Genomic DNA, 54,030 nt, shown 5'->3' on the forward strand with positions numbered 1-54,030 from the left:
GCCCGGGCACCAGCCCGTCGGTGTGCAGCAGCAGTACGTCGCCGGCTTCGAGGGTCTCCTCGGCCTGTCCGTAGGAGGCTCCCGAGACGGCGCCGAGCAGTACGCCGTCCGGCGCGTCCAGCGCCCGCCCCGTCCCGCCGCGGAACAGCAGCGGGGCGGGGTGCCCGGCCTGCGCCCACAGCAGTGAACGGGTGTTGGGCCGGTAGCGCAGACAGACCGCGCTGCCCAGGGCCGGCTGCGCGGTGGTGTCCAGTAACCGGTTGAGACAGGCCAGCAGCGGCCCCGGTGCGGTGCCGGTCATCGCCATGCCGCGTACGGCGCCGAGCAGCATCGCCATGCCCGAGGCCGCGCCGACACCGTGCCCGGTCAGCTCGCCGACGCCGAGCAGCGTCGTCCCGTCGGGCAGCTCGAGGGCGTCGTACCAGTCCCCGCCGATCCGTGCGTGCGCCGACGGCGGCAGGTGGGCCGCGGCGAGGCCGAGGGTCCCCGGGCCGGCCGGCGGGAGCCGCAGGGGGCCGTGCCACGTCGGCAGCACGGCCTCCTGCAGCTCGACCGCGAGCCGGTGCTCGGTCCGCGCGGCGGCGTCCCGCCGGCGGTGCAGCGAGTCACGGGTCTCGCTCACCGCCCGCCGGCAGCGGCGCAGTTCGCTGACGTCGCGCAGCACCGCCCACATGGAGGCGGTGCTGCCGTCGGCACCGAGTACCGGTTCGCCCATCATGTGCACGGTCCGTACGCCGTCGTCCGGGCGTACGACGCGGAACTCCCCGTCGATGGGCCGGGCGTCGACGAGGCAGTCCGTGACCATCGCGGTCAGCCCGGGCCGGTCCTCCTCGAGGACCAGCGAGGGCAGTTCGTCGAGGGTGAGCGGCGCGGCGGCCGGGTCGCGGCCCAGGATCCGGTACAGCTCCCCGGACCAGCGCACCTCGTCCGTGAGCAGGTCCCACTCCGCGCTGCCGACCGGGCTGACCGGGGAGTCGTGCCGCGAGGCGGGCAGCGGGTCGTCCCGCAGCTGCGCCAAGTGACGGTCCAGGTCGTCCAGTTGATGAAGCGCCAGATCGTACAGCGCGTGCCGCCAGCGTTCCCGCGGGTCCGCCGCGTCGGCCGGAGCGTCACGGCGTACGGCGTCCACCTCGCCCTTGAGCCGCCGGGTCTGCGAGATGAGCGCGTCGACCGGGCCGCGTTCCGACGGCTGGGCGGCTGGGCGGTCCGCGGAGAGGTGGGACGGCATGACGCGCTCCGATGCGGGGACGGTACGGCCTTCAGGCGGAGGGAGGGACCGTTACGACTGTCGCACAGCCCGCGACGGCCTGTAAGGGATTCGGCAACACACGATAAGGCGGTGCCCAGGGCATATGCCACCGTCTTCAACGGGTTACCGGCGGGAATACGTCAGAGACGCCATGGGCGTCTCAACTCCCATGGTACGCAAGGGATATGACGCCCCGTCGGTCACCCGCCACCGCTCGCTCGCGCGTTCGTCGGACAAGTGTTTGCATGCGGGTGACCGGGGGGTCGCCCCGTCCTCAGTAGCGCAGCACCGCGGCCATCCCGTCCGCGTCCCCGAGCGCGCCGTCCGGGAGGAAGCGGACCTCGGCGCCGGTCTCCAGGCACTGCTCGACGATCTCGTCCACGATGTCCGCGCGGGCGTCCAGGTCACCGTCCTCGGCGACGACCAGATGGTCGCCGGTGTCGCGCACCGTGATCCGGTAGTTCTCCTCCACGGCCAGCAGCCGGACCCGGCCCTCCCGGGCGCTCTGCCACAGCTCGTCGACGCCGGCCGCGAACTCCTTGCGCCCCCGGGCCGACTCCAGCGACCGGGCCACGTCCTCGGCGCTCTTGCGGGCCTCGGTCTCCAGCACCGGCCGCACGGCCTGCCACACCGCCTCGGGCGTGCCGTGCGCCAGCCCGCCGTGCGGGACGTGCACGGCGTCCCTGGCCACGCTGCCGGCCTCGCCCAGCAGGGACAGGGCGGCGGGCTCACCGGTGACGTACAGCGGTCGCGGGTGGTCGCGCAGCAGCTTCCCCATCGCGGTGTCCGTGTCCCGCAGGAACCGGCGGGTGTCCTCGTCACGGAAGTTGCTCGGCTGGTCGCCGACCTGTTCCTGCCGCTCGGGGTCGAAGTTCCGCTGCTCCCGGATCAGCGGGAAGCCGCCGGCGCGTTCCTCGGTGACCCGGTCCACGCCGCCGCTCCACAGGGTGCACCGGTCGGCGGACACGGACAGTACCCAGAACGGTCGCTGCGCCGTGTGGGCGGAGACGAGGTTACGGGTCAGGAAGGTGTCCGAGAGGACGATGCGCTCGGGCACGGCGCGGGCGAGCGACCACACCTGGTGCTCGCCCGGGGCGGCGAAGATGACCAGGCCGTCCTCCGAGTGCGACAGATCGACCTCGGTCAGGGCCCGGTCGAGCTGCAGGGCCACATCGGCGCGCCGGTCCCGGGTGACCGCGGGATCGGCCTCCAGCTTCTTCTTGGCCTCGGCCACCGCGTTGCGCAGCCGGACGGCGTCCTGGGTGTTGAGGGGCTCGCGCCGGTGCGTCGGCGTCAGCACGGACACCGCGGGGTAGGGGCGCGGGCGACGAAGCTCGGCAAGGGTCGCGGGACTCAGATCGTGCTCCATGACAGCACCATAGGGCGGATTCACCGACAGGGCATTCGGGGCGAAACGGCCTGTGCGTCTTTGGGGCCGGGCAGCCGCTCAGACACGGCCGCCGTCCTCGGAGCCGCAGGAACTGCCGCTGCGCGGCAGGGAGCCGTAGAGCAGGAAGTCGTCGATCTTGCGGTGGACGCACTCGGACGCACCGTAGCCGGTGTGCCCCTCGGCCCGGTTGTCCAGCACCACGGCGGAGGGGCCGAGCCGCTCGGCCGTCTCCACGGTCCAGCGGTACGGCGTGGCCGGGTCGCCCCGGGTGCCGACCAGCAGCATCTTCGGCGTGTCGAGGTCCTTGACCTGCTCGCGGATGTAGTCGGTCCCCTTGGGGCGGCCGTAGCACAGCACCACCTGGGCGAGCCGGTACGGCCCGAAGACCGGCGAGGCCTCCTCGTAGGCGCTGCGCAGCCGGGCCAGGTCCCGGGTCAGCCGTTCGGCGTCCGGGCGATGGGGGTCGTCCGCGCAGTTCACCGCCATCAGCGCCGCCGGCAGGTTGTCCAGGGGCACGTCCTCCTCGTCGACGAGGGGGTGGTCGGCCCGCCGCGGCACGGGCAGCGCCACCCCTCCGGTCGCGAGGGCCTCCACCCCGCGCGTGTCCCCGTCCTCCATCAGCTGGGCGAGCGCCCGCTGCAGCAGCGGCCACGTCTCCTTGGTGTAGAGGCCCTGCCCGATGGCGGCGGCCAGGTCCTGACCGGTGAACTCGTAACCGAAGTCGGTCGGCACCGGGTTCTCGTCGAGCGAGTCGACCAGCTCCACGACCTGCGTGCGGGCCGCGCGCGCGTCCTGCCCGAACGGGCAGGACAGCTCCTCGGTGCACCACGTGAGGAAGTTGTCCAGCGCGGTCTGCTGTCCCCTGGCACCGGCCAGCCCCTGCTCGGCCAGCGGCTCGGTCAGCGTGTCCACGCCGTCCAGCGCCATGCGGCCCACCTTCTCGGGGAACCGGGCGGCGTACACCGCGCCGAGCCGGGTGCCGTACGAGAATCCCAGGTAGTTGAGCTTCTCGTCGCCGAGCACCTGGCGCATCACGTCCAGGTCGCGTGCGACGTCCACGGTGCCGATGTGTTCGAGGACCGGGCCCGAGTGCTCGGCGCACTCGGCGGCCACCTCGCGCAGCTTGCGCAGCGTGTCGCGCGGATCCGCCATCTCCTCGCCGGCGGTGGCCTCCAGCGCCTGACCGGTGGCGTCGGCGCCGCAGCTGACCGGTGCGGAACGGCCGACGCCCCGCGGGTCGAAGGAGACCACGTCGTAGTCCTCGGTCAGGCCCAGGAAGTCCTCGCGGCCCTGGGCGAGTCCCAGCACCCCCGAACCGCCCGGGCCGCCGAAGTTCAGCAGCACCGAGCCCCGTGGCTCGCCGGAGGCGCGGTAGCGGGCGAGGGCCAGCTCGAGGGTGCCCTCGTCGGGCTTCGCGTAGTCGAGCGGCACGGTGACCGTCCCGCACTGCATGTCCTTCGGCAGGTCCGTGTTCTCGCAGGCCGCCCATGTGATCTTCTGGTCGTAGAACCGTGCGAGGTCGGAATCCGCCCGGCCGGTGACCGTCAGCCCCGTACCCAGCAGGGCCAGCCCGACCGCCCCGGCGGCCGCGCAGCGCCGGACCGAGGGCCGCACCGCACAGCGCCGGACCAGGAGTCGCTCGGACAGCTTGGCCAGCATCGATGCCTCCAGGGACGCCCCGACCGGCGCCCTCGCCCACCATAAGCGGGCCCCGGGGCTCCCGCCCGTCGGCCCCGCGACGGCACACCGGACGCTCCGGTGCGGTGTCCGGCCGCCACGAGTTCGACGGCCTTTGCCCGGGTTCGAGCGGCGGGACGCCCGACGGGGTGGACCGGCCGCGGCGTACGGAGGAGCCGTGACCCGGATGCCGCAGCCGCGTTCTGTCCGGTGCGGGCGAACGCCCGCGGCCGTCTTCGAAAGGCAGGGAACCGATGAGACGGGTTGCCCGAAGCGGTGTGATCGCCGCGCCGCCGCGCACCCGCCCCGCCCTCGCCGGCACGGGCGCCGGCCGGACGCTCCCGGTCCTCGGCACCGGAGCCGCGCTCTCCCCGGGCGGAGTCGCCCTGTACCGCCGCGCCCGCCTGCGGACATACGGCTGAACCGCCCGGAGGAACGACCGGCCCCGCGGGTCAGCCGCGTCCGCGGTGGAACCGCCGGTGCAACGCCTTGACCTCCTCCGCCAGCCGGGGGACGGGCCCGGCCACGGTCACACCCGGGGCGATCTCGGCGACGGGCAGCGTCCGCACCGGCGGGGCGGGCACCCCCAGCTCGGTGAGCCAGGACGTCAGCTGCTCGGAGGAGGCGACGTACACGATGCGTCCGAGGCCCACCCAGGCGTGGGCGGCGGCGCACATCGGGCAGTGCTCGCCGGAGGTGTACACCGTGGCCGCGGCCCGTTCGGCGGGGGTCATCCGGGCGGCCGACCAGCGGGCCAGCTCGAACTCGGGGTGCCGGGTGCGGTCCCCGGAGGCCACGCGGTTGTGGTCCTCGGCGAGCACGGTGCCGTCCCCGGCCACGAGCACCGAACCGAACGGCTCGTCACCGGACTCCAGCGCCTCGGCCGCCAGTTCCACACAACGCCGCAGATACGGCAGTTCCTCGTCCCGCACGACCATGGTCCGGCCTCCTCGCCACGCTTGACCGGGAGCAACGGTAATCCCGTTGCCCCGGGTACCGCCCCGTGGTGGGGTGCGCCGTATGGATCAAACTGCTGTACTCGCCCTGTTCGACCGCGAGATGCGCGAGGGGGCGCGGCCCGACGGCCCCGGTGCGCAGGTCGCGCGCGTCGGCGCCGTGGTGCGCCACACGGGCCCCGCGCACGGCTGGAACGGCGTCGTCTGGTCCGCCCTGGAGGCGGCGGACGCGGACGCCGCGATCGCGGAGCAGATCGCGCACTTCACCGGACTCGGCCGCGAGTTCGAGTGGAAGCTGTACGGACACGACCTGCCGGCGGACCTCGGGCGGCGGCTCGTGGCGGCCGGATTCGTCCCCGAGCCGGTCGAGACGCTCATGGTCGGCGAAGTGGCCGATCTCGTCCTCGACACGGAGCCGCCCGCGGGTGTCCGCATCGTGTCGGTCACCGACCGGACGGGGGCCGACCTGGTGGCCGATGTGCACGAGAGGGCGTTCGGCGCCGACGCGTCCGGGCTCCGCAGGCACCTGCTCGACCGGCTCACCACCGACCCCGGCACCGTCGTCGCCGTCGTGGCGATGGCCGGTGACGAACCGGTGAGCGCGGCGCGCATGGAACTGGTGCCGGGCACTCCGTTCGCCGGGTTGTGGGGCGGCGGCACCGTACGGCACTGGCGTGGGCGGGGCGTCTACCGCGCACTGGTGGCCCACCGGGCCCGGGTCGCCGCGGACCGTGGCTACCGCTACCTCCAGGTCGACGCCTCCGGCCAGAGCCGGCCCATCCTCGAACGCCTCGGCTTCACCCCTCTGACCACGACCACGCCCTACGTGTACACGAGCCGCTGACGGCGGACAGTCACCTGCCGGCGGCCATCACGCCGGCGCCGCTCGAAGAGACCCGGGACGCCACGGTGGCCCGGTACGAGCGGTGGCTGTCCAGCCGCTGAGGCGCACCGCCGGATTCCGTCGGCGGCCGGTCCTCGCGCGGCCCGGCGAGGCCGATCCGGGCCGGCCGCTCCACCCGGTCGACGCCCTTGGCGCCGGCCGTCCCGAAGGCCGCCGCGACCGCCGGACCGGTCAGTGCGGCGACGACGCCGACGAGGATCGTCCAGAGGCCCCCGGCTGACGACCCGGGACCACGAGCCGGCCCGGGACGCCGATGACCGTCCCGGTGACGACGGCGCTGATGACGCCGTCGGTCTCCGTCGCACCCCTTCTTTCCCCGGCTTCCGCCGCACCGCGTACGCCCCCGGCGGCCGGGACGGTCCCGCCCGGACGCGAAAGGGCCGGTCCGCGACCGGCGCGGACCGGCGCTCGGCTCCTTTCGTGGTCCTCCTACGGCCGGCGGGTGCTCTTGGCGGCCGTGGCGGCGCAGGCCGTGCCCAGGATCAGGGTGAGGGCGCCGATGACGATGTTGTTCCAGACGACACCGGCGTCGGGGTCGGTGCCGACGATCCACGGCGAGACGATCATCCACAGGCCCAGGGCGCACATGGCCCCGCTGAGGCCGTACATGCGCGCCGGGGCCGCGGTGAACCCCAGGGCGAGCAGAGCGATCGCGATGCCCACGATCAGGTTGTGGGCCACGAGCGCGGGCTGGCTCGTCGTGTAGTGGAGTATCCACGGGGACACCGCACAGTAGAGACCGAGCAGGAACACCGGTCCGTCCACGAGGGCCACATCGCGACCGCCGAGCATGCGCTCGTACCGTTCCCGCATCTCGGGAGCATCGGGGTGGCTCGTGATGTCACCGCGCGGGTGTGAGACGTTGGCCATGAGTCGTCTCCTTTGACTAGCAGGCCTGACCGCGTCTGGGGCGGTATGCGGTAAGAGCCGCGTGAGTTCATTTTGCCCTTATTTTCCCTTTATGTGTAGAGTTCCCGGCGGAATTCGGACCGCTCCCGGTCCTCGCCGCGGTCCGCGCGATATTGCGGGCCATACCGCCGAACACGACGGCGTGGAAGGGGGAGACGGCCCACCAGTACAGGTGCCCGAGCAGCCCGTGCGGATGGAACAGGGCGCGCTGGCGGTACCGGGTGCGGCCGGCGTCGTCCGTCTCGGCGTACATCTCCAGCCAGGCCAGTCCCGGCAGCCGCATCTCGGCCCGCAGCCGGAGCAGGTGGTTCGGCTCGATCTCCTCCACCCGCCAGAAGTCCAGCGAGTCGCCGGCCCGCAGCCGTGCGGCGTCCCGCCGCCCCCGGCGCAGCCCCACGCCCCCGGCCAGCCGGTCCAGCAGTCCGCGCGCCGCCCAGGCGAGCGGGAAGGAGTACCAGCCGTTCTCCCCGCCGATGCCCTCGATCACCCGCCACAGGGACTCCCTCGAGGCGTCCACGGTCCGTTCCCGGCGGTCCGTGTACAGGCTGCCGCCCGCCCAGTCCGGGTCGGTGGGCAGCGGATCGCTGGGCGCGCCGGGCACCGAGGCCGACGACCACCGGGTCGCCACATCGGCCTCGCGCACGCGCTTCAGGGCGAGGCGCACCGCCTCCTCGAAGCCGAGCGGATGGCCGGGCGGGTCGGGCACGTACCGCGCGATGTCGTGCTCCCGGCAGACCACCTCGTGCCGCAGCGACTCGGTGAGCGGCCGGGCGACGGACGCGGGCACCGGCGTGACCAGGCCCACCCAGTGACTGGACAGGCCGGGCGTGAGTATCGGCACCGGTACGATCGCACGGCGCGGAAGCCGGGCTACGGCCGCGTACCGCACCATCATGTCCTGGTACGTCAGCACGTCCGGGCCGCCGATGTCGAAGGCCCGGCTGACGTCCTCGGGCATGCCCGCGCTGCCCACCAGGGCGCGCAGCACGTCGCGCACCGCGACCGGCTGGACCCGGGTGTGCACCCACCTGGGGGCGACCATCACCGGCAGCCGCTCGGTGAGGTGACGCAGCATCTCGAAGGAGGCCGATCCCGAACCGATCACCACCGCGGCCCGCAGCATGGTCGTGGGCACGCCCGAGTCCAGCAGGATCCGGCCCACCTCGGCCCGCGACCGCAGGTGCGGCGACAGTTCCCGCTCGGGAACGCCCGCCGGGGTGAGCCCGCCGAGGTAGACGATGCGCCGCACGCCCGCCTCCCGGGCCCGCCCGCCGAAGATCCGTGCCGACCGGCGGTCCGTCTCCTCGAAGTCGCGGCCCGCCCCCAGCGCGTGCACCAGGTAGTACGCCAGGTCCACGCCGTCCAGCGCCGCGGCCACGGACGCGGAGTCGGTGACGTCGCCCCGGACCACCTCCGTACGGCCCGCCCACGGATGGTCGCGCAGCCGGTCCGGCGAACGGGCCAGACAGCGCACCCGGTAGCCGGCGTCGAGGAGTTCGGGCACGAGCCGTCCGCCGATGTAACCCGTCGCCCCGGTGACCAGACAGAGCGGTCCCGGCCCGGCGTCGTCCCGCGGTGCCGTCATGGCGTCCTCCTCGTGTCGCGTGCGGTGCTGCGCGATCACTTCCCCGGAACCGCCGGCCTCGTACATGCACGCTTCCGTTCGGGGCAAGCGGACCATACGGAAGAGGATGGACGAGAAGCCGCATGTCGACCGGAGGTGTCCGCTCTCATGGCTGCCGTGACCGGAGCGAAAGTGCTGAAGCGTTTCCCCGCGGGATCCCCGCGCGGATCGTGGCCGGCGGAGGAGTACGCGGCCCGGCGCCGCGCCGAGGGCGAGCCCGCGAGGGTCGTCATGGATCTGAAGTCGGACGCCTTCCTCGTGATCGTCACGTCCCAGGACGCCGGCTGACCGCACCGCCCAGCAGCCGTGCCCGCCGCACGAACGCCTCGTGCAGGGCCCGGGCGGCGAGCGGCACCGACGTGGACCTGCGCCGGCGCAGTACGAGCAGCACTCCGGCCGGGTCGCCCGCGACCGGCCGGCACACGAGCGCGCCCTGCCGCTCCAGCGGATCCCCGACGACACTGAAATCCGGCAGCACCGTCACCCCCAGTCCCTCGGCGACCATCAGCTTGCCCATCTCCGCGCCGTCGGTGGAGTACGCGAACGCCGGGGAGCGCCCCGCCAGGAGCCGGTGCACGTAACGGTGCATCACGTAGCCCGAGCGCATGACGATCAACGGCTCGGTGAGCAGGTCGTCCGCCGACACCTCCGCCCGGGCCGCGAGCGGGCTGTCCGGGCGCAGGCACACCACCGGCCGGCCGCGCAGCAACGGTGTGGACTCGAACTCGGCCGGCATGTCGTCACCTTCCAGGTGGTTCACCAGCCCCAGATCGAAACCGCCCTCCAGCAGCGCCCGTTGGATGTCGCCCTGCTGCGCGCCGACGACCTCGACCTGGGTGAGCGGATACGCGGCGCGGAACTCCCGCACGACCGGCACCAGCAGCGGCACGGTCGCCGCGTTGACCGTACCGACGCGCACCATGCGGCGGACGCGGTGCTGCTCGCCCGCGGCCGCCCGCAACCGGTCCACGGCGTCCAGGACGTCGACGATGCGCGGCAGCAGTTCCCGGCCCGCCTCGCTCATCGTCGCTCCCGAGCGTTTGCGTTCCAGCAGATCGACCCCCAGCTCGCGCTCCAGGTTCCGTACCGTCTCGCTCAACGCGGGCTGGGACAGCCGCAGTTCCTCGGCCGCCCGGCGCAGCGAACCCAGCCGGGTCACGGCCGCGATGTATTCCAGTTGTTCTGTCCGCACGGCAACAGAATGCGGATGCCCTTACCGCCCGTTCAAGGGTTTTCCTGTCACGCCTTCGTGAAATTCGGTGGTCCGCGATACGAGACCGGTCGGGTTTTCCTTGACGGTCCCGGCCGGCGGCTGCCACGATCGTCGACATGACGATGCGACTGGATCTCACGCGGCGACGCCACGTCGACCTCGCGCGCGTTTCCAGCTCCTGCTGTCGCGCCGCGGCCTGATCCCTCCGGTCCGCCGCCCGTTCCCGCCGCCGCGCCCGCCCTCCGGCCGGCCCCGCGTCGCTCCCCCTTCACCGTCTGAATTCCGCGCCCCGAGCGCCCCCTGAATTCGGCGCGCCCGAAATCCCTTTTGAATTCCGCACGAGGAGTTCCGCATGTCCGCAGAGCCCGTTAAATTCGCCTATTGGGTCCCCAATGTCAGTGGCGGTCTGGTCACCAGTACGATCGAGCAGCGCACCGACTGGGGGTACGAGTACAACCGGCGACTCGCCGTCCTCGCCGAGAACAACGGCTTCGAGTACGCGCTCAGCCAGGTCCGTTACATGGCCAGTTACGGTGCCGAGTACCAGCACGAGTCGACCAGCTTCAGCCTCGCTCTCCTGCTCGCCACCCAGCGCCTGAAGGTCATCGCCGCCGTGCACCCCGGCCTGTGGCATCCGGGCGTCCTCGCCAAACTCGGCGCCACCGCCGACCACCTGTCGAACGGCCGGTTCGCGGTCAACGTGGTCAGCGGCTGGTTCAAGGGGGAGTTCACCGCGCTGGGCGAGCCCTGGCTCGAGCACGACGAACGGTACCGTCGTGCCGAGGAGTTCATCCGCGCCCTGCGCACCGTCTGGACCGAGGACCATGCCGAACTCGCCGGGGACTTCTACCGGTTGCGCGACTTCTCCCTCAAGCCCAAGCCGCTGAACACGCCGGGGCGCCCCCACCCCGAGATCTTCCAGGGCGGCAACTCCACCGCCGCCCGCGTCATGGCCGGGCGGGTCTCGGACTGGTACTTCTCCAACGGCCGCGACTTCGACGGGGTCGCCGAGCAGCTCACCGACGTCCGTGAGTCCGCCTCCCGGGCCGGGAGGCGGCCCCCTCGGTTCGGCCTCAACGGCTTCCTGATCGCCCGCGACACCGAGGCCGAGGCCCGCGAAACCCTCCGGGAGATCGTCGCCAACGCCGACACCGAGGCCGTGGAGGGCTTCGGCGCCGCCGTCGGGCAGGCCGGCCGGTCCACCGCCGACGGCAAGGGCATGTGGCAGGACTCCACGTTCGAGGACCTGGTCCAGTACAACGACGGCTTCCGCACCGGGCTGATCGGCACCCCCGAGCAGATCGCCGAACGGATCGTCGCCTACAAGCGGCTCGGCGTCGACCTCTTCCTCCTCGGCTTCCTCCACTACCACGAGGAGGTCGAGTACTTCGGCCGCCGTGTCCTGCCCCTGGTGCGCGAGCTGGAGGCCGCCGACAGCACGGACCCCGTCCCCGTCCCCGCGGGCGCCTGACCACCCTCCGCCACACCCCGTACGCACACGAGAGAGGCCTGCCCCCATGACCACCCTCACCCCCACCGACTGGAACCTCCGCCCGGCCCCGCGCACCGCCGAGGACTGGATCGCCCGCGCCACCGCGGTCGCGGCCGTGCTCGCCACCGACGCCGCGGCCCGCGACCGTGCCGGCGCCGCTCCGCACGCCGAGGTGCGGCTGCTCAAGGACTCCGGTCTCGTCACCCTGCTGGGCCCGGCCGAGTACGGCGGCGGCGGGCAGAACTGGATCACCGCCTACCACGTCGTCCGGGAGATCGCGAAGGCCGACGGCTCCATCGGCCAGCTCCTCGGCTACCACTACCTGTGGAACTGGGCCGCCCGCCTGGTCGGTACGCGCGAGCAGTGGGAGCACATCGAGGCCGAGGCCGCGCGGAGGCGCTGGTTCTTCGGCGGCGCCGTCAACCCGCGTGACAAGGACGTCGTCGTCACCGAGGACGGCGACGACCTGGTCTTCACCGGCCGCAAGACCTTCTCCACCGGCAGCAGGGTCTCCGACGTCACGGTTCTGGAAGGCGTCCTCGACGGCACGGACCGGCACGTCTTCGCCATCGTGCCGTCCGGCAGCGAGGGCCTGACCTTCCACGACGACTGGGACAACATCGGCCAGCGCCTCACCGAGAGCGGGAGCGTCACCCTCGACGGCGTCCGCACCCCCTGGTCCTCCGCGGCCGGGTACGTCGACAAGGAGTTCCGGCCGCGCGTGTACAACACCCTCAACGTCCCCACCATCCAGCTGGTCTTCGTCAACTTCTACCTCGGCATCGCGGCCGGCGCGCTGGAGACGGCGGCCACCTACACCCGTACCCGGACGCGGCCCTGGCTGCACGGCGGACACGACCGCGCGGTCGACGAGCCCCACGTCGTCGACACCTACGGCGACCTGACCGCGAAGCTCTGGGCGGTCGAGGCGCTCGCCGACGCCGTCGCCGTCGAGGGGCAGCGGCTGCACGACGACCCCGACGCGGTCACCGAGCAGACGCGCGGGGACTTCGAGGTCCGGGTGGCCGCCGTCAAGGCCCGCGCCACCGACGTCGCCCTGGAGATCGCGAGCCGCGTCTTCGAGGTGACGGGGGCCCGCTCCACCACGACCGCCGAGGGTCTGGACCGGTTCTGGCGCAACGTCCGCACCCACACGCTGCACGACCCGGTCGCCTACAAGCGCCGTGAGGTCGGCCGCTGGGTCCTGGAGGGCGAACTGCCCGAACCCACCTGGTACTCCTGACCGCCCCCGCCCGTCGGCCCGCCCGCACCGCCTTTCGAAGGAGGAACCATGGCCACCGTCCTGTCCGTCTCCGGCAGCCCGTCCGCCGCTTCCCGCACCAGCCGTCTGCTCCGCCATCTCGACCGGCGGCTGACCGCCCAGGGACACGAGGTGATCCCGCTCGACGTGCGCACCCTCCCCGCCGAGGCCCTGCTCGGCGCGGACTTCACACACCCGGCCGTCGTCGGTGCCACCGAACTGTTCGCCCGCGCCGACGGCGTGGTCGTGGGAACCCCCGTCTACAAGGCGTCGTACTCCGGTGTCCTCAAGGCGCTCCTCGATCTGCTGCCGCAGTACGCGCTGACCGGCAAGACGGTGCTGCCGCTGGCCACCGGCGGCAGCACCGCCCATGTCCTGGCCATCGACTACGCGCTCCGCCCGGTCCTGAGCTCGATGGGCGCGGCCCACATCGTGCAGGGCTGGTTCACCCTCGACAAGGACATCACCGTGCACGAGGACGGAACGCTGACCGTCGCCCCGGCCACCGCCCGGGCCCTCACCCAGGTGGTCGACCAGTTCTCGGCGGCCCTGGGCCCCGTCCCGGCGCTGGCCGCCGCGAGCTGACCGGCATGAGCGCGCACGTGATCGCCGACGACGCCGAAGCCCTCGCCGTCGCGGCCGCCCTGGCCGAGGAGTTCCGTGCGGGCGCCTCGGCGCGGGACGCCGAACGCAGACTGCCCCGTGCGGAGGTGGACCGGCTCTCCGCGTCCGGCCTGCTCGCCGTCACCGTCCCCGCGGCGTACGGCGGGGCGGAGGTGAGCCGGGAGACCCTCGCGGAGGTCTTCCGGCTGCTGGCCACGGCCGACGCCAGCCTCGCGCAGATCCCGCAGAGCCACTTCGTGTACGTCAATGTCCTCACCCGTCAGGGAACCGACGAGCAACGGAAGTTCTTCTGCGCGGAGTTGCTCGCGGGGCGCCGCCTCGGCAACGCCCAGTCGGAGGCGGGCACCCGGCACGTCCAGGACATCCGCACCCGGCTGGACCTTCTGCCGGACGGCTCGTACGTGCTGAACGGCGTCAAGCACTACGCCACCGGCGCCCTCTACGCCGACTGGATCCCCGTCCTCGCCCGCGCCGGGAACGACGACCTGCACGTCGCCTACGTGCCGCGCGACGCTCCCGGTCTCACCGTGATCGACGACTGGGACGGCATGGGCCAGCGGACGACCGCCAGCGGCACCGTCCGCCTGGTGGATGTGCGGGTTCCCGCCGACCGGGTGCTGCCGCACCACCTCACCTTCGAGGGGCCGCAACTGCACGGCGCGGTGGCCCAGTTGCTGCACGCGGCGATCGACACCGGGATCGCCGGGGGAGCGCTGGCCGAGGCCGCCGAGTTCGTCCGGACGAAGAGCCGCCCCTGGTTCGAGAGCGGCTTCGAGACCGCCGCCGAGGATCCCCTGCTCGTCCAGCGCTTCGGTGAACTCGCCGTCCGGGTAAGGGCGTCGGAGGCACTGCTGCGGGAGGCCGCCCGCACCGTGGACCGGGCGCACGCCGGCCTCACCGACGACTCGGCGGCCGAGGCGTCCATCGCGGTGGCCGCCGCGAAGGCGCACGCCGCCGACACCGCCGTGGAGGTCACGAGCGCCCTCTTCGAGGTGGCCGGCACCCGCTCGGCCCTCGGCTCCCTCAATCTGCACCGGCACTGGCGCGACGCCCGTACCCACACCCTGCACGACCCGGTCCGCTGGAAGATCCAGCACATCGGCAGGTACGTACTCGGCGGGATCCGGCCGCCCCGCCACGGCCTGCTGTGACGGACCACCCGGGAACGACCCGATCGGAGCCCCCGCGTGTCCCTGACCTTCCACTGGTTCCTCCCCACCAACGGCGACAGCCGCCACGTCGTCGGCGGCGGCCACGGCACCCCCGCCTCCCCGGCCGGGCGGGACCGGCCCCCGACGATCGCCTACCTGAGCCAGATCGCCCGCGCCGCCGAGGAGCTCGGCTTCGTGGGCGCCCTGACCCCCACCGGGGCCTGGTGCGAGGACGCCTGGCTGACCACCGCGATGGTCTCCCGGGAGACCGAGCGCCTGAAGTTCCTGGTCGCCTTCCGGCCCGGCTTCGTCTCGCCCACGCTCGCCGCGCAGATGGCGTCCACCTTCCAGCGGCAGACCGGCGGCCGGCTCCTGCTCAACGTGGTCACGGGCGGGGAGAGCCACGAACAGCGGGCCTACGGCGACTTCCTCGACAAGGACGCCCGTTATCGCAGGACCGGTGAATTCCTGGAGATCGTACGGCAGTTGTGGGAGGGGAAGACCGTCACCGCGGACGGCGAGCACCTGAGCGTGCGGGACGCGGCCCTGGCCCGCCTTCCCGACCCCGTGCCCCAGGTGTACTTCGGCGGCTCCTCACCCGTCGCCGCGGAAGTGGCCGCCCGGCATGTGGACGTCTACCTCACCTGGGGCGAACCGCCCGCGCAGGTCGCCGAGAAGATCGCCCGGCTGCGGACGCTCGCCGCCCGGGAGGGCCGCACCCTGCGGTTCGGTGTCCGGCTCCACGTCATCACCCGCGACACGGCCGGGCAGGCATGGGCGGAGGCCCGCCGGCTCCTGGACGGCTTCGACCCGGAGACCGTGCGGACGGTGCAGGCCGGACTGGCCCGCAGCGAGTCCGAGGGCCAGCGGCGCATGCTCGCCCTGCACGGCGGCGGCCGGGACGGGCTGGAGATCCATCCCAACCTGTGGGCCGGCATCGGACTGGTGCGCGGCGGCGCGGGCACCGCCCTGGTCGGCGGTCACGACGAGGTCGCCGAGCGGATCGCCGAGTACCAGGCCCTGGGCATCGAGGAGTTCGTCCTCTCCGGCTACCCGCATCTGGAAGAGGCGTACTGGTTCGGTGAGGGCGTGCTCCCGCGCCTCGCGGCGCGGGGACTGTGGCGGCACCCCTTTGCCGCAGAGCCGGTTCCCGCGGCGCAGGTGCCGTTCGCGAGCTGAACACCGCGGTGATGAGCGCGGAATTGGTCTAAACCCTTGACTGGTACAGACCAAAGCGGTTGAGTGTGCTCCCACACCCCCCACCACGGCCGCCCCCACTGCCGTGACCGGCTCCGCCGGCATGTGCGGGCGAGGCTCCGCTCAGGCATGTCCTCGCCCGGGAGCGGCCGTGTTCCGCGAAGGAGATGTTCCCTTGTCGAGAAGACGCATCGCCGCCGTGACCGCCGCCCTCGTCCTCGCGGGTGGCGCGCCGGTGCTGCTCCCCGCCGCCACCGCCTCCGCCGCCTCGTGCTCCAGCTACCCGAGCTGGGTGGCCGGGAGGTCGTACAACGCCGGTGACATCGTGCGCTACACCGACGGCCGGGCGTACATCGCCGAGCACGCCAACCCGGGGTACGACCCGGTCATCAGCACCTGGTACTGGGAGCCGTACGCCTGTGACAACGGCCCCGGAACGCCCGTCGGCACCTTCGTCGTGACCGAGGCGCAGTTCCATCAGATGTTCCCGAACCGGAACCCCTTCTACACCTACAGCGGACTCACCGCCGCGCTGAGCGCCTACCCCGGTTTCGCCACCACCGGCGGCGACACGGTGAAGAAGCAGGAGGCCGCCGCCTTCCTGGCCAACGTCAGCCACGAGACCGGCGGACTGGTGCACGTGGTGGAGCAGAACACCGCCAACTATCCGCACTACTGCGACTGGGGTCAGCCGTACGGCTGCCCGGCCGGGCAGGCCGCGTACTACGGGCGCGGACCGATCCAGCTGAGCTGGAACTTCAACTACAAGGCGGCGGGCGACGCGCTCGGCATCGACCTGCTGGGCAACCCCTGGCTGGTGCAGAACGACGCGGCCGTGGCCTGGAAGACGGCCCTGTGGTACTGGAACACCCAGTCCGGCCCGGGCACCATGACCCCGCACAACGCCATGGTCAACCAGGCCGGTTTCGGCCAGACGATCCGCAGCATCAACGGCTCCCTGGAGTGCGACGGCCGGAACCCGGCGCAGGTGCAGAGCCGGGTGAGCAAGTACCAGCAGTTCACCCAGATCCTCGGAACGTCACCCGGCGGCAACCTGTACTGCTGACGCCCGACCGCTCGACGTGGTGTCATGCACCTGACCTAAGACCCTCGGATCGCGGCCCGCGCACCGCACGTGCGCGGGCCGTCCCCCGGACGAAGGGCAGCCACCGTGCACACCCCCCACGCCCTGTTCGCCACGACCGTCGCGGCCGCCGCACTGGCCGCGACGGTCGCGGCACCCGCACCCGCCGCCGCGGCGGCTCCGCCGCCCGGCGCCTACTACGTCCAGAGCGCGACGACCGGACTGAACGCCGCCGGCACCTCCGGGACGGTCGAGCAGCACGGACCGCGCGGCGACGAGGACCGTCAGCAGTGGAACCTGCGCACCGACGGCACCCTGGAGAACACCGACAGTCCCGGCACCTGCCTCGGCCGCACCGGCGACCGGGCCCGGACCGTCGCCTGCGCGAGCCCGGAGGCGCGCTGGGAGATCACCCCCGTGGGCGCGGACCGGTTCACGCTCACCGTCCCCGGCACCGACCGCCGCCTCACCGTCGCCCCGAAACCCTCCGGCGCGGTCCATCCCGCCCCGCTCGCCGTCGGCACCGGCACGGGCGACCTCGCCACCTGGTACCTGACCCCGGTCGACCCGGTGACCCGCCCCCTGCCGCCGCGGGACGAACGCACCCTGGACCAGGTCACCTTCCTCACCGCCCACAACGCCTACGCCAACGGCGTCGACGGCGGCTTCGCCCCGCCCTTCATCGACCTCTTCCCCAACCAGAACCGGGGCATCGAACGCCAACTCGCCGACGGCGTCCGCGGATTCATGCTGGACATCCACCAGACCCCGGACGGCGCGATCCTCTGCCACAACAGCTGCACCCTGGTCAGCAGGCCCGTCGCCCTGTGGGTGGACCTCCAGCGGATCGTCGGCTTCCTGCGCGCCCACCCCGATCAGTTCGTCACCGTCTTCCTGGAGGACTACGTCGACCCGGGCGTTCTGCGCGCCGAGCTCGCCCGCGTCCAGGGGCTGTCGGACGTGCTCTACCGGCCCGACCGCACCGGCGTCCGGGAGGACGGCTGGCCGACGATGGGGGAGCTGACCGCCGCCGGGCACCGGCTGCTGATCTTCACCGACCACAGCCGGGCCGCCGACCAGGCCGCCGGACCGACCCGGGACGGCTTCGGCGTGATGTACCAGCGCGAGTGGACCGTCGAGAACCACTGGTCCATGGGCCCGGGCGTCGGCGCCTCCGACTGGTCCTGCCGCAGCCGCTGGTACGACGCGGGCACCAACATCCCGCTGACCCGCACCGAACCCGGCTTCCGCCCCCTGTTCGTCATGAACCACTTCCGGGACACCACGGTCACCTCCACGGCCGGCACGGACAACTCCAAGCTCGCCGACCGCGCCCGCCGGTTCTGCCTGCCGGCCGCCCGCAAGAAGCCCAACTACCTCGCCGTGGACCGCTACGACCTCGGCGACCCGACGGCCGCCGTCGCCGCCCTCAACACCTACGCGTACCCGTAGCCGGCCTGCCGGTCCGGCCCGGAGGGTCTCCTCGGGGCGGGACTGGCGCGCCCGGTGGTTTTACGTATAACCTCTCCGGTCAATCCCCCTTCGAGAGGTCACGATGAGACGCATTCCCCTGGTCACCCTCGTCGTCGACGACTACGACGAGGCGATCCGCTTCTACACCGGGGCGCTCGGTTTCCGGCTCGCCGAGGATTCGCCCCGGCCGGACGGCGGCCGCTGGGTCGTCGTCGAGCCGGACGCCGGGCACACCGGCGCGGGGCTGCTGCTCGCCCGCGCCAAGGGGGAGGTCCAGCGGGCCAGGGTCGGTGACCAGACCGGCGGGCGCGTGGGCTTCTTCCTGTACACCGACGACTTCGCCCGCGACCACGCGCGCATGACCGCCGCCGGAGTGACCTTCCTGGAGGAGCCGCGCCACGAGCCGTACGGCTCGGTCGCCGTCTTCCAGGACCTGTACGGCAACCGCTGGGACCTGCTCCAGCCCGCCACTCCCTGATCCGCCTTCTTGCCGAACGACCCGCCGAGGAACGACCGAACATGCCATCTACGCGCATAGACACCGAGACTCTCCGCCGCCTCCCCAAGGCGGTGCTGCACGACCACCTCGACGGCGGTCTGCGCCCCGCGACCGTCGTGGAACTGGCGGAGGCCGTCGGCCACACCCTGCCCACCACCGACCCCGGTGAACTCGCCGCCTGGTACGTCGAGGCCGCGAACTCCGGTGACCTGGTCCGCTACATCGCCACCTTCGAGCACACCCTCGCCGTCATGCAGACCCGCGAGGGCCTGCTGCGCACCGCCGAGGAGTACGTGCTCGACCTGGCCGCCGACGGTGTCGTCTACGGCGAGGTGCGCTACGCCCCCGAGCTGAACACCAGGGGCGGGCTGACGATGGGCGAGGTCGTGGAGACCGTCCAGGAGGGCCTCGCCGCCGGCATGGCCAAGGCCGCCGCCGCCGGGACGCCCGTCCGGGTCGGCACCCTGCTCTGCGGCATGCGGATGTTCGACCGGGTCCGTGAGGCCGCCGACCTGGCCGTCGCCTTCCGGGACGCCGGCGTCGTCGGCTTCGACATCGCCGGCGCCGAGGACGGCTTCCCGCCCGCCGACCACCTCGACGCCTTCGCGCACCTGCGCCGCGAGAACGTGCCCTTCACCATCCACGCCGGTGAGGCCCACGGCCTGCCCAGCATCCACCAGGCGCTCCAGGTGTGCGGCGCCCAGCGCATCGGGCACGGGGTGCGGATCACGGAGGACATCCCCGACCTCGCGGAGGGCAAGCTCGGCCGCCTCGCCGGCTGGGTCCGCGACCGCCGGATCGCGCTGGAGATGTGCCCCACCTCCAACCTCCAGACCGGCGCCGCGACCTCGATCGCCGACCACCCGATCACCGCACTGAAGGACCTCGGCTTCCGCGTCACCCTCAACACCGACAACCGCCTCGTCTCGGGCACCACCATGACGCGGGAGATGTCCCTGCTGGTCGAGCAGGCCGGCTGGACGGCCGAGGACCTGCGCACGGTCACGGTGAACGCCGTGAAGAGCGCGTTCCTCCCGTTCGACGAGCGGAACGCGCTCATCCGGGACGTCGTCCTGCCCGGCTACGAGTCCGTGCTCTGAACCAGCCCTCGCACGTACGCGGCCTGTCCGACGTGCTGGAGATCGTCGGACAGGACGCTGACCAGTCGTACGCCCAGGCCGACCGGCGGATCCCAGCGCTCGTCCACGACGCGCTCCAGGTCCGCCGCGGTCAGCCCGCGCAGGGCCTCGAGCGTCTGCTCGTGCACGGCGTCGTAGTAGCCGGTCAGCAGTTCGCCGGAGCCGACCCGCACCTCGGCGACCTGCGCCGGGGTGTGGCCGTACCCCGTGTCGCGGCGGGGCAGGCCGAGGCCCAGGCGTTTCTCCCAGCCCTGGGAGAGCCACACCTGGTCGAGCCCGAAGGCGTCGGCGACGTGGTCGTCCTGGACCCGGGTGAGGTGCCAGACCAGCCAGGCGACGGAGTTCGCGCCGGGGCCGGGCCGGGCGTCGAGCGCGTCGGGGCCGAGGCCCTCGACGGCGGCGTGGACTTCTTCCCGGACGCGGCCGAAGCCGTCTATGAGAATGTCCTTGGCATGCATGTCCCCACCCTCGCGCATCCGCGAGCCTCACGCGCCCCTGTTGTCCAACAGGCCCATCAGCGCCCGCGCCGCCGGGCTCGTCGCCCGCGGTGACGGCACCAGGGCGACCGTCTCGTACACCGCCTCCCCGGTGTCCTTCAGCGGGAGCGCGGTGAGCGCCTCCCGCTTGTGCCGGAAGTGCCGCGGCACGACGGCGACGCCCAGGTTCTCGTCGACCAGGTCGAGCAGGCTGTGCACGTCGTTCACCTCCAGCGCCACCGTGCGCCGTACGCCCGCGGCGGCGAAGGCCGCGTCGGTGGCGCGGCGCGGACCCCAGTCCGGGTGGAAGTCGACGAAGACCTCGTCGGTCAGGTCGTGCGGGGTGAGCGGTGCCCCGGCCCGCGCGAGCCGGTGGTCCGGATGGCACAGCACGGTCATCGGCTCGCTGGTCAGCGACACCGCCCGCAGCTGCTCGGCGTCCGCCTCCGTCCGGTAGGCGAAGGCCAGGTCCAGCCGTCCCGCCGCGACCTCCTCCGCCAGCGCGGCCGAGCCCCACTGGCGCAGCCGGATCTCCACGTCCGGGTGGAGCCGCCGGAACGTGGCGAGCAGCTCCGCCACGTTCACCCCGGCGATGCACTGCTCGGTGCCCAGCGCGAGGGTGCCGCGCAGCACGCCCTGCACCGCGGCGACCGCCTCGTGCGCGGCCCGCACCTGGGCGAGGATCCGCTCGGCCTCCGCCAGCAGCGCCCGGCCGGCCTCGGTGAGCGTCACCCTGCGGGTCGTGCGGACGAACAGCGAGGTCTGCAGCTCGCGCTCCAGGGCGCGGATGGACGCGGACAGGCCCGACTGGGAGACCATCAGCCGCTCCGCCGCGCGGGTGAAGTGCTGGTCCTCGGCGACGGCGACGAAGTGCTGGAGGTGGCGCAGTTCCATGATTGAGAAGCGTATCCGCTGAATTCCATCGGATTCTTCTGTTGGACCACTGCCCGCAGGTCACGACAGAGTGGACGGGCGGTTCGACGGAACCGCCGAGACATGTGCCAACCCCTCTGGAGTCGTGTTGTACACCGCACACCCCGACCGTTACGCGGACATGCCCTACCGGCGCACCGGACGCAGCGGCCTGAAGCTCCCCGCGCTCTCGCTCGGCCTGTGGCACAACTTCGGTCCCGACCGCGCGGCCGAGACCCAGCGCGCCATCCTGCGCCGCGCCTTCGACCTGGGCATCACCCACTTCGACCTCGCCAACAACTACGGGCCCCCGCCGGGCGCGGCCGAGTCCGCCCTCGGCGAGGCGCTCAAGGCGGACTTCGCGCCGTACCGCGACGAACTGGTGATCTCCACCAAGGCCGGCTACCTGATGTGGCCCGGCCCGTACGGCGAGTGGGGCTCGCGCAAGTACCTGCTGTCCTCGCTGGACCGGAGCCTGGGCCGGATGGGCCTGGAGTACGTCGACATCTTCTACTCGCACCGCTTCGACCCGGAGACTCCGCTGGAGGAGACGATGGGCGCGCTGCACTCGGCGGTCCAGCAGGGCAAGGCGCTGTACGTCGGCGTGTCCAACTACTCCGCGGAGCAGACCCGCGAGGCCGCCCGCATCCTCGGTGAGCTGGGCACCCCGCTGCTGATCAACCAGCCGCGCTACTCGATGCTCGACCGCCGCCCCGAGGACGAGGGGCTGATGGACGCCCTGGACGAGCTCCAGGTCGGCTCCATCGCCTACTCCCCGCTGGAGCAGGGCCTGCTCACCGCCCGCTACCTCGACGGCATCCCCGAGGACTCCCGGGCCGCGAGCGACAGCCCCTTCCTGAACACCGACGCCGTCACCGGGGAGCTGGTGGGCCGGCTGCGCGCGCTCGACGAGATCGCCTCCTCCCGCGGCCAGACCCTGGCGCAGCTGGCGCTCTCCTGGGTGCTGCGCGGTGGCCGCCTCACCTCCGCCCTGGTCGGCGCGAGCAGCCCGCAGCAGCTGGAGGACAGTGTCTCGGCCACCCGGAACCTCGACTTCAGCGAGGAGGAGCTGACCCGCATCGACGCGGTCGTGAAGCAGTAGAAGCACCGGTACGGGCCGGGCGCCGTGCGGCCGCCCGGCCCGCCGGGGCACGCCCCTCGGACACCCGGTCCCCACGCCCGTGCCCGCCCCGGACCGGGGCCGATCCCCCGAGGCCGGGTGTGGTCCGTCGGCCACACCGCACGGTTTCGGCCAAGGGTGACGGTGAATATGCCAGGAGACTGGCCGGAAACACATGGTGACAGTGTTTCAGCGGTGAACATACTCGACTTGGAGAGCGCTTCACACCGCGCGACGGCGCCCTCACGCACAGCAGGCGAGCCACGAGGCGGGCAGCCGGCCCGACCCGGCGGGCGAGCTACGCAGCGGGGGAGGGAACGTGCACGACGAATTCCTGTGCCATGTCACCGCGTACGGGGTCTGCGACGGCCGACGCATCGGCGTACCGCTCGGCACCTACCGGGCGCCCACCCTCGCCCTCGCCCTGTGGTGGCTGCGCGACCGCGCCCTCTGGATCGCCGAGCGCCTCGACCCGCGGCCCGACGCCGAGCACTTACCGCAGGGGGCGCTCGTCCCCGTCGCCGACGGCGTGCCCGACGTACCCGCCGTGCTGCGCACCTGGTGCGGCGACGTCGCCCGGCAGGAGGAGGTGGCCGAGGCCCTCGCCGCCGGACGGATGGTACGCGTCGCCACCGGCGACGACACCACCGAGTACGAACTGCTGGCCGAGTCGGTGGACGCCCTGCGCATGCAGCGCGCCGCCCGGGTGCTCGGTGTTCCCGTCGCCTGAGGCGCACAGGCGCACCCCGGCCGGTGACACCGGGCACCCGAACGGGCGAATGGGTAGAATCCAGACATGGCGGAGCGACTGGTCGCCCCGGAGCTCGTCCTGGAGACCGAGACGGGCTCCACCGTGATGAGTCCGGTCCGCGACTACCACGTGGGACGCGACCCGTCGAGCGACATCGTCATCGACGACGCCCGGGTCTCCTGGCACCATGCGGTGCTCCACCCCGTGGACGGTGGCTGGACCGTCGAGGACGAGCACAGCACCAACGGCACCTACGCCAACGGCCGGCGCATCCGCGCCCGGGAGGTCGGCCCCGGCAGCGTCCTCCGCTTCGCCCATCCCGACGACGGCCCCCGCGCCGTCCTCGTCGCCCCCGCACGCGACCGGCCGCAGGCGGTCTCCCGGCCCGCCCTCACCCACACCTTCCGGCAGCCGGCCTCCGTGCGACCGCTGCCCACCCGCACCGTCCGCATCGGCCGGGACCCCGACAACGACCTCGTCGTCGACGACCTGATCGTCTCCCGGCACCACGCCGAACTGCACGTCCACGCCGACGGCTCGTACGAGATCGTCGACCTCGGCAGCCACACCGGCACCTACCTCAACGGCGTGCCGGTCGACCGGGCCGACATCCGCCCCGGTGACATCGTCGGCGTCGGCCACTCGGACTTCTGCCTGATCGGCGACGAACTCCAGGAGTACGTCGACACCGGCGAGGTCTCCCTCGACGTCCAGGACCTCACCGTCGCCGTCGACCGGGGCACCAAGCGCCTCCTCGACCACGTCTCCTTCCCGGTGGGGGAGAAGTGCCTGCTCGCGGTCGTCGGCCCGAGCGGTGCCGGCAAATCCACCCTGATGAACGCGCTCACCGGTCAGCGCCCCGCTGACCACGGCACCGTCCTCTACGACGGCCGCGACCTCTACCACGACTACGCCGAGCTGCGCCAGCGCATCGGCCTCGTCCCGCAGGACGACATCCTGCACACCCAGCTGACCGTCCACGCCGCCCTGTCCTACGCCGCCGAACTGCGCTTCCCGCAGGACACCGCCCAGGCCGAACGACGGGCCCGGGTCGCCGAGGTGATCCGCGAACTCGGCCTCGCGGAACGGGCCCGCCAGCATGTGCACAGCCTGTCCGGAGGACAGCGCAAACGGGTCAGCGTCGCGCTGGAACTGCTGACCAAGCCGTCGCTGCTCTTCCTCGACGAGCCGACCTCCGGCCTCGACCCCGGCATGGACCGCTCGGTGATGCACATGCTGCGCGGCCTCGCCGACGACGGCCGGACCGTCGTCGTCGTCACCCACAGCGTGCTCAGCCTGGACGTCTGCGACCGCCTCCTCGTCCTCGCCCCCGGCGGCAGGGTCGCCTACTACGGTCCCCCCGGTGACGCCCTCGCCTTCTTCGGCTTCGAGCACTGGCCGGAGGCCTTCGAGGCGTTCGAGCAGCAGCGGGACCGGGACTGGGCGGGGCAGTACCGCGATTCCCCCTTCCACCGGCGGTACGTCGTCGAGGCCGCCGCCCAGCCCGAGCGGCCCCGCGAGGAGCCGGTCGTCGTGGGCCCCCCGCCCCGGCCGCGCGGTTGGGGCGCCCAGCTCCGCACCCTGGCCCGCCGCTACACCGCCGCGCTCGCCGCGGACCGCACCTTCCTCGCCGTCATGATCGCGCTGCCGTTCGTGATGGGGGGCATGGCGAGGGCCCTCGCGGGCAGTGAGCTGACGCGCAGGTCCGCCATGAACGCCCTGCTCATCCTGTGCGTCGGAGCGGTGCTCACCGGCGCGGCCAACGCGGTGCGCGAACTCGTCAAAGAGCGGGTGATCTACCAGCGAGAGCGGGCCGTGGGCCTGTCCAGATCGGCGTACCTGATGTCCAAGGTGGTCGTGCTCGGCACGGTCACCGTGCTCCAGGCCGTGGTGCTGACCCTCGTCGCACTGCTCGGCGTGGAACTGAACGCACCCGGCGGCGAAGGCGTGTTGATGCCGCCCCTTGTCGAGATCACCGTCGCCGTCGCGCTGCTCGCCTTCACCGCGATGATGCTCGGCCTGCTGGTCTCCGCGGTGGTCCGCAAGGAGGAGGTGACGATGCCGCTGCTGGTGCTGCTCGCCATCGTCCAGGTCGTCTTCTGCGGCGCCCTGCTGCCGCTCGAGGGCGTGCTCGTGCTGGAGCAGCTGGCCTGGCTGGTACCCGCCCGCTGGGGGTTCGCCGCGATGGCCGGCACCATCGGGCTCCCCTCGCTCTCGCCCGGCGACCTGAGCCGTGATCCGCTCTTCGCGCACACGGCGGACGTGTGGCTGCTCGCCGTCGGCATGCTGCTCGCCCTGTCGCTGGTCCTCGGCCTGCTGGTGTCCCGTCTGCTGCGGCGTCACGAGCCGGCCGTGATGCGGAAGTAGGCGCCTGGGTCCCGGATCCCGTCCCGCGCGCGTCGTCCCCGAGCACGGCCTGTCCGCCCGGGAGACCACCGGCCCCGGCCGGCCCACCGTGTCCCCCGCCCCGCTGCCGCCGGTGCGGCTGCCGGAGCGGGGCGGCGACCGGGGCACGTGCTGTGCTCCAACGGCCGGTCGACGTGGATCGACGGCCGCCGCCCGGTCTTCGTACCCCGGGCCCACCCACCGCCGGCGCTCCCACGGCCCGCACCGCCGACCCGCGGCCGCCGCTGATGCGGGCCGAGGAGGCGCCGGCCCGCCACCGGGCCGCCGTGGCCGGCCCGGCCGGCGGCGGCCTCGACGGGGAGACCTTCCGCGCGCACCCGCGGCCTGCGCGTCGGGATCGTCGTCGACGAGGGGCCCCGTATGGCTCCACGACCCCGGCCACGGGCGATGGGTGTACATGGACGGCACCCGGCCGCACACCCACGCGGCCGGCGAGGCGCCCCGCGCCGTCCCGGCGTTCGGTCCGCGGATGTGAACCCGGTCAGCGACCGGTCCTGCCCCTCCGGCGTACCCCCCGCGTCAGCAGCGCCCCCGCGAAGCCGGTGACCAGGCCCCACAGCAGAGCCAGGCCCAGGGCGCTCCACAGCCGTGGTCTCAGCAGCACCTGGCCGGAGAAACCCTCGCCCAGATCACCGATGCCGAGCACGGACAGGCCGAACCGTGCGGAGATCCGGGCCATGAGACAGATCATCAGCACGGTCGGCGCCAGCGCCAGCGCCATGCGCACGGCGTGCTGCCAGGCGCGGACCCGGGCCGGGGACCGGGCCGCCATCACGGACGCGGTGGCCAGCAGCAGCACCGCGTCCACCACCAGCAGCCACCACCACCTCCCGCCGTCGTGCTCGGTGAGCGTGCCCAGGTTCAGGGCGGAGACGTCCGGTGTGCGCAGCACCTCGTCGAGCACCTGCGGCATGGGCAGTCCGAAGGGCCCCTCCACCCTGCCGTCCCAGGTCGCACCGAGCCCGATCGTCAGTGCCGGCCAGACCACGTTGGGCAGCCCCAGCAGGATCACGGCGAACGTCTCGGCCGGATGCCCCCGGGTGGCGGCGACCACCAGCGCGATGACGAGGCCGATGACGACGGCGGCCAGCAGCAGCCCCACCATCGCGTGCGCCGCCGGACGCACCGACGTCTGGACGTGCAGCAGCCCGGCCGGCAGCGGGGCGCCACGGGACACCAGCAGCGTCACCACCAGCACCCCCGCCAGCCAGAGCAGGCCGATGAGGACGGTCGGCGGCACGTCGGTGGAGAACCCCACCACCGGTCTGATCCCGAACAGCTCACCCAGGTCGCCGAGCGGGCCGTCCCCGAGGGAGAGCTCGAACGTGTGCCGCGCGGCGAGCGCGAGGCCGAGGAGCGCGAGCAGCCACAGGGCGGCGATCCTCGCGGCCCACCCGGCCAGCTCGGGCGTACCGGCGACCGCCCGGTGGCGCAGCGGGCGCAGAAAGGCCCGGCCGATGACCAGCGCCCCGGTGAGGGTGACGGACAGCGGGACGACCGTCAGACCGCCCTCCGTGCCGGCCAGGTCGCCGGCGTCCCCGGAGAGCTCCACCGAGCCGCCGACGGCCGCGACCACCGTCGCCGCGACCACCGGAGGGAAGGAACCGCCCGGAAGGTCCGTGGCACCCGCCGCCCACAGCCCGAGCGTGGCCACCACGCCCATGGCGACCAGCGCGCCGAGTACCGTGGCGAGTGCCTGCGCCCAGCCGTGACGGGCGGCCGGACGGCCGGAAGAGGTGCGTGAGCTCACCTCTGCACGCTAAGCAGCCCCGCCCGCCCCCGCCCGCCGGGAGGTCCGTCCGCGCGGCATGCCCCGTCCGTGGTGCCCGCCGCCCGTCCGGATCACCAGGGCGTGGTCGCCGAGACCCAGCAGGCGGTCGGCGGGCAGCTCGCCGAGGGTCGTCAGGACCGCCTCGATGCGGGCGGTGGCCGGATCGAACGCCGCGTCGAGCACGGTGCCGCGCTCCTCGCCGCACTCGGTGAGCACTCTGCTCCCCACCAGGTCATGGTGGGGCGGGACCTCGGCCGGACGGCCGGACGGGCGCGCGATCAGCATGTCCGGGCCGGCCGCGCCCAGGTCGGCCCAGGCCACCACGGCCTCCCTGCGCAGCCGCCCGCGCCGTATCCGGACATGCGTGACCTCCCCGGACGCCGCGTCGACCGTCAGCGCGCGCACCGCCCCGATCCGGTCCGCGTCGCCCGGGGTGAGGACGGGCAGCCCGCGCACCCGGGAGAACAGCATCATCGGTGCATACCCCTTTCGGGGCCGTGGTGGGCGCCGGCCCGGGCGACGAAGGACGGCAGGCCGTCGGTGACGTACGTCGTCGCGTGCGCCGGGATCACCAGCGTCCGGCCGGAGACGCTCAGGGCCTCGCCCCGCGGCATGTACACCTGGTGCCGGCGGTGCCGGGAGCCGTGCACCAGCTCCCGGTGCGCGGCGAGCCGGAACGCGACGAGCCGGCCGCTGGTGCCGCCCTCGACCAGCACGTCGAGCACCGTGCCCACCATGTCGCCCTCGTCGGTCAGCACGTCCGCCCCGAGCAGCCGCCCGCGCAGGGCGTCACGGCGCGCCGCCGACCGGGGCAGGTCGCACAGCGCCCCCTCGTCGCGGACCATCACCGCGTGACGGCCCAGGCAGTGCACCGCCGGCCAGGGAAGATCCTGTGGCAGCGGGCCCGACATCAGGGTCCGGCCGGTGAGGGTGAAGCTCGCGATCCGCCCGGCCACCGTGTCGAAGACCGTGTCCTTGACGTGCGCCACGGCATCCCCGTCCAGCGTCACCACGGGCAGCGTCGTCAGGCTCCGCACCGCCGTCAGTCCGTTCATGGCGCCCCTTCCGCCGAACCCCGGCGGAATCCGGGTTCCCCGCCCCGCGGGGCCGAACACCGATCAGGGGGAGTGCGCCGCGAAAGTCGGGGTACCAGGACCGGTGCGGATTCGTCCGGCCGACCCGGCTTCGCGGAAAGAAACGAGCATGACCCACCACCTGGACGGGGCAGTGATACCGACTGGTTTCGACGTGCCCGTGGAGCCGCTGCGGCGGGCGGCACACTTCACCGGCGAGCCGGGATGCATCGCCGAGGCGCGCACGTTCGCGGCGCACTTCCTCCAGCAGCTGCGGACCGAGTGGTGCGCCACGATCGACGAGCGGGCCGACGGCGCGGTGCTGCTGGTGGTGAGCGAACTGGTCACCAACGCGGACCGGCACAGCGACGGTCCGTACATCCTGGAGCTGGAGGGCACGGACACCTCGCTCACGGTGGCGGTCTACGACAGCAGCCCCAGCCTGCCCCGGGTCTTCCCGCGCAACCCCGAACGCGTCGGCCGGCACGGTCTGGAGATCGTCCGCGCGCTGGCGCGGGACGTCAGTGTGGAACGCGTGCCGGTCGGCAAGCGCGTGTGCGCCGTGCTGCACCTCGGCGCCGCCTGACCGGCCACGCCGTCGCCCGACCGGGTCGACCCGGTCGGGCCGGCCCGGTCAGGCGCAGCCGAGCTCGCCCAGCATGCCCTCGCGCAGCCGGGCGATGATCCGCTTGATCAGACGGGACACATGCATCTGCGAGCAGCCGAGGCGCTCGCCGATCTCCGCCTGGGTGGCCTCCTCCACGAACCGCATGTGGATGATCTCCCGGTCGCGTTCGCTGAGCTCGGCCATGAGCGGAGCGAGCGAGTGGAAGTCCTCGACCAGGCGCAGCCCCTCCTCCTCGACCCCGATGAAGTCGGCCAGGACCGCCTCGCCGTTCTCCGGGCCGTCACCGGTGAGGGCGGCGTCCAGCGACGACGAGTTGTACCCGTTCGCGGCGATCTGCCCCTCGACGACCTGCTGCTCGGTGATGTTCATCAGCGTGGCGAGCTCGCCGACCGTGGGCTCCCGGTCCAGCCGGCTGGCGAGTTCCTCGCGGGCCTTCGCCAGTTCGACCCGCAGCTCCTGGAGCCGGCGCGGCACATGCACGGCCCACGTGGTGTCCCGGAAGAAACGCTTGATCTCACCGACGATGTACGGCAGCGCGAAGGAGGTGAACTCGACCTCGCGGGACAGCTCGAACCGGTCGATGGCCTTGATCAGGCCGATCATGCCGGTCTGCACGATGTCGTCCATGTCGTCGCCGCGGCCGCGGAACCGCCCGGCCGCGAACCGGACGAGGGACATGTTCATCTCGATGAGGGTGTTGCGCGCGTACTGGTACTCGTGCGTGCCCTCCTCCAGCTCCGCCATGCGGCGGAAGAACTGGCGGGACAGCTCCCTGGCATCGCGCGGGGCGACGGCGCGTGGATCCACCACGTCCTGCAGACTTCCGTCACCCGTCCCGGCCCCGGTGTGCTGTTCCGCTCCCTGCGCCTGCGACCGGATCACGGCGGTCCTCATTGCCTCTCCCCACGAACGTCACGGCTGACATGTGCCTGAACCCTGCGGGTACCCAGGTCATGGGAACCCATGCCCACCATGTTCCGACAGGTTCGGAACCACGGTGCGCACCGGTCGTCACTCGTACGTCCGATGGTACGGGGGCGCGGCCCGCGCGGCAGCCCGGGCCGCGCCCGGGAGCGCCTTCACTCAGGGCGGAACTCCGTTCCCTTCCCCCCGGGACCGGAATTCCTAGGCTGAGGAGGTGACCAATCAAGAGGTGACCGGCCCAGCGCCGGACCGTGCCCGTGTCATCCCCCTGCGCCCCGGCCCGCCGCCGGGTGCGGCCCCCGCACCCAGGGAGCCGCTGCTGCGCGACCTCGTCGGCGACGTGCTGCGCAGCGAGCGGCTCGCCCAGGAACGGACGCTGAAGGACGTCGCCGACGCGGCCCGGATCTCCATGCCCTATCTCTCGGAGGTGGAGCGGGGCCGCAAGGAGGCCTCCTCGGAGGTCCTCGCGGCCGCCGCCCAGGCGCTCGGTCTCGGCCTCGGCGACCTGCTGACCCGGGCCCACGGAGAGCTGGTCCGCGTCACCGGCCGGCGGGCCGCCACCACGACCCGGGGCGTCTTTGGCTCCGCGCACAACGGACTCTGCCTGGCCGCGTGACCGGCGCCCGGCGCCGCACACGCCCTCAGGGCCTGTCCGGCGGTCCCCGCCTGCCCCGCGGGCGGACGGCGGGAATCGTCAGACAGGCCCCAGGCGCCGGGTCAGCACCTCGTCGGCCAGGCCGTACGCCACGGCCTCCTCGGCGGTGAACACCTTGTCGCGGTCCATGTCGGACCGCAGGGTCGCCACGTCGTGGTGCGTGTGCCGGGACAGCACCTCCTCCACCTGGGAGCGGATCCGCACCATCTCCTTGGCCCGCAACGCCAGGTCGGACGCCGTGCCGCGCGATCCGCCCGAGGCCGGCTGCCCGAGCAGCACCCGCGCGTGCTCCAGCACGAACCGCCGCCCCGGGTCCCCGCCGGCCAGCAGCACGGCCGCCGTGGACGCCGCCTGCCCGACGCAGAACGTCGACACCGGCGCCTGGACGAACGTCATCGTGTCGTAGATCGCCATCAGTGAGGTGAACGAGCCGCCGGGGGAGTTGATGTAGACCGCGATCTCGTTCTCCGGGGCCGACGACTCCAGATGGAGGAGCTGCGCGATGACGACGTTGGCGACCCCGTCGTCGATCTCCGTGCCCAGGAAGATGATCCGCTCGGCCAGCAGCCGGCTGAACACGTCGTAGGACCGCTCGCCCCGCGGGGTGCGCTCGACGACGTTCGGAATCGTGTACGTTCCCATCACCGCAGCCCCATCCTGGGCCGGGCGGCGGCCGGGCGGACGTCGTCGAACGACTCCACCACCCGGTCGACCATCCCGTAATCCCTGGCCTGCTCGGCCGTGAACCAGCGGTCCCGGTCGCCGTCCCGGGAGATGGTCTCCGGGGTCTGGCCGGTGTGCTCGGCGGTGATCCGCTCGATGGTCCGCTTGGTGAACTCCAGGCTCTCCGCCTGGATCTCGATGTCGGCGGTGGTGCCCCCGATGCCCCCCGACGGCTGGTGCATCATGACGCGCGCGTTCGGCAGGGCGTAGCGCTTGCCGGGCGTGCCGACACAGAGCAGGAACTGGCCCATGCTGGCCGCGAAGCCCATGGCCAGGGTCGAGACGTCGTTGGGGATCAGCCGCATCGTGTCGTAGACGGCCAGCCCCGCGTGCACCGAACCGCCGGGGCTGTTGACGTACAGGCTGATGTCGGTGCGCGGGTCCTCGGCGGACAGGACCAGCAACTGCGCGCACACGCGGTTGGCGGACACCTCGTCGACCTGCGTGCCGAGCAGCACGATGCGCTGCGCGAGCAACTGGGCGGCGAGATGGTCGTCGAACCGGGTCGGCGGGGTGTCGCCCTCCTCGGCCCGGGGCGGCGGGGCCGGCCACGGGCCGGCGGTGAACGGAGACATCGGCGCTCCTGGTGGTCGCTCGTCGGAACGCGGCCGAAGCGACCGCGCGCCTCCACTCTCGACCGGCCGGCGGGGCGCCCGCGGACATCTCTGCCCGTGGCAGATTCGCCACGGGCAGAGCGCTCCCCCGTGCCGCCGTCCGGGTCGGTCCGGGGGCCGCACCGATGAGTTCCGGGGCAGGGCCGGGTCAACACTCATGACCGCGTTCCACGCCCGGGAGGTACTCATGACCACCGACGGATTCACCACATGTCTCTGGTACGACGGCCAGGCCGAGGAGGCCGCGAACTTCTACGTCTCGGTCTTCAAGGACTCGAGCATCGGCGACATCGTCCGGAACACCGACGCCACGCCCGGCGCCGAGGGCTCCGTGCTCACCGTCGAGTTCACGGCCAACGGCCAGAAGTTCGTCGCACTGAACGGCGGACCCGAGTTCACGTTCAACGAGGCGATCTCCTTCCAGCTCGACTGCGCGGACCAGGCGGAGATCGACCACTACTGGGAGAAGCTCGTCGAGGGCGGCGGCGAGCACGGCCCCTGCGGCTGGCTCAAGGACCGGTTCGGCGTCTCCTGGCAGGTCAACGCGGTCCGGCTGACCGAGATGATCGGCGACCCGGACCGGCGGAAGGCGGACCGCGCCCTGAAGGCCATGATGACGATGGGCAAGCTCGACATCGCCGCCCTGGAGAAGGCGTACGCGGGCGAGTGAGGTCCGGACCGACGGCGGGGCCGCCGCAGGGCCCCGACGTCCCGGTCAGTCCGCGCGGAGATCCTCCTCGATCACCCGTGTGATCTCCCGCGCGATGCGCAGGATGCCGGGTGAGCGGACCGGACAGGGCTTCGGGGCGGACGTCGTCGGCGCCAGACAGAAGTGCAGAGGATCGTCCTCCCGGTGCAGGGCCGTCCGGTCGTGGCCGGGCTGGGTGCAGTAGTCCGGGTGGGCACGCTCGTAGGCGTCGCACGGCAGGTATCGCGCCCAGGTGTACCGGGCCCCCGCCGGGCTCACCGCCTTCCCCGCGTCGGCGACGAGATCGCCAAAGGCGGCGGCCCGCTCCTCGTACAGCGCGTTCACCCGGCGCACCCGGTCGGGAGCGATCGGGTCGGGGCCCTGCAGCACCCAGACGATCCGCGGCGCCCGGCTCCCGCCCGCCGAACGGATCTGCTCGGCCAGGCGCCGCGCGTCGGCCGCGTACCGCCTCAGATACCGCTCCGGCGAGGCGTCGTAGGTGATCTCGTCCATGCACGGCGTATAGCCCCAGGAGTTGCCCCAGAACTGCAGCACCACATGGTCCGGCCGCAGCGACCGCACCAGCGCCGCCGCCTTGTCCGGCGCCGGAACGAGGGAGCGCCCGGCGGAACCCTCCAGGTAGTCGCACAGGGTGGTGCCCGAGTGGGGCGCGCTCGTGTAGCGGGCGCGCACCCGCGCGCGCAGCTCCCGCCCGAGCACTTCCTGGTTCTCCGTCGCCAGGGAGTCCCCGAGATACAGGACCGTGGGCGGGTCCACGGCCGTGGCGGCGGGCCGCTGGTGCGTGGTGGCCGACGGCTGCGGCGAGGTGGGCGGGGGCGGTTCGGTCCCCGGCTCCGACGACGGATCCGCGCACGCGCCGAGCAGTGCGGCGGCGAGCACCACGGACACGGTCCACGGCTTGCGCATACGGCGGCTCCCGCCCGGCCGGCGACACGGCGTCCCAGGCAAGCACAGCCGGGGCCGGCGGGGAAGACACGGTTTTGGCCGAAGGCCGCTCGGCGCGCGGCCGGCGGCGGTGGTGGCTAGCGTGAGGAGACGGACCGACCGCCTGTCCGGAAAGGCCCGAAGCCATGGCCGCACCGCCCGAGGGCACCCCGTGCTGGGCCGACGCGATGTTCACCGACGTCGAGGGAGCCAAGCGTTTCTACGGAGACGTCCTCGGCTGGACCTTCGCCGAGGCGTCGGCCGGGTCCGGCGACTACACCGAGGCCCGCGCCGACGGCAGGGCGGTGGCGGCCGTCGTACCGCCGATGCCCGGCCAGGAGGGCACCTCGCAGTGGTGCCTGTACTTCGCGGCCACGGACGCCGCCGCGACCGCCGCCCGGATCCGGGACCACGGCGGCGAGCTGCTGATGGAGCCGATGCGGATCGGCGACCTCGGCACGATGTGCCTGGCGCGCGACCCCGGTGGGGTCGTCTTCGGCCTGTGGCAGGCCGGCACCCACGAGGGCTTCGGGGCGGTGGCCGAGCCCGGCGCGTACTGCTGGGCGGAGGTCTTCACCCGTGAGCCGGAGAAGTCCGACGCGTTCTTCCCCGCCGTGTTCTCCTACCGTTCGGAGCGGCTGGAGGACGGGGCGGACTTCCGCGTCTACGACCTGGGGGAACGCGGCGTGCTCGGCCGGACGCGGATGACGGACGACCTCCCGCCCGGGACACCCCCGTACATCAACGTCTACTTCACCGTCGCCGACTGCGACGAGGCGGTGGTCCGCGCGACCGACCGGGGCGGTGTCCTGCGGTTCGGCCCGACGGACACGCCCTTCGGCCGGTTCGCGGCGATCGGCGACCCGCAGGGCGCGGACTTCTCGGTGATCGACCTCACCACCACCACGGGCGGGACGCCGACGACGGCCGACGTGGAGTGAGCGGGCCCGGCCCGCCCGCCCGGACATGGCATGATCGGGCGCATGCGTGAACGAGTTGTGGCCGCGTGCGACGGGGCTTCGAAGGGAAACCCGGGGCCCGCCGGCTGGGCCTGGGTGGTCGCCGACGATTCCGGGACGCCGGTCCGCTGGGAGGCGGGAGCGCTCGGAAAGGCCACCAACAACATCGCCGAACTCACGGCGCTGGAGCGGCTGCTGGCGGCGACCGACCCCGCCGTGCCGCTCGAGGTCCGGATGGACTCGCAGTACGCCATGAAGGCCGTCACCACCTGGCTCCCCGGCTGGAAGCGCAACGGCTGGCGCACCGCGGCCGGCAAACCGGTCGCCAACCAGGAACTCGTCGTCCGCATCGACGAACTCCTCCAGGACCGCTCGGTCGAGTTCCGCTACGTCCCCGCCCACCAGGTCGACGGCGACCGGCTCAACGACTTCGCCGACCGTGCGGCCAGCCGGGCGGCCACCGCCCAGGAGGACGCCGGCAGCGAGCAGGGCTCGCCCGAACCGCCGCCCGCCCCGGGCCGTCCGGCGGGCGGCGCGGCGGGGCGCGGGTCCGGCGGGGCGAAGACGCCCCGGCAGCGCGGCGGCTCCCCGGCCCGCACGATCAAGGCCAAGTTCCCCGGCCGCTGCCCGTGCGGGCGGTCCTACACGGCCGGAGAGCCGATCGCCAAGAACGACAAGGGCTGGGGCCACCCCGAGTGCCGGACGGCGGCCCGGAGCGCCTGAGCCGGCGCACGAGGACGGCGGAGCCGCCCGCCGGCCGGGCGGCACGGATGACAGACTGACCTCCATGGACGAGCGCACATTCGACAGGTCGGGACAGCACGCCTCCGTGATCGGTCTCGGCACATGGCAACTCGGGGCGGACTGGGGCGACGTCGACGACAAGGAAGCCCTCGCGGTGCTGGAGGCCGCCGCCGAGTCGGGCGTCACCTTCTTCGACACCGCCGACGTGTACGGCGACGGACGCAGCGAGCAGACCATCGCGTCGTTCCTGAGCGGGCGGCCCGATCTGCACGTACTGGTCGCCACCAAGATGGGCCGCCGGGCCGACCAGATCCCCGAGAACTACGTCCTGGACAACTTCCGCGCCTGGAACGACCGTTCGCGGCGCAACCTGGGCGTCGACCGCATCGACCTGGTGCAGCTGCACTGCCCGCCGACCCCCGTCTACTCCACCGACGAGGTCTTCGACGCCCTCGACACCCTGGTGGCGGAGGAGCGCGTCGCCGCCTACGGCGTCAGCGTGGAGACCTGCGCCGAGGCGCTCACCGCGATCGCCCGGCCGAACGTGGCGAGCGTGCAGATCATCCTCAACCCGTTCCGCATGAAGCCGCTGCTCGAGGTCCTCCCGGCGGCCCGGGAGGCGGGCGTCGGCATCATCGCCCGGGTCCCGCTCGCCTCCGGACTGCTGTCCGGCAAGTACACCAGGGACACCGTCTTCCCCGAGAACGACCACCGCACCTACAACCGGCACGGTGAGGCCTTCGACCAGGGCGAGACCTTCTCCGGCGTCGACTGGGCGACCGGTGTCGAGGCCGCCGCCGAGTTCGCCGCGCTCGCCCCCGAGGGGTACACGCCGGCCCAGCTCGCCCTGCGCTGGATCGTCCGGCAGCCCGGCGTCACCACCGTCATCCCCGGCGCCCGCTCGCCCGAGCAGGCCCGCGCCAACGCGGCCGCCGCCCGGCTCCCGGAGCTGCCCGGGGCGACGCTCACGGCGATCCGGGACCTCTACGACCGGCGGATCAAGGACCAGGTCGAGGCCCGCTGGTAGCGGCGGTGGACGTCACGGCTCCAGGAGCAGCTGCCGTTCCTGCTCCTGGTCGCCGGAGGCGGCGCCCTCATCGTGTGCCGTGAAGGACCGTGCGAGGGTGTCGCTCGCCCGCCGCACCGCCTGGGGGGTGCCCTGCACGGTGACGGTCACCGGCGCCGACAGCGCCCCCGCTTCCGCGGGACCGGCGCCCTCCCGCCCCTCTCCGGTGAACGTCGCCACGCGTACCGTCGCGTGTTCCCCGGAGGGGGGCCGGTCCGCCGCCCCGAACGTGTCCTCCAGGGCCCTGACGACCGCTCGGGCGTCGTCGACGTCCCCGCCGCCGATCGTCACGGTGAGCTGGGTGTCCGACATGCGTCCCACGACCTCCTGGCCTCGGTGTCATCAGCCGTCCGTGTAACCGTGCCCCGCGTCCGCAAACCGGCGGCCGCCCTGGGAGGACGGCGGCTTTCGGGGCATCCGGTGGGGAGACCTACGGAAGGGAGCCATCGTGTCGGACACGGAGCAGGGTGCGAACGCGCGCAGGGGGCGGGACGAGACCGCGGAGGAGAGAGCGGACCGGATGTGGACGGAGCTCATCCAGGAGATCCGTGTCGCCCAGATGGGAGTGCAGATCCTCTTCGGCTTCCTGCTGACCGTCGTGTTCACCCCGACCTACGCCAAGCTGTCCGACACGGACCAGACGATCTACATAACGACGGTGGTGCTGGGCGCCTGCGCCACCGGCGCGCTCATCGGCCCGGTCTCCCTGCACCGGCTCGTCTCCGGACGGCGCATCAAACCGCAGGCCGTGCGGTGGGCCTCCCGGCTCACCATGCTCGGCCTCCTGCTGCTGCTCGCCACCACCAGCGCCTCACTGCTGCTCATCCTGCGGGTGGCCACCCACGACGGCTTCGTCCCGTACCTGGTCGCCGGGGTGGTGTGCTGGTACCTGCTGTGCTGGTTCGGCCTGCCGATGTGGACCCGGTACCGTCACACCACGCGCTGATCAGTTCCCGGTGAGGATGTCCGCGAGGAAGTCGTCCACGCGGACCTCCTCGCACCCCGGCGGGACCCTCAGCCGGGTCTCGTGCAGGAACTCGCCGACGGTCTCGGCCCAGGCGAACACCACCGCGTGGTGCCGGCCGCCGTCGGCGTGCGCCTCGCCGAGGAACTCCATCCGCAGCTCCCGCCCCACACCCCGGGACTCCGGCCGCAGCCGTACGTCCCCGATGCCCACCGGGCGGGTGAGACCCTCGGCGACCATCTCCCGGTCCAGCTGCCAGCGGGCGAGGACCCGGCCGTCGTGGCTGAAGACGATGGTGACGGCGAACGGGTCGGACGGGTCGTAGCTCAGGTGGGCGAGCACGGGAAAGCGGTCCGCGTCGCCCGCCTGGAGCTCCACCACCAGGGTCTTGTGCACGAACGAGTTCACGAGAGGGCCTCCGGGAAGTACCGACGTAGAGACCTCTAGTACCCCGCATCCGCGCGAGATGCTCGGCTCTACGGGTGAATCACCGGCCGCGCGGGCCGCCGTAGGCGTCAGCCGAGGGCGTCCCGCAGCGCCGGCAGCAGCGTCTTCTCCGACCAGTCCAGGTACGCCGGCTGCGACTCGCCGCCGATCTGCACCAGGGCGATCTCGGTGAAACCCGCCTCGGCGTAGGGGCGGACGGCCTCGACGAAGTCCGCCGGGTCGCTGCCGCACGGGATCGACCCGGCGACGTCCTCGGGCCGGACGAACCGCGTCGCCGACGCGAAGGAGTCCGGGTGCGGCAGCTCCGAGTTGACCTTCCAGCCGTTGCCGAACCAGCGGAACTGGTCGTGGGCGCGTTCGACGGCCGCGTCCCGGTCGGGGTCGTAGCACACCGGCAGCTGCCCCACCCGCGGTTTGCCCCGCCCGCCGTGCCGGTCGAAGGCGTCGAGCAGCTCCGCCTCCGGCTCGGTGGCGATCACCAGGTCGGCGAGCCGGCCCGCCAGGGCGCAGGACCGCTTGCCGGAGACCGCGACGCCGATCGGCGGCGGCCGGTCCGGCAGGTCCCACAGCTTGGCCGACTCGACGTCGAAGTGGGTGCCGCGGTGGTTCACGTGGCCGCCCTCGAACAGCGCGCGGATGATCTCCAGCGCCTCCTCGAGCATCTCGTGCCGCACGTCCACGGAGGGCCAGCCGCCGCCCACCACGTGCTCGTTGAGGTTCTCGCCGGAGCCGAGCCCCAGCCGGAACCGGCCCTCGGACAGCAGCTGCACCGTCGCCGCCTTCTGCGCCACCACCGCCGGGTGGTAGCGCAGCGTCGGACACGTCACGTACGTCATCAGCGGGATGCGCGAGGTGGCCTGCGCGGCGGCGCCCAGCACGCTCCAGGCGTACGGCGCGTGCCCCTGCGACGCCAGCCAGGGGAAGTAGTGGTCCGAGGTCACCGAGAAGTCGAAGCCGGCCTCCTCGGCCCGCACCACGTGGTCGACCAGCTCACGGGGCCCGGCCTGCTCGGTCATCATCGTGTATCCGATTCGCACCATGCCGCCCGGGTCCCCGGCCCGGGGCGGGGAAAACGATGGATCACCCGGCGGTGACCCGGGCAGGATGCCTGCCATGACAGCCCACCCGCTCCCCACCGCCGACCCCGCCGCCCAGGGCGTCGACGCGTCCGGCGTCCACGCCTTCCTCGACGCCCTCGAAGCCGCCCCGGACATCGAACCGCACAGCCTGATGGTCCTGCGCCACGGCCGGCTCGTGGCCGCCGGCTGGTGGGCGCCGTACACCGCGCGGCGCCCGCATCAGCTGTACTCGCTCAGCAAGAACTTCACCGCGACCGCCGCCGCCCTCGCCGAGGCCGAGGGACTGCTCGACTTCGACGCCCCGGTGCTGTCGTACTTCCCGGAGTTCGAGGCCGACATCACCGACCCGCGCAGCCGGGCGATGCTGGTCCGGCACGTGGCGTCCATGGCCAGCGGCCACGAGGGCGAGACCGTCGACGCGGCCTTCGCCGCCGACCCGGCCGAACCCGTGCGCGGATTCCTGCTCCAGCCGCCGCAGCGCGACCCGGGCACCGTCTTCGCCTACAACCAGCCCTGCACGTACACCCTCGGCGCGATCGTGCAGCGGGTCACGGGACAGTCGCTCACCGACTACCTGCGGCCCCGGCTGTTCGGCCCGCTGGGCATCGGCGAGGCGCTGTGGCAGCGGGACCGCACCGGCCGCGAGATCGGCTTCAGCGGACTGCACGCCGCCACCGACGCCGTGGCGCGGCTCGGCCAGCTGTACCTGGACGACGGGATCTGGCGGGGCGAACGGCTGCTGCCCGAGGGATGGGCCGCCCGCGCCTCCCGCCCGTACATACCGACCGACGGCGCCATGGGGGAGGGGGACCGGCAGGACTCGAACCTCGGCTACGGGTACCAGTTCTGGATGTCCCGGCACGGTTTCCGGGGCGACGGGGCCTACGGGCAGTTCTGCCTCGTCCTGCCCGAGCACGACGCGGTGGTCGCCGTGACGACGGCGACCGAGCGGATGCAGGGATACCTCGACCTGGTCTGGCGGCATCTCCTGCCCGCCTTCCACCCCGGACCGCTGACCGGCCGTCGGGCCGCGGACACCGCCCTGCGCGAGCGCCTCGGCCGGCTCGCCCTGCCCCCGGCCGACGGCGGTCCCGTACCGCCGGAGCGGGCCGGGGACTGGTCCGGCGCCGCGTTCGCCCCGGAGGGCGGGGGCTGCGCCGACCAGCCGAAGCTGACCGCGGCCGAGGTCACGGCGGACGCCGACGGCGGCTGGACACTGAGCCTCACCGAGGACGGCGAACGGTTCGACGCACGGTTCTCCGACGGGCGGGGGTGGACGACGGCCGAGAAGCCCGTCCCGACCGCCGCGAGCGGCGGCTGGGCCGACGGCGACACCCTCGCCGTGGACCTGGTGTTCCTGGAGACGCCGCACCGCCTCCGGGTCACCTGCTCCCTCACCGGCCGGACCTTCCGGGCCCGCTGGCTCACCCGCCCGCTGCAGGAGTGGCCCCTGCGCAAGCTGCGCGCCCCGCGCGGTTCAGTCCGCGGCGGACCGGAACGTCCGTAGGAAGGTCCGCAGGGCCTCCCGGCTCGCGGGTTCCTCCCAGCCGGCGGCCGGGGTCGTCCAGCGCAGCGAGAAGCCCCGCCCGCCGCCCAGGAGGAAGCCGCGGCCGAAGGTGCGCACCCGGGCGCCGTCGGCCGCGGCGTACCACTCCATGTCGGCGGCCTCGCGCCCCCGGTACGTCGTCGCCCGGATCCCGCCGATCCGCTCGTAGCCGTCGCGGGACCGCTCCAGGCGCGGCTCCACGTCGTCCCGCCACACGGCCACCGCGTCCGGCCCCACACGCGTGCTGTAGGTGACGGCGAGCGTGCGCGGATCCCCGTCGGCGCCGAAGGTGACGCGGTAGGCCAGATCGGAGGCGCGCGAGGTGCCCAGCCGCTCCCAGCCCTCGGGCAGCGCGACGGAGAAGCCCTCCGGGGCCCGGTAGGTCCGGTAGCCGGGCGGAAGGCCGCCCGTGCCGTCCGACGGGGACGGGGCGGGCGTGGAACGGTCACCGGGCTCGTCCGGCGCGCCGGAACCGGCCGGCCCGGACGCGGAGGCCGGTGGCGCGTCGGCGGCGGATCCGGTGCCGCCGTCCGGCAGTCCCCGCGTCGCGGCGAGCACGGCGACCGCCACCGTGACGACGGCCAGCGCGGTGCCGAGGAGCACCGTCCGTCCGCCCCGCCCCTGGCCCGCGTAGCGCACGGAGCCGGTGTGCCCACCGCGCGGCCGGGGGCTCGGCACCGCCGCGGGGACGGCACCCGGGTCCTCCCGCAGCACCCGGGTGAGCACCCCGCGGACCACCTGGCGGGTCAGCCGCTCCCGCGGGTCCTTGCGCAGCAGCCCCTGGACGACCCGCGTGAGCGGGCCCGCCCGTACCGGTGTGCGCGGCGGCAGCCGGTCCACGCCCTTCAGCGTGGCCTCGGGCCGCCCGCGGTCCCGGAACGGCGGACGCCCCTCCAGCATCGTGTAGAGGATCGCGCCCAGCGCCCACAGGTCCGTGGCCGGCCCGATCCGCCCGTCACGGGCCTGCTCGGGGGAGGCGTACGACGGTGCCGTGAGCCGGGGCGCCGACGTCGTGCCGGCCAGACCGTACCCGGTGACGACGGCCGGCCCGCTCTCGCGCAGGAACACCTGGCCGGGGCTGAGCTCGCCGTGCGTGACGCCCTCGGCGTGCACGGCGTCCAGCACGTCGAGCAGTTCCAGCGCGATGCGCGCGGCCCGCACAGGGGGGAACGTGCCCTCCTCGGCGAGGACCTCGTCGAGCGGTGTGCCGTCGATCCAGGGGGTGACGGTCCACAGGAAGCCGGACTCCTCGACGGTGTCGACGACGGCGGCGGTCCGGCCGGGGCACAGCCGGGCCACGGTCCCGTTGGCCCGAAGGACACGGGAGGGCGCGCCGCGGGCGACGTCGGCGGCGTCCCGCGGGAGGCCGGTCCGTGTGACCAGGCAGGGGCGGCCGGTCATCAGGTCGTCGGCGTACCAGCGGACGCGGTTGGTCTCCCGGTGCGTGATCTCGACCAGCCGGTAGCGTCCGGCGACCGACCGGTCGGTGGAGACGTGCGCCCTGCCCATGGCCATCCCTCGCCGAACCGCCGGACCCCGCTTCCCCCGTTGATACGGAGGAGCGGGCGGGTCCGTTCAACGGGACGCTCAGCGAAGCTCGAAGTGTTCCGTCCAGGCGATCATGTCGCCGGTGGTGGCGTTGCCCCCGCACACCACGAGACCGAGTCGGGCCCCCTCGCCGACCCGCTCCAGCACCCGCCGCGCGGCCGGCAGCAGACAGCCGGCCGCCGGCTCGGCCCACACCTTGGCGTGGTCCGCGAGCTCCAGCGAGCCCCGCACCGCCTCCCGGTCCGGCACCACCAGCACCTCGGTGACCAGCTCCGACACATGCTCGTACGTCAACTGGGAGACGGCCGGGGCACTGAGGGTGGACACGATCGACGTCAGCTTCACCGGCACCGGGCCGCCCGCCGCCAGCGCCTCGGACATCGCCTGCGCGCCCTCGGTCTCCACGCCCCAGATCCGCACTCCCGGCCGCAGCGCCCGCAGCGCCGCCGCGACCCCGGCGATCAGTCCGCCGCCCCCGATGCTCACCAGGACGTCCGTGAGGTCGCCGGCGTCCGCGGCGAACTCCGCCCCCACCGTGCCCTGGCCCGCGATCACCACCGGGTCGTCGAAGGGGTGGACCAGGGTCAGTCCCTCCCGCTGGAGCCGCGTCATGAGCGCGAACGCGCCGTCCATGTCGTCGGTCACCCGCACCGAGGCGCCCGCGGACTCCGCGATCTCCACGGCCCGCACCGGCGCCGAACGCGGCATCACCACCGTGGCCTTCACATCGAGGGCCGCGGCCATCACCGCGAGGGCGATCCCGTGATTGCCGCCGCTCACCGCCACGACCCCGGCGGCCCGCTCGGCCCCGCCCAGCGACAGCAGCTTCGCCGCCGCGCCCCGCACCTTGAACGAACCGGTGCGCTGCAGCAGCTCCAGCTTCGCCGTGACCGGGACACCCAGCAGCGCCGACAGCCCGGGGCTCGGCACGGTCGGGGTCCGCACCACGTGCCCGGCGATCCGCTCGGCCGCGGTCTCGATGTCGGCGATCCCGATCACGACTGTCACCTTTCCGGCCCGGGGGGTGGTGATCCGCGCCGTGGCCCACCCTGGCCCGCGCGGCGGCCGAGGTCAACAACGCTCAGTGCTGCTGGGCCTTCTGCGGTGTCGCCTCACTGGGCCGGACGACGACGTACCCCTCACCCTGCAGCATCAGCTGCACGGCCTCGCCGGACCCGCCGCGCAGCATCGAGCCCAGTGACTGGGAACGGTGCAGCGAGGTGGCCAGGCCCGCGGTCCAGCCGACGATCGCGTCCGTGTCCACGTACACCGGGTACTGCGGCGACACCGGGATCACCAGCGGGTTCCCCTCGCACACCAGCCCCAGCCGGCCGTGTCCGGTGAAGACGCTGTTGAACAGCCCGCCGCCGCTGATGCCGGCGCCCTTCACGGTCGCGACGCGGTACGACAGCGAGGAGTCGAAGCACAGGACGTTGCGGCCGTTGACGGTGAACTCGTCGCCGGGGTCCACCTCGACGACGAAGCAGTTCTGCGCCTCGTGCGCGAACCAGGCCTCGCCCTGTCCGCGGACCGCCATCAGCGGCAGCCCCTCGCCGGTCACCGCCCGTTTGAGCATGCCGCCGACGCCCTGGCCCTTGCGCTCGAACTGGAGGCTGCCGCGATAGGCGATCATCGCGCCCTGCCGCGCGTGCATCTCGCCGTCGACCGTGTAGCGGATGCATTTGGCGTTCTCGACGGTCATGCCCGCGGCCGTGGCCGGCTGCACCATGTGCTGACTGGAAAACAGGTCACCCTTCATGGGGGCATCCTCGCCCGGACTCCCTCCTTCCGCCAGGATCATGCGCGGACGACGCGGGGCGGGCGTCGTCAGCCGCCGAAGAGCTGGGTCCAGTACGTGCCCGCCCGGCCGCCGCCCGCGAATCCGACACCGATGCGGGTGAAACCGGCCTCGAGGATGTTGGCGCGGTGACCGGGACTGTTCATCCACCCCTGGACGACCTCGGCGGCCGAGCGCTGTCCGCACGCTATGTTCTCGCCGGTCGTCCGCAGCACCGAACCCGCGGCGGCGGCCCGGTCCCAGGGCTTGCCGCCGTCGGGCGCGGTGTGGGAGTAGAAGTCGCGGGCCACCATGTCGGCGCTGTGCGCCTGCGCCGCCGCGGTCAGCCGGGGATCGCGGGACAGGGGCGGCAGTCCGGCGCGGGCGCGCTCCCGGTTGGTGAGGTCGATGACCTCGCCGGCCGTGCGGTCCCGGCCGTCCGGGGTGAGCGGACTGGCCCACAGCGCCGTCCAGTAGGTGTCGCCCGACCCGTCGCAGGACCCGACGGCGGCGTGGGTGAAGGAAGGATCGCACACGGTGCGGCGGGCCGCGTCGTGACGCAGGCAGTGGTCGACGAACCGGTCGACGGTGAGCGGCCCGGAGACCAGGTGTTCGCCGACGGTGAGGTACGGGTATCCGGCGGCGACGACCCGCTGGTGGACGGAGACGCCGTCCACGCCCTCGGCACCGAGGCGTCCGCCCCGCGCCATCATGCCGGCGTGCTCCCGCGCCGCGCCGGCCAGCCGCGCGTCGGGGGCGACCGGAGGCGAACCGGCGGCGGCCCGGGCGGCGTTCACCAGCTCGAGGAAGCCGTCCCCGGCGGCCGGGCGGGCCGGGGCGGCGGGTGCCGTGCGCGGGGCGACCGCCCCGCCGTCGTCCGCCACGTCGACCCCGAAGTCGCGTGCGAGACCGGCCAGCCCGTCGGCGTACCCCTGCCCCAGGGCGCGCAGTCTCCAGCCCGCGCCGCGCCGGTAGATCTCCGCGAGGAGCAGGACGGCCTCCTGCCGCACCCGGGGCGGGGAGAACCGGGCGAGCGGGCGTCCGCCGGCGTCGGCGACCCGGAGCACGGGGACGGGCAGTCCGCTCAGCGGGGTGCCGGGGCCGGCGGGGCTGACGGCCACGGTGACCCGGCCGGCGCCGGGGCGCAGCGCCGCCGGGTCGACGGTGAGCGTGTCCCCGCCGAGCCGGGCGCCCGGCGCGGACGGCTGGTTGTAGAACACGAAGTCGCCGTCGCCGCGCACCTTTCCACCGTCGTCCGTGATCAGCGCGGACACGTCGAAGGGGCCGGGCACCCGGACGGTCACGGCACCGCCCGGGAGGGCCAGATTGCCGCCGGGGACCAGCTCCTGCATCACGCCGCCCTGCTGTCGTCGTACACGGACCGGTGGGAGGTGTCCGGACAACGACGGGCGGCGGCCGCGGGTTCCCGGCCGCGGTTCCTCGGCGGCGCAGCGTCCGCGCCCAGTTCGACGGCACCCGTCCCGCCGGACCCGGCGACGGCCGACCTGCCGGGTGGCTGGTGGGCGGAGGGCTGAAAGCGCCGGACGGGAAGTGATCGCCGTGGACCCCCGCAACACCTCCCGACAGTGCCCCGAACGCGGGCACACCGCCAGGGGGAGCCGGCCCACCCAGGGGAAGTTCCACCGCCTCGCCTGCGGTCACACCGCACACGCTGACACCGTGGGAGCCGCCAACGTATGACGGGCCGGGCTGGTCCGTCGCAACGCCGACCCGGCATGGCGGGAAGCCCCGTCCTTCAGGACGGGGAGGAGTCACGGGCAGTCCCGTCTCGACCGTGCGGCTGAGCCGGCCGACCGCCGACGGGAGCGTCGCCTCGTCCACGGCGGCGGCGACCTTGTCCAGCCGGTCCAGGTCGAGTCGGGTCCCGGTCCGGCCGCGGCCGCCGCACCGGCCCCGCCCCTCGTATGGTCGGTCGCGCCGACGCGCTCGGGTACGCGTGAGCTCCGCGTACGGCGCGACCGCGTGCGGCCGGGGCGGCGGTGTAGGGAAGACTGGAGCACGCGAAGTGGACACGACACCGGGAGGAACCGCATGACGCGCCCGATCACGGCAGGGATCGACGGAACCGGGGAGAGCCTCGCCGCGCTGGCCTGGGCCGCGCGGGAGGCGGTCCGCCGGGGACTGCCGCTCAGGGTGGTGCACGCCTGGCGGTTCGAGGCGCACGACGCGGTGGACACGGGGGACCGGGCGGCACAGGAGCAGTGGGTCCGCGCGTCGGTGGACGAGGCGGTCCGCGTCGTCGCTGAACGCCACCCCGCTCTCGCCGTGACGGCGGACGTCCTGGAGGGCGACGCCGTGCGGACGCTGACCGGTGTCGCCGCGGACGCGGAGATGCTGGTGCTCGGCTCGCGCGGACACGGGCGGATCATGGGCTTCCTGGTCGGCTCGGTCGGTCAGCAGGTGATCGTCGACGCCGAGCGTCCTGTGGTGTTCGTGCGGGCCGGGGACCAGGCGTCGGACGAGGTCGCCGGGCACGAGATCGTGGTCGGTCAGCAGGGCGACCCGGAGGACAGCGCCGCCGCGCTCGGCCTCGCCTTCGGGACGGCGGCCCGGCGCGGGGCCACGGTGCGCGCCGTACGGGCCTGGACCCTGCCCCCGGTGTTCGCCTACAGCCCCGCCTCGCTCCAGCTCCTCGACGAGGCCGGCGGCCTGGAACCGTACGAGCGGAAGGCGCTGGCGGCGGCTCTCGCGCCGTGGCGGGAGCGCTACCCGGACGTGCACGTGATCGAGCACGTGGAGATGGGCAGCGCCGGACAGGTGCTGCTGTCGGTGGCGGGCACCGCCCAGCTGATGGTGGTCGGCCGCCGCGCCCGCCGCACGGCCGTGGGGGCCAGGATCGGCTCGGTGGCCCACGGCGTCCTGCACCACGCGGACTGCCCGGTGGCGGTGGTGCCGCCGGCCTGACGCGGTGGACCGCCCGGCTCAGTCGGCCGTCGGCCGGAGCGTCTCCCGCGCCTTCGGCAGGATGTTCCTGATGTAGTCCTCGACGGCCGTGTCGAGCCCGATGTCGTGCTGCGCCCGCTCGGACAGGTACCAGCGGTGCTCCAGCAGTTCGTGGTAGATCTCCGCGGCGTCCACCGGGCCGCGCAGCTCCGGCGGCACGGACCGCACGGTGGGCCGGAAGACCTCGCGCACCCAGCGGTGGGCGAGGACCTCCGGGCGGGCGCCGAGGGGGTCGCCGGGCGCGTAGTCGTCCTGGGTGGCCATCCAGCTCTCCAGGTCGTTCAGCAGCCGCCTGGCCTGGTTCTCCTCGGCGTCGAGACCGGTCAGGCGCAGCAGCTGGCGCTGGTGGTGACCGGCGTCGACGACCTTGGGCACGAAGGTGACGGTGTCGCCGTTGGAGGCGTGCTCGATCTGCATCTCGGCCACGTCGAAGCCGAGGTCGTTCAGCCGGCGGATGCGGCGCTCGATGTAGTGGTGCTTGCCCGCCGGGTAGACGGAGGTGCGGGTCAGCTCCTGCCACAGGCTCTGGTAGCGGGAGCAGATCTCGGTGCCGAACTCGATCGGGTCGACGGCAGGGTGCAGCGCCCCGGACGCCTCCAGGTCGAGCAGCTCGCCGCTGATGTTGACCCGCGCGAGATCGAGGTCGTACTCCCGCTGGCCGACGCTCAGTTCCGGGTGCAGGTCCCCGGTCTCGGCGTCCACGAGATACGCGGCGTAGGCGCCCGCGTCGCGCCGGAACAGCGTGTTGGACAGCGAGCAGTCGCCCCACGCGAACCCGGCCAGGTGCAGCCGCACCAGGAGCACGGCGAGCGCGTCCATCAGCCGGTGCATGGTCGCCGGGCGCAGCGTCGTCTCGAACATCGACCGGTACGGCATCGAGCCGCCGAGGTGACGGGTGATCAGGACGCTCTCCAGCGGCTCCCCGGCGGGGTCGGTGCGGCCGGTGACCACGGCCAGCGGGTCCACCGCCGGGATGCCGATCCGGTCCAGGTCGCGCAGCAGCTCGTACTCCCGCAGCGCCGGCCGGCGGGCGAGCTCCTTGACCGCGATCACCTCGTCGCCGGCGCGCGCGTAGCGCACCACGTGCCGGGAGATGCCGCGCGGCAGCGGCACCAGGTACTCCTCGGGCCACTCCTCCAGCGGCAGCTGCCACGGCAGTTCCAACAGGAGCGCGGGATGCTCCGGGTTGGTGGCGTTGATCTGCAGTGCCATGGCGGCGGTGTCCTCGTCTCGCGGGCGGTCGTCGCCTCACTCTATTGGGCCCGCTCCCGGGCCAGCCGGGCGGCGTCCCGTACGGGCCCCTCGTGCAGCGGGCCGTGCCCGGGCAGCAGCAGGCCGCCGTCCAGTCCGGCCAGGACGTCCAGCGAGGCCACGGCGGTGGCGCGCTCGTGGTGGAACATGTCCGTCAGCATCTGCGGTCCCCGGGTCCGCGAGGTGGGGTGGCCGCTCACCAGGGCGTCGCCCGACACCACCACCCCGGTGTCGGGGAAGTGGAACGCGCAGTGCCCGGCGGTGTGGCCGGGCGTGTGCACGGGCACGGGCCGGCCGGGCAGGTCGAGCGGGCCCGGACCGGACTCCGGGAACGGCTCGGGCGCGGTGACCGCCACGTCCGCCGTCCCGCCGGAGCGCAGGGCGTGCGCCGCCCACGGCAGTACGCCCGGCCGCCAGCCGTTGCGCAGTACCTGCCCGACGGTCACCTGGTGCAGGAAGTCCCGCCGGGCGTGCGGGACTTCGGCCTTGTGGGCGTAGACGGGAGTGCCGTACGCGGAGCTCAGGTACTCGGCGGATCCCAGGTGGTCGCTGTGGGCGTGGGTGATCAGTACGGCCGTCACCGCCTCCGGTGAACTCCCCACCTCCGCGAGGGAGGCGAGCAGTCCCTCGCGGTCGCCGGGGTAGCCGGTGTCGATCAGCGTGACGGCGTCCCCCTCGGTCAGGATCACCCAGTTGGTGTTCGTGCCGTGCACCAGAAAGGTGCCGTCCGCGACGTGCCGCACGGTTGCTCGCATGATCGTCCCGAGTTCGAGTCGTTGCCGTCCGAGGAGAGTAGGAAAGCAGATCACCGCGCGGGCGCGGGCGGAGGGGTGCGCGGGTCGGGGCGCATCCCGAACAGGAACCGGGTCGCCGTCCACCTGCGCACCCCGTACTCGTACAGCGCGAGGACCACCGCCAGGGAGGCGGCCACGATCACCGCGTACTTGACGGCCATCGGCGCGGACCAGCCGACCACGCCGTACGCGAAGGCGACCACGACCGGCTGGTGCAGCACGTACAGCGGCAGGGCGGCGAGGGCCAGGTAGGGCAGGACCGTGGACCCGCTGCCCCGGCCGCTCCGTACGCGCGGGCGTCCCGGCCGGTCCAGCAGGCCGAGGATCGCGACCACCCAGCACCAGCCGGCCGCCCCGAACAGCGCCCTGGTCACCAGCGCGAACGGGGTCCACGCGGTGAACGGGTCGTCCCCGGCGACGAAACCGGGCGCGGTCCCGGCGAACAGCGCCACACCCAGCACACCCATGGGGATCGCGGCGCGGCGCATGGGCTCCCGGACCCGCTCGTCGTCCGCGAGGGCGAAGCCGTACACGAAGAAGAGCAGGTAGGCCCAGCGGTTCCAGCCCGCGTAGCCCTCCTCCATGCCCAGCAGCGCGTTGACGGCGGCGAGCGGCAGCGCGGGGAGCAGGAGCAGCGCCGGCCGCCGCCGCAGCGCGGGCGCCACGCGGTCGGCCCCGGCCGCCAGCCGGGCGGCGGCCGGCGCGAGCAGCAGACAGAAGGCGAGCAGCAGGACGACGAACCACAGGTGTCCGGTCTCGAAGTGGTCGCCCTCCAGGACGAAGGGGAAGTCGGCGAGGTCCGGCCGCACGGACAGGAAGCGCACCCAGAACCGCCCGTACGACTCGTCGTACCCGGGGTCGGCGGCGCGCAGCCGCAGCCACGGGGGGAGGGGGCACAGCACGACCGTCGCGAAGACCAGCGGGACGCCCAGGCGCAGCAGCCGTTCCCGGGCGAACCCGCCGGGCCCCCGGCGGCGGATCGAGTGCCGGGCACCGAGACCGGCGACGAGGAACAGCATGGGCATGGCCCACACCACACCGAACCCGGCGAGGACGGTGACGGCGTCCGTGGTCCGGGCGTTCTTGACGTAGAAGTCGTCGTCCGGGGAGAAGACGAGGGCGGTGTGGAAGAACACCAGCCCGAGGACGACGAGGGCGCGCAGCACGTCCAGTTCGCCGCGCCGGCCGGCCCCCGGCCCCCGCTCCGTGTCCGCGCCCATCGGCCCCTCCCCGCCCGGGTGCGGCCCAGTGTGGAGGAGCGGGGGCGGGGAGGACAGGCTTCCGGCACGGACTCCGCCGCTCCAGGACCTTTCGATACACCGGCGTATCGGATACGTTCCCGTATCGAACCGAGGGAACGGGGCCGGCATGGCGGTGGGCGGTACGGCGGGGCGCGTCACCAGGCGCCGTCTGCGCACGCGCGCGAACCTGCTCGAGGCCGCGTTCTCCGTCTTCGCCGCCAAGGGCTTCGGGCACGTCTCGATCGAGGAGGTCTGCGAGGCCGCCGGCTACACCAGGGGCGCCTTCTACTCCAACTTCGCCGGTCTGGACGAACTGTTCTTCGCCCTGTACACGGAGCGCGCCGAACTGATCGCCGAGCAGGTCGCCGGGGCCCTCGCCCAGGACGGCCCCGACCTCGACGTGCCCGCCGCCGTGGACCGCGTCACCGAGGTCCTGCTCCTCGACCGCGACTGGCTGCTGGTGAAGACCGACTTCCTGGTGCACGCCGCCCGCGACCCGGAGGTGGCGCGCGCCCTGCTGGAGCACCGGGCACGGCTGCGGCGGGCGGTCGAGGACCGGCTCGCCCGGGCCCGCGGCCACACCGAACTGCCCGCCGTGCTCGGTGACGTCGAGGGCGCCGCGCACGCCGTGGTCGCCGCCTACGACGGCGTCACCACCCGACTGCTCCTCGACCGGGACGTCGCGGGCGCCCGGGCCTGGCTGAAACAACTGCTGACCGCGCTGCTCACCGCGTGACAGTCACCGCACAGAAGTCACCGCGCAACAGGAAGGGACGGTCGCCATGGACGCCGACGTCATCGTCGTCGGAGCGGGACTCGCGGGCCTCGTCGCGGCCCACGAGCTGACCAGCAGGGGCCGCAGGGTCGCCCTGGTCGACCAGGAGAACGCCGCCAACCTCGGCGGCCAGGCATTCTGGTCCTTCGGCGGGCTGTTCCTCGTCGGCTCACCGGAGCAGCGGCGCCTGGGCATCAAGGACTCCTTCGACCTCGCCTGGAACGACTGGCAGGGCAGCGCGGGCTTCGACCGGCTCGACGACGAGGACTCCTGGGCGGTGCGCTGGGCGAGGGCCTACGTCGAGTGGGCGGCGGGGGAGAAACGGTCCTGGCTGGACGGCCACGGCATCACCTTCCTGCCCACCGTCGGCTGGGCCGAACGCGGCGACCTCCGCGCGGACGGCCACGGCAACACCGTGCCCCGCTTCCACATCGCCTGGGGCACCGGCACCGGTGTCGTCGCCCCCTTCGTCCGGTACGCCCGGCAGGCCGCGCGCGACGGACTGCTCACCTTCCACCACCGCCACCGGGTCGACGAACTCGTCGTCGAGGGCGGCACCGCGCGCGGGGTCCGCGGCACCGTACTGGCGGAGGACAACGCCCCGCGCGGAGTCGCCTCCGGCCGCGAGGCGATCGGCGAGTTCGAGCTCACCGCCCAGGCCGTGATCGTCACCAGCGGCGGCATCGGCGCCGACCACGAGATCGTCCGCCGGTACTGGCCCGAGCGGCTGGGCACCCCGCCCCGCGAGATGGTCACCGGGGTCCCCGCCTACGTCGACGGGCGGATGCTCGACATCAGCGCCCGCGCGGGCGTGCGCCTGGTCAACCGGGACCGGATGTGGCACTACACCGAGGGCCTGCGCAACTGGGACCCGGTCTGGCCCGGACACGGCATCCGCATCCTGCCCGGACCGTCCTCGATGTGGTTCGACGCCCTCGGCCGCCGCCTGCCCGACCCCTGTCTGCCCGGCTACGACACCCTCGGCACGCTGAAGCACCTGCGCACCACCGAGGACATCGCCGGACACGACCACTCCTGGTTCGTCCTCACCCAGAGGATCATCGAGAAGGAGTTCGCGCTGTCGGGCTCCGAGCAGAACCCCGACATCACCGCCAAGGACCGGGCCGGCTTCCTGCGCACCCGTCTGCTGGGCAAGGGCGCCCCCGGTCCGGTGGACGCGTTCCTGCGCAAGGGCGCCGACTTCGTGACCGCCCCGACCGTCGAACAGCTCGTCGAGAAGATGAACGCCCTCACCGACGAACCCCTGCTCGACGCGGCCGTCGTGCGCCGCCAGATCGAGGCCCGCGACCTGCAGATGGACAACGCGTACAGCAAGGACGCCCAGGTGCAGGGCATCCGCAACGCCCGCCGCTACATCGGCGACCGCCTCGGCCGCGTCGCCACCCCGCACCGCATCCTCGACCCCGCGGCCGGCCCGCTGATCGGCGTCAAGCTGAACATCCTCACCCGCAAGACCCTCGGCGGCATCCAGACCGACCTGGACTCCCGCGCGCTGGGCGCCGACGGCCGGCCGGTCGAGGGGCTGTACGCGGCCGGCGAGGTGGCGGGCTTCGGCGGCGGCGGTGTCCACGGCTACAACGCCCTGGAGGGCACCTTCCTGGGCGGCTGCCTCTTCTCGGGCCGGGCGGCCGGACGGGCGGCGGCCGACCGGACGGCGTAGGGCTCACCCCGTCGGTCCGCCAGGAGGCGGGCCGACACCTCCGGGTGAGCGGTCTTCGGGCTCCCGGCCGCGGTCAGCAGGGTCACCGGCCCCTTCCCGTGACGTCCCGCGAGCGTACCGCGGCTCACGGGGCCGGGCCCGGCGAGCGCCTCAGGAACCCCCGGCGGCCCGCCGTGCGGAGATGCGGCGCTTCAGGGCGCGGCGTTCCGTCTCGCCCGTACCGCCCCACACCCCGATGGACTGCCCCGTGTCCAGTGCCCATTCCAGGCACGGCTCCCGCACGGGGCAGCGTCGGCACACGGCCTTGGCCTGTTCCGTCTGCATCAGAGCGGGGCCGGTGGTGCCGATCGGGAAGAAGAGGTCGGGGTCCTCGGTCCTGCAGGCAGCACGGCTGCGCCAGTTGTCCATCGAGAGTCACCTGCGATCGGTAGGAAGCGGACAGACGCCCTTCTGGGCGCCTTGCTCCTTTCGGGTCACCTGTCGACGGGCGGTGAAACAACGTGACGCCATGCGCGCGGTCACTGTTCGCGCAGCCCCCAGGGCGAGCCGTACGCGGTCAGCAGTTCCAGGAACGGCCTTGCCGGGAACGCCTCAGGACCGAGCACGCCGCTGCCCGACCAGGCGCCGCCGGCGAGCAGTTCGAGGGCGACGACGGGATTGACGGCGGTCTGCCACACCACGGCCTGGCAGCCGTACTCGGCCATGGACCACTGGTTGTCGACCACGTGGTACAGGTACACCTCGCGCGGTGCCCCGTCCTTCACGCCCCGCACCCAGGTTCCGGCGCAGGTCTTGCCGTGCATCCGCTCGCCCAGCGTCGCCGGTTCGGGCAGACAGGCGGCGACCACGTCCCTCGGGGAGACCCGCACCGGACCCTTTGGGCCGGGCACGGTCACCGGTTCGGTGCGGTCCAGGCCCAGCAGGCGCAGCGTCCTGAGCGTGTCGATGAACTCGCGGCCCAGCCCGTACTTGAAGGTGACGCGGCGCGCGTCGACCCAGCGCGGGACGAGCAGCACCTCCTCGTGCTCGACGTTCACGCACTCCACCGGGCCGATGCCCTCGGGGAAGTCGAACACCTCCGGCTCGCTGAACGGCTCGGTGGTGAACCAGCCGCGGCCCTCCTCGTAGACCACGGGCGGGTTGAGGCACTCCTCGATGGTGGTCCAGATGCTGAAGGACGGCGCGAAGCCGTAGCCGTCCACCGTGAGGTTCGCGCCGTCGCGGACACCGATCTCCTCGATCCCGTCGAAGAGTTCGTCGGCGGCGTACCGGGCGAACACGTCCGAAAGGCCCGGCTCCACGCCCATTCCGACCAGGGCCAGCGCACCGGCCTTCGCCCACTCCTCGGACCGCGCGAACTGCTCGTCGCCGAGCTTGACCCCGCACTCCTCGTACGGCCGCTCGGCGTGCGGCCGGGACAGCGACATCGCCATGTCGACATAGGTGGCGCCGGCGCGGCGCGCGGCCCGGAACAGCGGCATCACGAACCGGGGGTCGGTGGCGTTGAGCAGTACGTCGCAGCCGTGCCGTGCGAGCAGCGCCACCACCCCGTCCTCGTCGCCGGCGTCCACGCGCTCGGCACGGAACCGGGCGCCCCCCGCGCCGAGCGCGGCGACCGCCGCCTCGGACCGGGCCGGGTCGTGGTCGGCCACCACCATCCGGTCGA

The 54,030-nt window shown here is 73.3% G+C and carries 56 protein-coding genes and 1 pseudogene (2 of these 57 only partly in view); 28 read left to right on the plus strand and 29 right to left on the minus strand.

Annotated elements, in window-relative coordinates:
• The 3 genes from ACFXAE_RS15875 to ACFXAE_RS15885 all read right to left on the minus strand — a co-directional run.
• Positions 1–1,228 carry the 5' portion of a PP2C family protein-serine/threonine phosphatase gene (locus ACFXAE_RS15875; protein ID WP_384714060.1) on the minus strand. 158 nt of this gene lie to the left of the window's left edge, so 1,228 of the gene's 1,386 nt are visible here — the first part of the coding sequence; it begins with the start codon at positions 1,226–1,228; its stop codon lies off the left edge, out of view.
• A 295-nt stretch (positions 1,229–1,523) separates the two neighbouring features.
• Positions 1,524–2,618 (minus strand): chemotaxis protein, encoded by a 1,095-nt coding sequence (locus tag ACFXAE_RS15880; protein ID WP_384714063.1) that lies wholly within the window; start codon positions 2,616–2,618, stop codon positions 1,524–1,526.
• Between the two features lie 78 nt (positions 2,619–2,696).
• Positions 2,697–4,298, minus strand: coding sequence for an alpha/beta hydrolase (locus ACFXAE_RS15885; RefSeq protein WP_384714066.1), 1,602 nt, complete (start codon positions 4,296–4,298; stop codon positions 2,697–2,699).
• A 272-nt stretch (positions 4,299–4,570) separates the two neighbouring features.
• Here ACFXAE_RS15885 and ACFXAE_RS15890 point away from each other — a divergent pair, with 272 nt between their 5' ends.
• On the plus strand, positions 4,571–4,738 hold the full coding sequence (locus tag ACFXAE_RS15890; RefSeq protein ID WP_384714069.1) for a hypothetical protein: 168 nt from the start codon (positions 4,571–4,573) through the stop codon (positions 4,736–4,738).
• Positions 4,739–4,768: 30 nt separating this feature from the next.
• On the opposite strand, the gene ACFXAE_RS15895 is transcribed toward ACFXAE_RS15890, so the two are convergent.
• Positions 4,769–5,254 carry a nucleoside deaminase gene (locus ACFXAE_RS15895; protein ID WP_384714072.1) on the minus strand — a complete coding sequence of 162 codons (486 nt, stop codon included), beginning with the start codon at positions 5,252–5,254 and terminating at the stop codon, positions 4,769–4,771.
• An 82-nt stretch (positions 5,255–5,336) separates the two neighbouring features.
• On the opposite strand from ACFXAE_RS15895, the gene ACFXAE_RS15900 reads away from it, so the two are divergent.
• Entirely contained in the window at positions 5,337–6,116 is a 780-nt protein-coding gene (locus ACFXAE_RS15900) for a GNAT family N-acetyltransferase (RefSeq protein ID WP_384714075.1), read from the plus strand.
• Positions 6,117–6,261: 145 nt separating this feature from the next.
• Here the strand turns inward: ACFXAE_RS15900 and ACFXAE_RS15905 are convergent.
• The 3 genes and pseudogenes from ACFXAE_RS15905 to ACFXAE_RS15915 form a co-directional block, all read right to left on the minus strand.
• Positions 6,262–6,458 (minus strand): annotated as a pseudogene (locus tag ACFXAE_RS15905) (GlsB/YeaQ/YmgE family stress response membrane protein); the annotation flags it as partial.
• Positions 6,459–6,605: 147 nt separating this feature from the next.
• Positions 6,606–7,046 carry an SPW repeat protein gene (locus ACFXAE_RS15910; protein ID WP_384714079.1) on the minus strand — a complete coding sequence of 147 codons (441 nt, stop codon included), beginning with the start codon at positions 7,044–7,046 and terminating at the stop codon, positions 6,606–6,608.
• Between the two features lie 67 nt (positions 7,047–7,113).
• The gene (locus ACFXAE_RS15915; protein ID WP_384714082.1) at positions 7,114–8,670 is read right to left on the minus strand and encodes an SDR family oxidoreductase; all 1,557 of its coding nucleotides are present in this window, start codon (positions 8,668–8,670) and stop codon (positions 7,114–7,116) included.
• Positions 8,671–8,817: 147 nt separating this feature from the next.
• Between ACFXAE_RS15915 and ACFXAE_RS15920 the strand changes: the two genes are divergently transcribed.
• A complete protein-coding gene (locus ACFXAE_RS15920; RefSeq protein WP_384714085.1) occupies positions 8,818–8,997 on the plus strand; it encodes a hypothetical protein in 180 nt (59 codons plus the stop codon).
• Here ACFXAE_RS15920 and ACFXAE_RS15925 read toward each other — a convergent pair.
• Entirely contained in the window at positions 8,975–9,901 is a 927-nt protein-coding gene (locus ACFXAE_RS15925; protein ID WP_384714088.1) for a LysR family transcriptional regulator, read from the minus strand. The two genes, ACFXAE_RS15920 and ACFXAE_RS15925, sit on opposite strands and share 23 nt — an antisense overlap.
• Positions 9,902–10,044: 143 nt before the next feature.
• On the opposite strand from ACFXAE_RS15925, the gene ACFXAE_RS15930 reads away from it, so the two are divergent.
• The 10 genes from ACFXAE_RS15930 to ACFXAE_RS15975 all read left to right on the plus strand — a co-directional run bounded on the left by ACFXAE_RS15930 (position 10,045) and on the right by ACFXAE_RS15975 (position 19,803).
• On the plus strand, positions 10,045–10,122 hold the full coding sequence (locus tag ACFXAE_RS15930; RefSeq protein ID WP_384714267.1) for a putative leader peptide: 78 nt from the start codon (positions 10,045–10,047) through the stop codon (positions 10,120–10,122).
• 152 nt (positions 10,123–10,274) lie between these two features.
• Positions 10,275–11,393, plus strand: coding sequence for a dimethylsulfone monooxygenase SfnG (sfnG, locus tag ACFXAE_RS15935; protein WP_384714091.1), 1,119 nt, complete (start codon positions 10,275–10,277; stop codon positions 11,391–11,393).
• Positions 11,394–11,439: 46 nt separating this feature from the next.
• The gene (locus ACFXAE_RS15940; protein ID WP_384714094.1) at positions 11,440–12,657 is read left to right on the plus strand and encodes an acyl-CoA dehydrogenase family protein; all 1,218 of its coding nucleotides are present in this window, start codon (positions 11,440–11,442) and stop codon (positions 12,655–12,657) included.
• A gap of 48 nt (positions 12,658–12,705) precedes the next feature.
• A complete protein-coding gene (gene ssuE / locus ACFXAE_RS15945; RefSeq protein ID WP_384714097.1) occupies positions 12,706–13,260 on the plus strand; it encodes an NADPH-dependent FMN reductase in 555 nt (184 codons plus the stop codon).
• Between the two features lie 5 nt (positions 13,261–13,265).
• The gene (locus tag ACFXAE_RS15950; protein ID WP_384714100.1) at positions 13,266–14,450 is read left to right on the plus strand and encodes an SfnB family sulfur acquisition oxidoreductase; all 1,185 of its coding nucleotides are present in this window, start codon (positions 13,266–13,268) and stop codon (positions 14,448–14,450) included.
• A gap of 36 nt (positions 14,451–14,486) precedes the next feature.
• Positions 14,487–15,629: an LLM class flavin-dependent oxidoreductase gene (locus ACFXAE_RS15955; RefSeq protein WP_384714103.1), complete on the plus strand. Its 1,143-nt coding sequence runs from the start codon at positions 14,487–14,489 to the stop codon at positions 15,627–15,629.
• 193 nt (positions 15,630–15,822) lie between these two features.
• The gene (locus tag ACFXAE_RS15960) at positions 15,823–16,713 is read left to right on the plus strand and encodes a glycoside hydrolase family 19 protein (RefSeq protein WP_384714106.1); all 891 of its coding nucleotides are present in this window, start codon (positions 15,823–15,825) and stop codon (positions 16,711–16,713) included.
• Positions 16,714–16,818: 105 nt separating this feature from the next.
• Entirely contained in the window at positions 16,819–18,183 is a 1,365-nt protein-coding gene (locus tag ACFXAE_RS15965) for a phospholipase (protein ID WP_384714109.1), read from the plus strand.
• A 103-nt stretch (positions 18,184–18,286) separates the two neighbouring features.
• Positions 18,287–18,682 carry a VOC family protein gene (locus ACFXAE_RS15970; protein ID WP_384714112.1) on the plus strand — a complete coding sequence of 132 codons (396 nt, stop codon included), beginning with the start codon at positions 18,287–18,289 and terminating at the stop codon, positions 18,680–18,682.
• 41 nt (positions 18,683–18,723) lie between these two features.
• Complete coding sequence (locus ACFXAE_RS15975; protein WP_384714115.1) at positions 18,724–19,803, plus strand: adenosine deaminase; 1,080 nt, start codon at positions 18,724–18,726, stop codon at positions 19,801–19,803.
• Here ACFXAE_RS15975 and ACFXAE_RS15980 read toward each other — a convergent pair.
• On the minus strand, positions 19,785–20,300 hold the full coding sequence (locus ACFXAE_RS15980) for a DinB family protein (protein ID WP_384714118.1): 516 nt from the start codon (positions 20,298–20,300) through the stop codon (positions 19,785–19,787). The genes ACFXAE_RS15975 and ACFXAE_RS15980 overlap by 19 nt on opposite strands.
• Before the next feature lie 27 nt (positions 20,301–20,327).
• Positions 20,328–21,212, minus strand: coding sequence for a LysR family transcriptional regulator (locus ACFXAE_RS15985; protein WP_384714121.1), 885 nt, complete (start codon positions 21,210–21,212; stop codon positions 20,328–20,330).
• Between the two features lie 127 nt (positions 21,213–21,339).
• Here ACFXAE_RS15985 and mgrA point away from each other — a divergent pair, with 127 nt between their 5' ends.
• The 3 genes from mgrA to ACFXAE_RS16000 all read left to right on the plus strand — a co-directional run bounded on the left by mgrA (position 21,340) and on the right by ACFXAE_RS16000 (position 25,468).
• Positions 21,340–22,332: an L-glyceraldehyde 3-phosphate reductase gene (gene mgrA / locus ACFXAE_RS15990; protein WP_384714270.1), complete on the plus strand. Its 993-nt coding sequence runs from the start codon at positions 21,340–21,342 to the stop codon at positions 22,330–22,332.
• Positions 22,333–22,669: 337 nt separating this feature from the next.
• Positions 22,670–23,080 carry a hypothetical protein gene (locus tag ACFXAE_RS15995; protein WP_384714124.1) on the plus strand — a complete coding sequence of 137 codons (411 nt, stop codon included), beginning with the start codon at positions 22,670–22,672 and terminating at the stop codon, positions 23,078–23,080.
• A 66-nt stretch (positions 23,081–23,146) separates the two neighbouring features.
• Entirely contained in the window at positions 23,147–25,468 is a 2,322-nt protein-coding gene (locus tag ACFXAE_RS16000; RefSeq protein WP_384714127.1) for an FHA domain-containing protein, read from the plus strand.
• Positions 25,469–25,988: 520 nt separating this feature from the next.
• On the opposite strand, the gene ACFXAE_RS16005 is transcribed toward ACFXAE_RS16000, so the two are convergent.
• Genes ACFXAE_RS16005 through ACFXAE_RS16015 form a run of 3 tightly spaced genes read right to left on the minus strand, consistent with a single transcriptional unit; the run spans position 25,989 to position 28,333 of the window.
• Positions 25,989–27,257: a streptophobe family protein gene (locus tag ACFXAE_RS16005; RefSeq protein WP_384714130.1), complete on the minus strand. Its 1,269-nt coding sequence runs from the start codon at positions 27,255–27,257 to the stop codon at positions 25,989–25,991.
• A gap of 9 nt (positions 27,258–27,266) precedes the next feature.
• A complete protein-coding gene (locus tag ACFXAE_RS16010; RefSeq protein WP_384714133.1) occupies positions 27,267–27,752 on the minus strand; it encodes a PRC-barrel domain containing protein in 486 nt (161 codons plus the stop codon).
• The gene (locus tag ACFXAE_RS16015; RefSeq protein WP_384714136.1) at positions 27,749–28,333 is read right to left on the minus strand and encodes a PRC-barrel domain-containing protein; all 585 of its coding nucleotides are present in this window, start codon (positions 28,331–28,333) and stop codon (positions 27,749–27,751) included. Before ACFXAE_RS16015 ends, ACFXAE_RS16010 begins: the two co-directional genes overlap by 4 nt.
• A 148-nt stretch (positions 28,334–28,481) precedes the next feature.
• On the opposite strand from ACFXAE_RS16015, the gene ACFXAE_RS16020 reads away from it, so the two are divergent.
• A complete protein-coding gene (locus tag ACFXAE_RS16020; RefSeq protein ID WP_384714139.1) occupies positions 28,482–28,937 on the plus strand; it encodes an ATP-binding protein in 456 nt (151 codons plus the stop codon).
• Between the two features lie 48 nt (positions 28,938–28,985).
• Here the strand turns inward: ACFXAE_RS16020 and ACFXAE_RS16025 are convergent, their stop codons facing one another.
• A complete protein-coding gene (locus tag ACFXAE_RS16025; RefSeq protein ID WP_384714142.1) occupies positions 28,986–29,873 on the minus strand; it encodes an RNA polymerase sigma factor SigF in 888 nt (295 codons plus the stop codon).
• A 259-nt stretch (positions 29,874–30,132) separates the two neighbouring features.
• On the opposite strand from ACFXAE_RS16025, the gene ACFXAE_RS16030 reads away from it, so the two are divergent.
• A complete protein-coding gene (locus tag ACFXAE_RS16030) occupies positions 30,133–30,519 on the plus strand; it encodes a helix-turn-helix domain-containing protein (protein ID WP_384714272.1) in 387 nt (128 codons plus the stop codon).
• A gap of 78 nt (positions 30,520–30,597) precedes the next feature.
• On the opposite strand, the gene ACFXAE_RS16035 is transcribed toward ACFXAE_RS16030, so the two are convergent.
• Positions 30,598–31,200: a ClpP family protease gene (locus ACFXAE_RS16035; RefSeq protein WP_384714146.1), complete on the minus strand. Its 603-nt coding sequence runs from the start codon at positions 31,198–31,200 to the stop codon at positions 30,598–30,600.
• Positions 31,200–31,856: an ATP-dependent Clp protease proteolytic subunit gene (locus ACFXAE_RS16040; RefSeq protein ID WP_384714149.1), complete on the minus strand. Its 657-nt coding sequence runs from the start codon at positions 31,854–31,856 to the stop codon at positions 31,200–31,202. The genes ACFXAE_RS16035 and ACFXAE_RS16040 overlap by 1 nt, the downstream gene beginning before the upstream one ends.
• A 226-nt stretch (positions 31,857–32,082) precedes the next feature.
• Between ACFXAE_RS16040 and ACFXAE_RS16045 the strand changes: the two genes are divergently transcribed.
• Positions 32,083–32,565, plus strand: coding sequence for a VOC family protein (locus tag ACFXAE_RS16045; protein WP_384714152.1), 483 nt, complete (start codon positions 32,083–32,085; stop codon positions 32,563–32,565).
• 45 nt (positions 32,566–32,610) lie between these two features.
• Here ACFXAE_RS16045 and ACFXAE_RS16050 read toward each other — a convergent pair whose 3' ends face one another.
• Positions 32,611–33,510: an SGNH/GDSL hydrolase family protein gene (locus ACFXAE_RS16050; protein ID WP_384714155.1), complete on the minus strand. Its 900-nt coding sequence runs from the start codon at positions 33,508–33,510 to the stop codon at positions 32,611–32,613.
• Between the two features lie 164 nt (positions 33,511–33,674).
• Here ACFXAE_RS16050 and ACFXAE_RS16055 point away from each other — a divergent pair, with 164 nt between their 5' ends.
• The 3 genes from ACFXAE_RS16055 (at position 33,675) to ACFXAE_RS16065 (ending at position 36,258) form a co-directional block, all read left to right on the plus strand.
• Positions 33,675–34,469 carry a VOC family protein gene (locus ACFXAE_RS16055; protein ID WP_384714158.1) on the plus strand — a complete coding sequence of 265 codons (795 nt, stop codon included), beginning with the start codon at positions 33,675–33,677 and terminating at the stop codon, positions 34,467–34,469.
• Between the two features lie 42 nt (positions 34,470–34,511).
• Positions 34,512–35,210, plus strand: a complete 699-nt coding sequence (locus ACFXAE_RS16060; protein ID WP_384714161.1) for a ribonuclease H — start codon at positions 34,512–34,514, stop codon at positions 35,208–35,210.
• Between the two features lie 64 nt (positions 35,211–35,274).
• Positions 35,275–36,258 carry an aldo/keto reductase gene (locus tag ACFXAE_RS16065; protein WP_384714164.1) on the plus strand — a complete coding sequence of 328 codons (984 nt, stop codon included), beginning with the start codon at positions 35,275–35,277 and terminating at the stop codon, positions 36,256–36,258.
• Positions 36,259–36,270: 12 nt separating this feature from the next.
• On the opposite strand, the gene ACFXAE_RS16070 is transcribed toward ACFXAE_RS16065, so the two are convergent.
• Positions 36,271–36,609, minus strand: a complete 339-nt coding sequence (locus ACFXAE_RS16070) for a hypothetical protein (RefSeq protein WP_384714167.1) — start codon at positions 36,607–36,609, stop codon at positions 36,271–36,273.
• Between the two features lie 136 nt (positions 36,610–36,745).
• On the opposite strand from ACFXAE_RS16070, the gene ACFXAE_RS16075 reads away from it, so the two are divergent.
• On the plus strand, positions 36,746–37,243 hold the full coding sequence (locus tag ACFXAE_RS16075; protein WP_384714170.1) for a DUF6328 family protein: 498 nt from the start codon (positions 36,746–36,748) through the stop codon (positions 37,241–37,243).
• Here ACFXAE_RS16075 and ACFXAE_RS16080 read toward each other — a convergent pair whose 3' ends face one another.
• On the minus strand, positions 37,244–37,669 hold the full coding sequence (locus ACFXAE_RS16080) for an SsgA family sporulation/cell division regulator (protein WP_384714173.1): 426 nt from the start codon (positions 37,667–37,669) through the stop codon (positions 37,244–37,246).
• A 107-nt stretch (positions 37,670–37,776) separates the two neighbouring features.
• Positions 37,777–38,748: an LLM class F420-dependent oxidoreductase gene (locus tag ACFXAE_RS16085; RefSeq protein WP_384714177.1), complete on the minus strand. Its 972-nt coding sequence runs from the start codon at positions 38,746–38,748 to the stop codon at positions 37,777–37,779.
• Between the two features lie 73 nt (positions 38,749–38,821).
• Between ACFXAE_RS16085 and ACFXAE_RS16090 the strand changes: the two genes are divergently transcribed.
• Positions 38,822–40,294, plus strand: a complete 1,473-nt coding sequence (locus tag ACFXAE_RS16090) for a serine hydrolase domain-containing protein (RefSeq protein ID WP_384714180.1) — start codon at positions 38,822–38,824, stop codon at positions 40,292–40,294.
• On the opposite strand, the gene ACFXAE_RS16095 is transcribed toward ACFXAE_RS16090, so the two are convergent.
• The 4 genes from ACFXAE_RS16095 to ACFXAE_RS16110 form a co-directional block, all read right to left on the minus strand.
• A complete protein-coding gene (locus tag ACFXAE_RS16095; RefSeq protein ID WP_384714183.1) occupies positions 40,265–41,842 on the minus strand; it encodes a serine/threonine-protein kinase in 1,578 nt (525 codons plus the stop codon). The two genes, ACFXAE_RS16090 and ACFXAE_RS16095, sit on opposite strands and share 30 nt — an antisense overlap.
• A 78-nt stretch (positions 41,843–41,920) precedes the next feature.
• Complete coding sequence (locus tag ACFXAE_RS16100; RefSeq protein WP_384714186.1) at positions 41,921–42,880, minus strand: threonine/serine dehydratase; 960 nt, start codon at positions 42,878–42,880, stop codon at positions 41,921–41,923.
• A gap of 82 nt (positions 42,881–42,962) precedes the next feature.
• Complete coding sequence (locus tag ACFXAE_RS16105; RefSeq protein WP_384714189.1) at positions 42,963–43,640, minus strand: AIM24 family protein; 678 nt, start codon at positions 43,638–43,640, stop codon at positions 42,963–42,965.
• Between the two features lie 68 nt (positions 43,641–43,708).
• The gene (locus ACFXAE_RS16110) at positions 43,709–45,010 is read right to left on the minus strand and encodes a CAP domain-containing protein (RefSeq protein WP_384714192.1); all 1,302 of its coding nucleotides are present in this window, start codon (positions 45,008–45,010) and stop codon (positions 43,709–43,711) included.
• A 160-nt stretch (positions 45,011–45,170) separates the two neighbouring features.
• Here ACFXAE_RS16110 and ACFXAE_RS16115 point away from each other — a divergent pair, with 160 nt between their 5' ends.
• Entirely contained in the window at positions 45,171–45,359 is a 189-nt protein-coding gene (locus tag ACFXAE_RS16115) for a zinc ribbon domain-containing protein (RefSeq protein ID WP_384714195.1), read from the plus strand.
• Between the two features lie 351 nt (positions 45,360–45,710).
• A complete protein-coding gene (locus ACFXAE_RS16120) occupies positions 45,711–46,583 on the plus strand; it encodes a universal stress protein (protein ID WP_384714198.1) in 873 nt (290 codons plus the stop codon).
• 18 nt (positions 46,584–46,601) lie between these two features.
• On the opposite strand, the gene ACFXAE_RS16125 is transcribed toward ACFXAE_RS16120, so the two are convergent.
• From ACFXAE_RS16125 to ACFXAE_RS16135, 3 genes are read right to left on the minus strand one after another with little or no spacing between them, the layout of a single operon-like run.
• Positions 46,602–47,834, minus strand: coding sequence for a DUF4032 domain-containing protein (locus ACFXAE_RS16125; protein WP_384714201.1), 1,233 nt, complete (start codon positions 47,832–47,834; stop codon positions 46,602–46,604).
• A gap of 41 nt (positions 47,835–47,875) precedes the next feature.
• Positions 47,876–48,628 carry an MBL fold metallo-hydrolase gene (locus ACFXAE_RS16130; protein ID WP_384714204.1) on the minus strand — a complete coding sequence of 251 codons (753 nt, stop codon included), beginning with the start codon at positions 48,626–48,628 and terminating at the stop codon, positions 47,876–47,878.
• A gap of 50 nt (positions 48,629–48,678) precedes the next feature.
• Positions 48,679–49,887, minus strand: coding sequence for an acyltransferase (locus tag ACFXAE_RS16135; protein WP_384714207.1), 1,209 nt, complete (start codon positions 49,885–49,887; stop codon positions 48,679–48,681).
• A 148-nt stretch (positions 49,888–50,035) separates the two neighbouring features.
• Here ACFXAE_RS16135 and ACFXAE_RS16140 point away from each other — a divergent pair, with 148 nt between their 5' ends.
• Both ACFXAE_RS16140 and ACFXAE_RS16145 read left to right on the plus strand, forming a co-directional pair.
• Positions 50,036–50,644, plus strand: a complete 609-nt coding sequence (locus tag ACFXAE_RS16140; RefSeq protein ID WP_384714210.1) for a TetR/AcrR family transcriptional regulator — start codon at positions 50,036–50,038, stop codon at positions 50,642–50,644.
• A 46-nt stretch (positions 50,645–50,690) separates the two neighbouring features.
• Entirely contained in the window at positions 50,691–52,364 is a 1,674-nt protein-coding gene (locus ACFXAE_RS16145) for an FAD-binding dehydrogenase (protein WP_384714213.1), read from the plus strand.
• Between the two features lie 150 nt (positions 52,365–52,514).
• Here ACFXAE_RS16145 and ACFXAE_RS16150 read toward each other — a convergent pair whose 3' ends face one another.
• Both ACFXAE_RS16150 and ACFXAE_RS16155 read right to left on the minus strand, forming a co-directional pair.
• Entirely contained in the window at positions 52,515–52,772 is a 258-nt protein-coding gene (locus ACFXAE_RS16150) for a WhiB family transcriptional regulator (RefSeq protein ID WP_384714216.1), read from the minus strand.
• A gap of 110 nt (positions 52,773–52,882) precedes the next feature.
• Positions 52,883–54,030, minus strand: partial view of a saccharopine dehydrogenase family protein gene (locus ACFXAE_RS16155; protein WP_384714219.1) — the 3' portion only. It continues 73 nt past the right edge of the window; only the last 1,148 of its 1,221 coding nucleotides appear in the window; its start codon lies off the right edge, out of view; it ends in the stop codon at positions 52,883–52,885.

Source organism: Streptomyces sp. NPDC059454 (assembly GCF_042749965.1).
Lineage (GTDB): Bacteria > Actinomycetota > Actinomycetes > Streptomycetales > Streptomycetaceae > Streptomyces.

Coding starts and splice junctions, on each gene's coding strand:
- ACFXAE_RS16020 (WP_384714139.1), top strand. CDS start 28,482: ATGACCCACCACCTGGACGGGGCAGTGATACCGACTGGTTTCGACGTG.
- ACFXAE_RS15915 (WP_384714082.1), bottom strand. CDS start 8,670: ATGACGGCACCGCGGGACGACGCCGGGCCGGGACCGCTCTGTCTGGTC.
- ACFXAE_RS16025 (WP_384714142.1), bottom strand. CDS start 29,873: ATGAGGACCGCCGTGATCCGGTCGCAGGCGCAGGGAGCGGAACAGCAC.
- ACFXAE_RS16095 (WP_384714183.1), bottom strand. CDS start 41,842: ATGGGCAGGGCGCACGTCTCCACCGACCGGTCGGTCGCCGGACGCTAC.
- ACFXAE_RS15900 (WP_384714075.1), top strand. CDS start 5,337: ATGGATCAAACTGCTGTACTCGCCCTGTTCGACCGCGAGATGCGCGAG.
- ACFXAE_RS15950 (WP_384714100.1), top strand. CDS start 13,266: ATGAGCGCGCACGTGATCGCCGACGACGCCGAAGCCCTCGCCGTCGCG.
- ACFXAE_RS16120 (WP_384714198.1), top strand. CDS start 45,711: ATGACGCGCCCGATCACGGCAGGGATCGACGGAACCGGGGAGAGCCTC.
- ACFXAE_RS15980 (WP_384714118.1), bottom strand. CDS start 20,300: ATGCATGCCAAGGACATTCTCATAGACGGCTTCGGCCGCGTCCGGGAA.
- ACFXAE_RS16070 (WP_384714167.1), bottom strand. CDS start 36,609: ATGTCGGACACCCAGCTCACCGTGACGATCGGCGGCGGGGACGTCGAC.
- ACFXAE_RS16125 (WP_384714201.1), bottom strand. CDS start 47,834: ATGGCACTGCAGATCAACGCCACCAACCCGGAGCATCCCGCGCTCCTG.
- ACFXAE_RS15930 (WP_384714267.1), top strand. CDS start 10,045: ATGCGACTGGATCTCACGCGGCGACGCCACGTCGACCTCGCGCGCGTT.
- ACFXAE_RS16105 (WP_384714189.1), bottom strand. CDS start 43,640: ATGAAGGGTGACCTGTTTTCCAGTCAGCACATGGTGCAGCCGGCCACG.
- ACFXAE_RS15910 (WP_384714079.1), bottom strand. CDS start 7,046: ATGGCCAACGTCTCACACCCGCGCGGTGACATCACGAGCCACCCCGAT.
- ACFXAE_RS15880 (WP_384714063.1), bottom strand. CDS start 2,618: ATGGAGCACGATCTGAGTCCCGCGACCCTTGCCGAGCTTCGTCGCCCG.
- ACFXAE_RS16060 (WP_384714161.1), top strand. CDS start 34,512: ATGCGTGAACGAGTTGTGGCCGCGTGCGACGGGGCTTCGAAGGGAAAC.
- ACFXAE_RS16085 (WP_384714177.1), bottom strand. CDS start 38,748: ATGGTGCGAATCGGATACACGATGATGACCGAGCAGGCCGGGCCCCGT.
- ACFXAE_RS15920 (WP_384714085.1), top strand. CDS start 8,818: ATGGCTGCCGTGACCGGAGCGAAAGTGCTGAAGCGTTTCCCCGCGGGA.
- ACFXAE_RS16065 (WP_384714164.1), top strand. CDS start 35,275: ATGGACGAGCGCACATTCGACAGGTCGGGACAGCACGCCTCCGTGATC.
- ACFXAE_RS15890 (WP_384714069.1), top strand. CDS start 4,571: ATGAGACGGGTTGCCCGAAGCGGTGTGATCGCCGCGCCGCCGCGCACC.
- ACFXAE_RS16035 (WP_384714146.1), bottom strand. CDS start 31,200: ATGGGAACGTACACGATTCCGAACGTCGTCGAGCGCACCCCGCGGGGC.
- ACFXAE_RS15885 (WP_384714066.1), bottom strand. CDS start 4,298: ATGCTGGCCAAGCTGTCCGAGCGACTCCTGGTCCGGCGCTGTGCGGTG.
- ACFXAE_RS16045 (WP_384714152.1), top strand. CDS start 32,083: ATGACCACCGACGGATTCACCACATGTCTCTGGTACGACGGCCAGGCC.
- ACFXAE_RS16140 (WP_384714210.1), top strand. CDS start 50,036: ATGGCGGTGGGCGGTACGGCGGGGCGCGTCACCAGGCGCCGTCTGCGC.
- ACFXAE_RS15940 (WP_384714094.1), top strand. CDS start 11,440: ATGACCACCCTCACCCCCACCGACTGGAACCTCCGCCCGGCCCCGCGC.
- ACFXAE_RS16150 (WP_384714216.1), bottom strand. CDS start 52,772: ATGGACAACTGGCGCAGCCGTGCTGCCTGCAGGACCGAGGACCCCGAC.
- ACFXAE_RS16090 (WP_384714180.1), top strand. CDS start 38,822: ATGACAGCCCACCCGCTCCCCACCGCCGACCCCGCCGCCCAGGGCGTC.
- ACFXAE_RS16055 (WP_384714158.1), top strand. CDS start 33,675: ATGGCCGCACCGCCCGAGGGCACCCCGTGCTGGGCCGACGCGATGTTC.
- ACFXAE_RS16130 (WP_384714204.1), bottom strand. CDS start 48,628: ATGCGAGCAACCGTGCGGCACGTCGCGGACGGCACCTTTCTGGTGCAC.
- ACFXAE_RS16050 (WP_384714155.1), bottom strand. CDS start 33,510: ATGCGCAAGCCGTGGACCGTGTCCGTGGTGCTCGCCGCCGCACTGCTC.
- ACFXAE_RS16110 (WP_384714192.1), bottom strand. CDS start 45,010: ATGCAGGAGCTGGTCCCCGGCGGCAATCTGGCCCTCCCGGGCGGTGCC.
- ACFXAE_RS16010 (WP_384714133.1), bottom strand. CDS start 27,752: ATGATGCTGTTCTCCCGGGTGCGCGGGCTGCCCGTCCTCACCCCGGGC.
- ACFXAE_RS15985 (WP_384714121.1), bottom strand. CDS start 21,212: ATGGAACTGCGCCACCTCCAGCACTTCGTCGCCGTCGCCGAGGACCAG.
- ssuE (WP_384714097.1), top strand. CDS start 12,706: ATGGCCACCGTCCTGTCCGTCTCCGGCAGCCCGTCCGCCGCTTCCCGC.
- ACFXAE_RS15895 (WP_384714072.1), bottom strand. CDS start 5,254: ATGGTCGTGCGGGACGAGGAACTGCCGTATCTGCGGCGTTGTGTGGAA.
- ACFXAE_RS15975 (WP_384714115.1), top strand. CDS start 18,724: ATGCCATCTACGCGCATAGACACCGAGACTCTCCGCCGCCTCCCCAAG.
- ACFXAE_RS16015 (WP_384714136.1), bottom strand. CDS start 28,333: ATGAACGGACTGACGGCGGTGCGGAGCCTGACGACGCTGCCCGTGGTG.
- ACFXAE_RS16000 (WP_384714127.1), top strand. CDS start 23,147: ATGGCGGAGCGACTGGTCGCCCCGGAGCTCGTCCTGGAGACCGAGACG.
- sfnG (WP_384714091.1), top strand. CDS start 10,275: ATGTCCGCAGAGCCCGTTAAATTCGCCTATTGGGTCCCCAATGTCAGT.
- ACFXAE_RS16135 (WP_384714207.1), bottom strand. CDS start 49,887: ATGGGCGCGGACACGGAGCGGGGGCCGGGGGCCGGCCGGCGCGGCGAA.
- ACFXAE_RS16040 (WP_384714149.1), bottom strand. CDS start 31,856: ATGTCTCCGTTCACCGCCGGCCCGTGGCCGGCCCCGCCGCCCCGGGCC.
- ACFXAE_RS16145 (WP_384714213.1), top strand. CDS start 50,691: ATGGACGCCGACGTCATCGTCGTCGGAGCGGGACTCGCGGGCCTCGTC.
- ACFXAE_RS15970 (WP_384714112.1), top strand. CDS start 18,287: ATGAGACGCATTCCCCTGGTCACCCTCGTCGTCGACGACTACGACGAG.